General features: G+C 74.0%; 48 protein-coding genes and 3 tRNA genes (2 of these 51 cut by a window edge). 27 read left to right on the forward strand and 24 right to left on the reverse strand.

Annotation, left to right across the window (positions count from 1 at the left end; all coding sequences use genetic code 11):
- The 6 genes from IF01_RS44245 to IF01_RS0125155 form a co-directional block, all read left to right on the forward strand.
- Nucleotides 1–174 carry the 3' end of a DUF4097 family beta strand repeat-containing protein gene (locus IF01_RS44245; protein WP_030395806.1) on the forward strand. 636 nt of this gene lie to the left of the window's left edge, so 174 of the gene's 810 nt are visible here — the last part of the coding sequence; its start codon lies beyond the left edge, outside the window; its stop codon occupies nt 172–174.
- Nucleotides 175–515: 341 nt separating this feature from the next.
- On the forward strand, nt 516–1,622 hold the full coding sequence (gene dusB / locus IF01_RS0125135) for a tRNA dihydrouridine synthase DusB (protein WP_030395807.1): 1,107 nt from the start codon (nt 516–518) through the stop codon (nt 1,620–1,622).
- 563 nt (nt 1,623–2,185) lie between these two features.
- Complete coding sequence (gene ppdK / locus IF01_RS0125140; RefSeq protein WP_030395808.1) at nt 2,186–4,894, forward strand: pyruvate, phosphate dikinase; 2,709 nt, start codon at nt 2,186–2,188, stop codon at nt 4,892–4,894.
- Nucleotides 4,895–5,165: 271 nt separating this feature from the next.
- Entirely contained in the window at nt 5,166–5,726 is a 561-nt protein-coding gene (locus tag IF01_RS0125145; protein ID WP_078880284.1) for a ribonuclease, read from the forward strand.
- 119 nt (nt 5,727–5,845) lie between these two features.
- The gene (locus tag IF01_RS0125150; protein WP_030395810.1) at nt 5,846–6,316 is read left to right on the forward strand and encodes a hypothetical protein; all 471 of its coding nucleotides are present in this window, start codon (nt 5,846–5,848) and stop codon (nt 6,314–6,316) included.
- Complete coding sequence (locus IF01_RS0125155; RefSeq protein WP_030395811.1) at nt 6,316–6,636, forward strand: transcriptional regulator; 321 nt, start codon at nt 6,316–6,318, stop codon at nt 6,634–6,636. Before IF01_RS0125150 ends, IF01_RS0125155 begins: the two co-directional genes overlap by 1 nt.
- Before the next feature lie 122 nt (nt 6,637–6,758).
- On the opposite strand, the gene IF01_RS0125160 is transcribed toward IF01_RS0125155, so the two are convergent.
- Nucleotides 6,759–7,838: a putative endonuclease domain-containing protein gene (locus tag IF01_RS0125160; protein ID WP_051756174.1), complete on the reverse strand. Its 1,080-nt coding sequence runs from the start codon at nt 7,836–7,838 to the stop codon at nt 6,759–6,761.
- 114 nt (nt 7,839–7,952) lie between these two features.
- Between IF01_RS0125160 and IF01_RS0125165 the strand changes: the two genes are divergently transcribed.
- Nucleotides 7,953–9,218: an ADP-ribosylglycohydrolase family protein gene (locus IF01_RS0125165; RefSeq protein WP_078880289.1), complete on the forward strand. Its 1,266-nt coding sequence runs from the start codon at nt 7,953–7,955 to the stop codon at nt 9,216–9,218.
- A gap of 121 nt (nt 9,219–9,339) precedes the next feature.
- On the opposite strand, the gene IF01_RS0125170 is transcribed toward IF01_RS0125165, so the two are convergent.
- A complete protein-coding gene (locus IF01_RS0125170; protein WP_030395814.1) occupies nt 9,340–10,068 on the reverse strand; it encodes a GNAT family N-acetyltransferase in 729 nt (242 codons plus the stop codon).
- Nucleotides 10,069–10,794: 726 nt separating this feature from the next.
- Between IF01_RS0125170 and IF01_RS0125175 the strand changes: the two genes are divergently transcribed.
- From IF01_RS0125175 to IF01_RS0125195, 5 genes are all read left to right on the forward strand, one after another.
- Nucleotides 10,795–11,739 (forward strand): PAC2 family protein, encoded by a 945-nt coding sequence (locus IF01_RS0125175; RefSeq protein WP_030395815.1) that lies wholly within the window; start codon nt 10,795–10,797, stop codon nt 11,737–11,739.
- Between the two features lie 224 nt (nt 11,740–11,963).
- Nucleotides 11,964–12,974 (forward strand): SGNH/GDSL hydrolase family protein, encoded by a 1,011-nt coding sequence (locus IF01_RS0125180; RefSeq protein WP_051756178.1) that lies wholly within the window; start codon nt 11,964–11,966, stop codon nt 12,972–12,974.
- A 117-nt stretch (nt 12,975–13,091) separates the two neighbouring features.
- Complete coding sequence (locus IF01_RS0125185; RefSeq protein WP_030395817.1) at nt 13,092–14,408, forward strand: deoxyguanosinetriphosphate triphosphohydrolase; 1,317 nt, start codon at nt 13,092–13,094, stop codon at nt 14,406–14,408.
- A 58-nt stretch (nt 14,409–14,466) separates the two neighbouring features.
- Nucleotides 14,467–16,371 (forward strand): DNA primase, encoded by a 1,905-nt coding sequence (dnaG, locus tag IF01_RS0125190; protein ID WP_030395818.1) that lies wholly within the window; start codon nt 14,467–14,469, stop codon nt 16,369–16,371.
- 184 nt (nt 16,372–16,555) lie between these two features.
- On the forward strand, nt 16,556–17,845 hold the full coding sequence (locus IF01_RS0125195; protein ID WP_078880285.1) for an RNA polymerase sigma factor: 1,290 nt from the start codon (nt 16,556–16,558) through the stop codon (nt 17,843–17,845).
- 107 nt (nt 17,846–17,952) lie between these two features.
- On the opposite strand, the gene IF01_RS0125200 is transcribed toward IF01_RS0125195, so the two are convergent.
- The 4 genes from IF01_RS0125200 to IF01_RS0125215 all read right to left on the reverse strand — a co-directional run bounded on the left by IF01_RS0125200 (nt 17,953) and on the right by IF01_RS0125215 (nt 23,113).
- Entirely contained in the window at nt 17,953–19,158 is a 1,206-nt protein-coding gene (locus IF01_RS0125200; protein ID WP_030395820.1) for a DUF2690 domain-containing protein, read from the reverse strand.
- A 475-nt stretch (nt 19,159–19,633) separates the two neighbouring features.
- Nucleotides 19,634–21,040, reverse strand: coding sequence for a glutamate decarboxylase (gene gad, locus IF01_RS0125205; RefSeq protein ID WP_030395821.1), 1,407 nt, complete (start codon nt 21,038–21,040; stop codon nt 19,634–19,636).
- A gap of 164 nt (nt 21,041–21,204) precedes the next feature.
- Entirely contained in the window at nt 21,205–22,638 is a 1,434-nt protein-coding gene (locus IF01_RS0125210; protein WP_030395822.1) for an FGGY family carbohydrate kinase, read from the reverse strand.
- A 181-nt stretch (nt 22,639–22,819) separates the two neighbouring features.
- A complete protein-coding gene (locus IF01_RS0125215; protein WP_037781098.1) occupies nt 22,820–23,113 on the reverse strand; it encodes a hypothetical protein in 294 nt (97 codons plus the stop codon).
- A gap of 245 nt (nt 23,114–23,358) precedes the next feature.
- Between IF01_RS0125215 and IF01_RS0125220 the strand changes: the two genes are divergently transcribed.
- A tRNA-Asn gene (locus tag IF01_RS0125220) sits at nt 23,359–23,431 on the forward strand.
- A 59-nt stretch (nt 23,432–23,490) separates the two neighbouring features.
- Nucleotides 23,491–23,563 (forward strand) — tRNA-Asn (locus tag IF01_RS0125225).
- A 127-nt stretch (nt 23,564–23,690) separates the two neighbouring features.
- On the opposite strand, the gene IF01_RS0125230 is transcribed toward IF01_RS0125225, so the two are convergent.
- On the reverse strand, nt 23,691–24,437 hold the full coding sequence (locus tag IF01_RS0125230) for a trypsin-like serine peptidase (protein ID WP_030395824.1): 747 nt from the start codon (nt 24,435–24,437) through the stop codon (nt 23,691–23,693).
- Between the two features lie 286 nt (nt 24,438–24,723).
- Here IF01_RS0125230 and IF01_RS0125235 point away from each other — a divergent pair.
- The 6 genes from IF01_RS0125235 (at nt 24,724) to IF01_RS0125260 (ending at nt 29,724) form a co-directional block, all read left to right on the forward strand.
- A tRNA-Ile gene (locus IF01_RS0125235) sits at nt 24,724–24,797 on the forward strand.
- A 308-nt stretch (nt 24,798–25,105) separates the two neighbouring features.
- Entirely contained in the window at nt 25,106–26,008 is a 903-nt protein-coding gene (locus IF01_RS0125240; RefSeq protein ID WP_030395825.1) for an ABC transporter ATP-binding protein, read from the forward strand.
- 107 nt (nt 26,009–26,115) lie between these two features.
- Nucleotides 26,116–26,865, forward strand: coding sequence for an ABC transporter permease (locus tag IF01_RS0125245; RefSeq protein ID WP_078880287.1), 750 nt, complete (start codon nt 26,116–26,118; stop codon nt 26,863–26,865).
- The gene (locus IF01_RS0125250; RefSeq protein WP_030395827.1) at nt 26,862–28,145 is read left to right on the forward strand and encodes a sensor histidine kinase; all 1,284 of its coding nucleotides are present in this window, start codon (nt 26,862–26,864) and stop codon (nt 28,143–28,145) included. The genes IF01_RS0125245 and IF01_RS0125250 overlap by 4 nt, the downstream gene beginning before the upstream one ends.
- 4 nt (nt 28,146–28,149) lie before the next feature.
- Nucleotides 28,150–28,812: a response regulator gene (locus tag IF01_RS0125255; RefSeq protein WP_030395828.1), complete on the forward strand. Its 663-nt coding sequence runs from the start codon at nt 28,150–28,152 to the stop codon at nt 28,810–28,812.
- 9 nt (nt 28,813–28,821) lie between these two features.
- A complete protein-coding gene (locus IF01_RS0125260; RefSeq protein WP_030395829.1) occupies nt 28,822–29,724 on the forward strand; it encodes a 1-aminocyclopropane-1-carboxylate deaminase/D-cysteine desulfhydrase in 903 nt (300 codons plus the stop codon).
- Between the two features lie 58 nt (nt 29,725–29,782).
- On the opposite strand, the gene IF01_RS0125265 is transcribed toward IF01_RS0125260, so the two are convergent.
- Nucleotides 29,783–31,324: an LCP family protein gene (locus tag IF01_RS0125265; RefSeq protein WP_051756180.1), complete on the reverse strand. Its 1,542-nt coding sequence runs from the start codon at nt 31,322–31,324 to the stop codon at nt 29,783–29,785.
- A gap of 220 nt (nt 31,325–31,544) precedes the next feature.
- Nucleotides 31,545–32,018, reverse strand: a complete 474-nt coding sequence (locus IF01_RS0125270) for a MarR family winged helix-turn-helix transcriptional regulator (RefSeq protein ID WP_078880288.1) — start codon at nt 32,016–32,018, stop codon at nt 31,545–31,547.
- 81 nt (nt 32,019–32,099) lie between these two features.
- Here IF01_RS0125270 and IF01_RS0125275 point away from each other — a divergent pair, with 81 nt between their 5' ends.
- Both IF01_RS0125275 and IF01_RS0125280 read left to right on the forward strand, forming a co-directional pair.
- Nucleotides 32,100–33,143 carry an NADP-dependent oxidoreductase gene (locus IF01_RS0125275; protein ID WP_030395832.1) on the forward strand — a complete coding sequence of 348 codons (1,044 nt, stop codon included), beginning with the start codon at nt 32,100–32,102 and terminating at the stop codon, nt 33,141–33,143.
- A 377-nt stretch (nt 33,144–33,520) separates the two neighbouring features.
- Complete coding sequence (locus IF01_RS0125280) at nt 33,521–34,015, forward strand: DUF3145 domain-containing protein (protein WP_030395833.1); 495 nt, start codon at nt 33,521–33,523, stop codon at nt 34,013–34,015.
- A gap of 122 nt (nt 34,016–34,137) precedes the next feature.
- Here IF01_RS0125280 and fabF read toward each other — a convergent pair whose 3' ends face one another.
- From fabF to IF01_RS0125305, 5 genes are all read right to left on the reverse strand, one after another.
- Complete coding sequence (gene fabF / locus IF01_RS0125285) at nt 34,138–35,403, reverse strand: beta-ketoacyl-ACP synthase II (RefSeq protein WP_030395834.1); 1,266 nt, start codon at nt 35,401–35,403, stop codon at nt 34,138–34,140.
- Nucleotides 35,404–35,544: 141 nt separating this feature from the next.
- Complete coding sequence (locus IF01_RS0125290; protein ID WP_030310143.1) at nt 35,545–35,787, reverse strand: acyl carrier protein; 243 nt, start codon at nt 35,785–35,787, stop codon at nt 35,545–35,547.
- Between the two features lie 79 nt (nt 35,788–35,866).
- The gene (locus tag IF01_RS0125295) at nt 35,867–36,901 is read right to left on the reverse strand and encodes a beta-ketoacyl-ACP synthase III (protein ID WP_030395835.1); all 1,035 of its coding nucleotides are present in this window, start codon (nt 36,899–36,901) and stop codon (nt 35,867–35,869) included.
- Nucleotides 36,898–37,845, reverse strand: coding sequence for an ACP S-malonyltransferase (locus IF01_RS0125300; RefSeq protein WP_030395836.1), 948 nt, complete (start codon nt 37,843–37,845; stop codon nt 36,898–36,900). The genes IF01_RS0125295 and IF01_RS0125300 overlap by 4 nt, the downstream gene beginning before the upstream one ends.
- A gap of 90 nt (nt 37,846–37,935) precedes the next feature.
- A complete protein-coding gene (locus IF01_RS0125305) occupies nt 37,936–39,132 on the reverse strand; it encodes a PucR family transcriptional regulator (RefSeq protein WP_030395837.1) in 1,197 nt (398 codons plus the stop codon).
- Between the two features lie 215 nt (nt 39,133–39,347).
- On the opposite strand from IF01_RS0125305, the gene IF01_RS0125310 reads away from it, so the two are divergent.
- A complete protein-coding gene (locus tag IF01_RS0125310; RefSeq protein ID WP_030395838.1) occupies nt 39,348–40,124 on the forward strand; it encodes a pirin family protein in 777 nt (258 codons plus the stop codon).
- A 52-nt stretch (nt 40,125–40,176) separates the two neighbouring features.
- Here IF01_RS0125310 and IF01_RS0125315 read toward each other — a convergent pair whose 3' ends face one another.
- On the reverse strand, nt 40,177–41,010 hold the full coding sequence (locus IF01_RS0125315; RefSeq protein WP_030395839.1) for a serine hydrolase domain-containing protein: 834 nt from the start codon (nt 41,008–41,010) through the stop codon (nt 40,177–40,179).
- A gap of 105 nt (nt 41,011–41,115) precedes the next feature.
- Here IF01_RS0125315 and IF01_RS0125320 point away from each other — a divergent pair, with 105 nt between their 5' ends.
- The gene (locus IF01_RS0125320) at nt 41,116–41,571 is read left to right on the forward strand and encodes a MerR family transcriptional regulator (RefSeq protein ID WP_051741505.1); all 456 of its coding nucleotides are present in this window, start codon (nt 41,116–41,118) and stop codon (nt 41,569–41,571) included.
- Between the two features lie 63 nt (nt 41,572–41,634).
- On the opposite strand, the gene IF01_RS0125325 is transcribed toward IF01_RS0125320, so the two are convergent.
- Nucleotides 41,635–42,225, reverse strand: a complete 591-nt coding sequence (locus IF01_RS0125325; RefSeq protein ID WP_030395841.1) for a TIGR03086 family metal-binding protein — start codon at nt 42,223–42,225, stop codon at nt 41,635–41,637.
- 101 nt (nt 42,226–42,326) lie between these two features.
- Here IF01_RS0125325 and IF01_RS0125330 point away from each other — a divergent pair, with 101 nt between their 5' ends.
- Complete coding sequence (locus tag IF01_RS0125330) at nt 42,327–43,319, forward strand: helix-turn-helix transcriptional regulator (protein ID WP_030395842.1); 993 nt, start codon at nt 42,327–42,329, stop codon at nt 43,317–43,319.
- A 49-nt stretch (nt 43,320–43,368) separates the two neighbouring features.
- On the opposite strand, the gene IF01_RS0125335 is transcribed toward IF01_RS0125330, so the two are convergent.
- The 6 genes from IF01_RS0125335 to IF01_RS0125360 form a co-directional block, all read right to left on the reverse strand.
- Complete coding sequence (locus tag IF01_RS0125335) at nt 43,369–44,580, reverse strand: alpha/beta hydrolase (RefSeq protein ID WP_030395843.1); 1,212 nt, start codon at nt 44,578–44,580, stop codon at nt 43,369–43,371.
- A gap of 252 nt (nt 44,581–44,832) precedes the next feature.
- Complete coding sequence (locus tag IF01_RS0125340; protein WP_030395844.1) at nt 44,833–46,083, reverse strand: acyltransferase family protein; 1,251 nt, start codon at nt 46,081–46,083, stop codon at nt 44,833–44,835.
- Between the two features lie 91 nt (nt 46,084–46,174).
- The gene (locus IF01_RS0125345) at nt 46,175–47,311 is read right to left on the reverse strand and encodes an alpha/beta hydrolase (RefSeq protein WP_030395845.1); all 1,137 of its coding nucleotides are present in this window, start codon (nt 47,309–47,311) and stop codon (nt 46,175–46,177) included.
- Nucleotides 47,312–47,492: 181 nt separating this feature from the next.
- The gene (locus IF01_RS0125350; protein ID WP_030395846.1) at nt 47,493–48,167 is read right to left on the reverse strand and encodes a response regulator; all 675 of its coding nucleotides are present in this window, start codon (nt 48,165–48,167) and stop codon (nt 47,493–47,495) included.
- Nucleotides 48,168–48,190: 23 nt separating this feature from the next.
- Nucleotides 48,191–49,555: a sensor histidine kinase gene (locus IF01_RS0125355; RefSeq protein WP_051756185.1), complete on the reverse strand. Its 1,365-nt coding sequence runs from the start codon at nt 49,553–49,555 to the stop codon at nt 48,191–48,193.
- 92 nt (nt 49,556–49,647) lie between these two features.
- On the reverse strand, nt 49,648–50,313 hold the full coding sequence (locus IF01_RS0125360) for a TetR/AcrR family transcriptional regulator (protein ID WP_030395848.1): 666 nt from the start codon (nt 50,311–50,313) through the stop codon (nt 49,648–49,650).
- Nucleotides 50,314–50,527: 214 nt separating this feature from the next.
- Here IF01_RS0125360 and IF01_RS0125365 point away from each other — a divergent pair, with 214 nt between their 5' ends.
- Entirely contained in the window at nt 50,528–52,132 is a 1,605-nt protein-coding gene (locus tag IF01_RS0125365; RefSeq protein ID WP_030395849.1) for an MFS transporter, read from the forward strand.
- 105 nt (nt 52,133–52,237) lie between these two features.
- Here the strand turns inward: IF01_RS0125365 and IF01_RS0125370 are convergent, their stop codons facing one another.
- Complete coding sequence (locus tag IF01_RS0125370; RefSeq protein ID WP_157855344.1) at nt 52,238–53,002, reverse strand: hypothetical protein; 765 nt, start codon at nt 53,000–53,002, stop codon at nt 52,238–52,240.
- Nucleotides 53,003–53,157: 155 nt separating this feature from the next.
- On the reverse strand, nt 53,158–55,908 hold the full coding sequence (aceE, locus tag IF01_RS0125375) for a pyruvate dehydrogenase (acetyl-transferring), homodimeric type (RefSeq protein ID WP_030395851.1): 2,751 nt from the start codon (nt 55,906–55,908) through the stop codon (nt 53,158–53,160).
- A gap of 516 nt (nt 55,909–56,424) precedes the next feature.
- Between aceE and IF01_RS0125380 the strand changes: the two genes are divergently transcribed.
- Nucleotides 56,425–56,628: the 5' end (the start) of a DUF3052 domain-containing protein gene (locus IF01_RS0125380; RefSeq protein WP_030395852.1), read on the forward strand. It continues 234 nt past the right edge of the window; 204 of the gene's 438 nt are visible here — the first part of the coding sequence; its start codon is at nt 56,425–56,427; the stop codon falls past the right edge of the window.

Here is a 56,628-nt window from a genome sequence, read left to right on the forward strand (position 1 = left end):
AGCCTGGGCCTGCCGCGCGGGTCCCGCTACGACTTCGAGGGCGGCTCCGCTCCCCGGGGCGGGATCGATCCGGTGCTGGCCGACCGCTCCAGCCCGCACAAGGTCAGGATCTCGGTCAGCTCCGGTTCGGTGGAGGTCTTCGCGAGGGACGGTGACGCCGACGGCAGCGGGTGAGAGCGACCGGACCGGTCGGGAGAAAGGCGGGCAGGGCCTGGTCAGCGCCGGGCCAGGGGCGGTGGGGAGCCCGGACCGATGGCCCTCCGGGGCGGGCGCGGCGGGTGGGGGACAATGGAGAGTCCCCGAATCGCCGTCCCCGAGGTCAGCCGCGCATGACAGTCCCGCCCGCACCCACCGAGCCGAGCACCGCGACCGGCACGACCGGCGCCACCGGTACGACCGGCAGCAGCACCGCGACCACCGCCACCGGCAGCGCCACCGCGACCGGCGGCACCGCGACCACCAGCGCCACCGCCACCGCAGCCGGCGCCGAGTTCGCGCCGCTGACCGTCGGCCCGATGGAGGTCTGGCCGCCCGTGGTCCTGGCGCCGATGGCCGGCATCACCAACGCGCCGTTCCGCACCCTCTGCCGCGAGCAGAGCGGAGGCAAGGGCCTCTACGTGTCGGAGATGATCACCACCCGGGCCCTGGTCGAGCGCAACGCCAAGACCATGCAGCTGATCAAGTTCGACCCGAGCGAGAAGCCGCGCTCGATCCAGCTGTACGGCGTGGACCCGGTGACCGTCGGCAAGGCGGCCCGGATGATCGCGGACGAGAACCTCGCCGACCACATCGACCTCAACTTCGGCTGCCCCGTCCCCAAGGTGACCCGCAAGGGCGGCGGCTCGGCGCTCCCGTACAAGCGCAACCTGCTGCGCGAGATCCTCCGTGAGGCCGTGTCCAACGCCGGCGACCTGCCGGTCACCATGAAGATGCGCAAGGGCATCGACGACGACCACCTCACCTATCTGGACGCCGGCCGGATCGGCGCCGAGGAGGGCGTCTCCGCGATCGCCCTGCACGGACGCACCGCCGCCCAGCACTACGGCGGTACCGCCGACTGGTCGGCGATCGCCCGGCTGCGCGAGGCCGTCCCGGCGGGGATCCCGGTGCTCGGCAACGGGGACATCTGGTCGGCGGACGACGCGGTGCGGATGATGCGCGAGACCGGCTGCGACGGCGTGGTGGTGGGCCGCGGCTGCCTGGGCCGGCCGTGGCTGTTCCGGGACCTGGTGGCGATCTTCGAGGGCGAGGTGGACTACGCCCGTCCGACCTTCGCCGATGTGGCGCGGGCGATGGTCCGCCACGCGCAGCTGCTCGGCGAGTGGCTGGGCGACGAGGCCCGCGGCGTGATCGACTTCCGGAAGCACGTCGCCTGGTACACCAAGGGCTTCTCGGTGGGCTCGGAACTGCGGGTGAAGCTGGCGAACTCGTCCTCGTTGGCCGAATTGGCCGAAACCCTGGCCCTGGTGGAGCAGTCGCAGAGCTGGCCGGCCGGCGCCGACGGCCCGCGGGGGCGGACCAGCGGCAACAACCGTGTGGTTCTGCCGGAGGGCTGGTTGGACGATCCGTACGACTGCGCCCGACCGGGCGAAGACGCCGAATCGGACACCTCTGGCGGATGATCTGTACGGGGTGGCAAATATGGCCCTCTCGGGTCGATGGCCACCCCGTCCCAGCCCTCTTTGCCACTCTGGACAAGAGGGCTCCTTTTTGGCATTCGAATGTCACGGAGCGAGCACGTTTCTGGACGCAGTGCGACGATGGGCGGAGTCGACCTACGCTCGATCGGTGAGATGTGTCCGTGACGCTTGCCACATACCCTGCGTGCCCCAGGGGTCCGACAGTACGAAATGAACAAGTCGAAGGCGGATCGCTTCCCGAAGGGGGGCGGCGGCGGATCGGCACTGAGGGTGCAGGAAATCAAGCCGGGCCGTCAGCCCGGGCGGCCGGTGGCTACCGTGTGTTCCGGATATGTGATCTTCCGGTTTCCATGCCTTCAAGACTTGAACGCTTGCTAGCGTCATCCGGACGATTTCACCTCCAGAGGTGAACGCCGTTCCATGCATTCGATCTATCGGGTTACCTGCGGGTCCTGGCCACGTACGGCCTATTGGCGGCGCAGAAGTGCCTTCGAAATGGGTATGTTCTCCGGCGTCAGGGCAACCGTGCGCGAGGAGACCGACCCGTGGCGTCCCAGCAGAAGTTTGTTTACTCCTTCACTGAAGGAAACAAGGACCTCAAGGATCTTCTTGGCGGCAAGGGCGCGAACCTGGCCGAGATGACCAACCTGGGTCTTCCGGTCCCTCCGGGGTTCACGATCACCACCGAGGCCTGCAAGGTCTTCCTGGAGACCGGCACCGAGCCCACCTCCCTGCACGAGGAGATCAGCGCCCACCTGGACGCGCTCGAGCAGGAGATGGGCAAGCAGCTCGGCCAGGCCGACAACCCGCTGCTCGTATCGGTGCGTTCGGGCGCCAAGTTCTCCATGCCCGGCATGATGGACACCGTCCTGAACATCGGCCTCTCGGACGCCTCGGTGGTCGGCCTGGTCGCCCAGTCCGGCAACGAGCGCTTCGCCTGGGACTCCTACCGCCGCCTGGTCCAGATGTTCGGCAAGACCGTGCTGGGCGTCGACGGCGAGCTGTTCGAGGAGGCCCTGGACGAGGCCAAGCACGCCAAGGGCACCGCCAGCGACCTCGACCTGGACGCCGCGGACCTGAAGCAGCTGGTCGAGGTGTTCAAGGGCATCGTCGAGCGCGAGACCGGCCGGGCCTTCCCGCAGGACCCGCGCGAGCAGATGGACCTCGCCATCCACGCGGTCTTCCACTCCTGGAACGGCGACCGGGCCCGGCTCTACCGCCGCCAGGAGCGCATCCCGAACGACCTGGGCACCGCGGTCAACGTCTGCAGCATGGTGTTCGGCAACCTCGGCGAGGACTCCGGCACCGGCGTCGCCTTCACCCGCGACCCCTCCACCGGCGCCCAGGGCGTCTACGGCGACTACCTCTCCAACGCCCAGGGCGAGGACGTCGTCGCCGGCATCCGCAACACCCTGCCGCTGTCCGAGCTGGAGAAGCTCGACAAGAAGTCGTACGACGAGCTGATGTCGATCATGCAGACGCTCGAGACCCACTACCGGGACCTCTGCGACATCGAGTTCACCATCGAGCGCGGCAAGCTCTGGATGCTGCAGACCCGGGTCGGCAAGCGCACCGCCGCGGCCGCCTTCCGGATCGCCGTCCAGCTGGTCGACCAGGGTCTGATCGACCTGGACGAGGCCCTGATGCGGGTCACCGGCGGCCAGCTCTCCCAGCTGATGTTCCCGCGCTTCGCCCCGAACGCCGAGTCCAAGCAGATCGCCCGGGGCCTCGCCGCCTCGCCCGGCGCCGCGATCGGCAAGATCGTCTTCGACTCCTACACCGCGGTGAAGTGGTCGCGCTCCGGCGAGAAGGTCATCCTGGTCCGCCGCGAGACCAACCCGGACGACCTGGACGGCATGATCGCCGCCGAGGGCATCCTCACCTCGCGCGGCGGCAAGACCTCGCACGCCGCCGTCGTCGCCCGCGGCATGGGCAAGACCTGTGTCTGCGGTGCCGAGGAGCTGGAGGTCGACACCAAGCGCCGCCGGATGACCACCGCCGACGGCCTGGAGCTGGAAGAGGGCGACGTCGTCTCCATCGACGGCGCGACCGGCAAGGTCTACCTCGGCGAGGTACCCGTGCTCCCCTCCGCGGTGGTGGAGTACTTCGAGGGCACCCTGCACGCCGGCGCCGACGTCCAGGGCGGTCTGGTCCAGGCCGTGCACCGGCTGATGTCCCACGCCGACGGCCGCCGCCGCCTCGCGGTGCGCGCCAACGCCGACAACGCCGAGGACGGCTCGCGCGCCCGCCGCTACGGCGCCCAGGGCATCGGCCTGTGCCGCACCGAGCACATGTTCCTCGGCGAGGAGCGCCGCAAGGAGGTCGAGCACCTGATCCTCGCGGACAACGACAAGGACCGCGAGGCCGCGCTCTCCACCCTGCTGCCGCTTCAGAAGGGCGACTTCCTGGAGCTGTTCCAGGCGATGGACGGACTGCCCGTCACCGTCCGCCTGCTCGACCCGCCGCTGCACGAGTTCCTGCCCGACATCACCGAGCTGTCGGTGCGCGTCGCCCTCGCCGAGGCCCGCAAGGACCCGAACGAGAACGACCTGCGCCTGCTCCAGGCGGTGCACAAGCTGCACGAGCAGAACCCGATGCTCGGCCTGCGCGGTGTGCGCCTCGGCCTGGTCATCCCCGGCCTGTTCGGCATGCAGGTCCGGGCCATCGCCGAGGCCGCCGCCGAGCGCAAGCTCGCCGGGGCGGACCCGCGCCCCGAGGTCATGATCCCGCTGGTCGGCACGGTCCAGGAGCTGGAGCTGGTCCGCGACGAGTGCGAGCGCGTGCTCGCCGAGGTCGCCCAGTCCACCGGCGTCCAGCTGGACATCAAGCTCGGCACCATGATCGAGCTGCCGCGCGCCGCCGTGACGGCCGGCCAGATCGCCGAGGCCGCCGAGTTCTTCTCCTTCGGCACCAACGACCTCACCCAGACGGTCTGGGGCTTCTCCCGCGACGACGTCGAGGCCTCCTTCTTCACCGCCTACCTGGAGAAGGGCATCTTCGGGGTCTCGCCCTTCGAGACCATCGACCGCGACGGTGTCGGCTCGCTCGTGAAGCACGCCGTCCAGGCCGGCCGGGCCACCCGCCCCGACCTCAAGCTCGGCGTCTGCGGCGAGCACGGCGGCGACCCGGAGTCGGTGCACTTCTTCCACGAGGTGGGGCTGGACTACGTCTCCTGCTCCCCCTTCCGGATCCCGGTGGCGCGGCTGGAGGCCGGCCGCGCCGCCATCGAGACTGCGGGCAGCGACTCGCGCTGAGTGCCGGGGGCTCGTCATGAGCCCCTCGGCACGGCCGAATCGCTGACCGTGTCCCCTCCATCGGGGAGGGGCGTACACCGGAGCTCGGCGCAGGAGAACCGGCGTACGTGAAGCGGCCGGGGCAGGAACGGACAATGGCGTCCGTACCCGCCCCGGCCGCATGCTTTTCCCTCTCGTCCGGTCCCACCGCGGCGGACCCCGCCCCCCGGTGTGGCGCCGACCACGCGTGTGGCTGGCCGGACCCCGGTCCGCCGACTGCCAAGCTGGGCCCATGACCAGCAGAAACCGCCTGTGGACCGCCCTCGCCGTGCTGATCTGCGTGCTCGCCGCCGCGGTCGGCTACCTGCTCTCGGACGACACCGGCGGCGGCGCGTCCCAAAGCGCCGCGTCCAAGACTGCCGCGACCCCCACCGCCACCGGCCCCGGCGCGGCCTCGACGGCTCCGGCGGCACCGAAGCCCAGCGCACCCCGGCCCTCCGCCCCCGCGACCCCGCCCGCCACCCCGCCGGCGACCGCCGCCGGCACCGGCTGGGTGCCGACCGACCCGGCGCTGGCCGACGTCTGCCGCACCAGGCTCCCGGACCAGGCCCGCGACACCCTCGGACTGATCGCCAAGGGCGGCCCCTACCCCTACCGCTCGGACGGCATCGTCTTCGAGAACCGGGAGAGCCGCCTCCCGCGCAAGACCTCGGGCTACTACCACGAGTTCACCGTCGTCACCCCGGGCTCCGGCGACCGGGGCGCCCGCCGGGTGGTCACCGGTGGCTCCGGCGAGCAGTACTGGACCGCGGACCACTACGCCACCTTCCAGGAGATCGACTCCCGCTGCTGAGGAGCGGATGCGGCTCGGCGCCTCACTGGGTCCGGTGCCCCACTGAAAGTACTTTCCATCGCGGAAAGTACGTGCCATAGTGGAATCAAGATCAACGATCACCACCACCGGGGGACTCCATGAGCGATTCCGTGCCTGTCGAGCTGTCCGCGGCCGAGGCGCTGGGCCTCGCCGCCCGGGCGCGCGCCGCCGCCCAGGCACCGCAGCCGGTGCCCGCCTGGTACGGCGCCACGTTCGCCGCCGGTTTCTCGCTCTACGGCCTCGGCCTCGGCTACGCCCTGTGGGCCGACGCGAGCTGGCTGGCCGGTGTGCTGGGCGGGGTCTTCGCGGCGGTCAGCGGTGCCCTGGGGGCCGTGGTGACCCGTCGCGGCGGTGTGGCGAGGGGCTGGACGCCCGGCTTCGGCGGGCCGATGACGCGCTGGGTGGTGCTGGTCTTCGCCGGAGCCCTCGCGGTGGCCGCCGTGGTCCATCTGCTGGGAGCCGATGCCCGGGGGACGTTCGGCAGTGCCGGCGTCACGGCCGGGGCGCTGTTCTGGCTGGCGATGGTGCGCGTGAACGCCCGGATCCGCCGCGAGGCGGGGGACGCCTGATGGCCGGGCTCGACCCGCTGCTCCAGCACCCCACCCGGCTCACCGTGCTGGCGTTTCTCGGCGGCTGCATCGAGGCCGAGTTCTCCGCCGTCAGGGACTACTGCCAGGTCTCCGACTCGGTGCTCAGCAAGGCGGCGAGCGCGTTGGAGGAGGCCGGCTACCTGTCGGTCAAGAAGGGCTACGTCGGCAAGCGCCCGCGCACCTGGCTGGCCGCCACCCGGGCCGGCCGCCGGGCGCTCGCCGACCACCTGGGCGTCCTGCAGCAGCTGGCGGCGGCGGCCGAGGCGGCGGGCCGGGAGGCGGAGGGCCGGCAGCCGTGACCTCCCGGGGTCGCACTCTGCGGCGCCCCCGAACCGCAGCGTCCCCGAACCGCAGCGTCCCCGAACCGCAAAGCCGTCGAGCCACCCCAACACTGCCCCAGCACTGCCCCGCCCCCGTCCCCTCACCGGGCCCGCCGCCAGGTGACCCGGCGGTGCGGTCCGTGCGGACCGGCCGAGAGCAGCGCGGCCACCTCCTGCAGCACCGGCCCCGGGTCGCGGCGCAGTTGGACGGGGGTGGTGCGGACGACCGGGAGGCCGGCGGCGGTCAGCCGGTTGGCCCGGGTCAGGCTCCGCTCGTGGTCGGCCGGGCTCAGGTGCCAGGCCCGGGAGTCGATCTCCAGGGCGACGCAGGCCTGCGGCCAGTACGCGTCCGGCACGGCCAGGAACCGCCCGTCCAGGAAGAGCACCGGGTTCCAGAGCGGTTCGGGGAGCCCGGCGCCGCGCACCGCGTCCCGGGCCTCGCCCTCGACCACGGACCGCACTCCGGCCGTCAGCTCCTCGACCACCCGGGCCGGCCCGGTCAGTTCGCGGGCGTCCGGCCGGGCGAGCAACTGGTCCAGCAGCTCGCCGAGTTCGCAGTGCCGCCGCTGGACGGCCTCGGCGCAGAGCGCGCGGAACCGGCGCTGTCCGCCCGCCCGGGGCGCGAGGTCGGCCAGCGCGCGGGCGACCGAGGTGCTCCACAGCCCGTCGTCGCGCTCGAAGCCGCCCGGCATCGCCCCGGCCGCGCGGTGGATCCGGACGAACCCCCGGTCGGCGACCCGTCGCTGAGCGGGGATCAGGACGTCCACCTCGGTGAGGTCCGCCGGGTGCCCGGCGGAGGGGAGGCCGGCGTCGGCGAGCACCGCCACCCCGGTGAGCAGCACCTCCCCGGCCTGCGGCGCGGGCCGCCCCTTGGGGCCCGCGTAGGCGAGTGCGGCCCGCAGCCGCTGGTGCGGGGTCAGCCGCCCGGTCTGCAGGCAGATCACCCGGGGCAGCACCCGCTGCCACGGGCCGCCGGGCCGCAGCCGGTGCGCGATGCTCCCGGACGGCACTCCGAGCGCGCGCAGTTGGGCGCGGGTGACGATGTGCTGCTGGTCGCCGCCGACCAGCAGCAGCGGGTCGACGACCGGCCGGGGTGCGGCCCGCGCGCGAGCGGCGACGGGCGGGCGCGTCACGGCGGCGAGCGTCGGCGGAACGGCGGAGGCCGGGGCGGCGAGGGTCATGCCGAGGTGTTTCCCGCCCGGTTCGGAGGTATGCGAAACATCGCCCGCCCGGGGAGTGTCCGGTGGAACCGGGTTGACGCCGGGCCGGTGCGGACGGTGGGCTTGGTGCCCAAGATGACGATTCCTCACCCCGGCCCCGCGCTCGACGCGCTCCAGGGCCTCTCCGTCGGCGACGCCTTCGGCGCGCAGTTCTTCGTCCCCGCCACCGCGCGGGCCCACCTCGCCGCCCGCACCACCCCGCCCGGCCCGTGGCCGTGGACGGACGACACCGAGATGGCGTGCTCGGTGTACGCCGCGCACACCGAGCGCGGCGCGATCGACGTGTTCGACCTCACCCATGCCTTCGCCCGCAGGCACGACTTCGACCGGGGCTACGGCCCGGCCGCCAACCGGCTGCTGCGGCTGGTCCGGGAGGGCGGTGACGCCCGGGAGCTGGCCTCGGCACTGTTCGACGGCCAGGGTTCGTACGGCAACGGCGCCGCGATGCGGGTCGCCCCGCTCGGGGCGGCGTACGCGGCCGACCCGGCGGAGGCGGTGCGCCCGGCCGTCGAGACGGCGCTGATCACCCACACCCACCCGCAGGCGGTGGACGGCGCGGTCGCCGTCGCGGTGGCCGCCGCCTGCGCGGCGCGGGCCCGCGGTGCCCGGACGACGCCGGCGGGCTTCCTGGAGCAGGTCCTCGACCTGACCCCGCGCGGTGCCGTCCACGACGGCCTGGCCGAGGCGGTCGCGCTGCTCGCCGAACCGGACCTCACGGTGGTGGCGCGCTTGCTCGGCAACGGCAGCCGGACCAGCGCCGCCGACACCGTCCCGTACGCGCTGTGGTGCGCGGCCCGGCACCTCACCGACTACCCGGCGGCGATCCGGACGGCGGTGGCCGCCGGCGGGGACGCGGACACCGTGGCCGCGATCACCGGCGGCGTGGTCGCCGCGCACACCGGGACGGCCGGGATCCCCGCCGACTGGCTGGCCGCCCGGGAGCCGTTGCCGGCCTGGGCCTTCGTCGAACCGGGGAGCGTGTCCGCCGGCCGGGGCCGCGCGGAGATGCTGGTGCCGCGGCCGTGCCCGGTGCCGGACGTGCTGTGGACGGACGAGCAGTGGCAGCGGCTGCGCACCGGGGCCGGGCCGCTGGTCGGGGGCCGCCGCCCGGCGCTGCACACCCGGGAGGGCACGCTCCGGCTCTGCGGTCCGGACGGCCACCCCTGGTGGGAACTGACGGTGGCGCCGGAGCGGGCGGGCCGGCGCCCGGTCTCCGCCGTGGTCGAGGCCTGCCCCGGCCGGGCGCCCGAGGACGACGGCCGGGGCGCCGGCCTGCTGGCCCGGCTGCTGCGGGCCGCCCTCACGGGCGGACCGGTCGCGGGCGGGCCGGTCGCGGACTGACCCCGGCCCTGGTGTCCGGACCCGCGCCGGGTCCGGACATCAGGGCGGACGAACCCTCCGGCCCCGAACCACCGGACCGCCGAATCGCCCGGACCCTCCGGAGGAGACCCGGCCGGAGGCCTCAGGCCGTGATCAGATGCCCCGCGCCGCCGCCGTGTCTAAGGCACTCCTGGTTGATCGCCGGATCCGGGGCGCTCGGCGAGGTCGCGGCGGCGATCCGCAGCTCGATGATGTCGCGCACGGCGGGCCACTCGCTGTCCAGGATCGAGTAGAACGCGGTGGACCTGACCACCCCGTCCAGCCCCCGCGAGTGCGCCCGGCGGACGCCCTCGCCGGTCGCGCCCAGCCGCTCGATGGCGGCCCGCGACCGCATGTTGCGGGCGTCGGCCCGCAGCGAGATCCGCTGCACGCCCCACACCTCGAAGGCGTGCCGCAGCATCAGCAGCTTGGCCTCGGTGTTGATGCCGGTGCCCTGGGCGCGCGGGGACAGCCAGGTGTTGCCGATCTCGGCGGCGTCCGGGACGGCCGTGGCCGGGTCGCCGAACGGCACGCCGGGAACCGGCGGCCAGACGAGCGGCCCCTGCCAGTAGTCGAGTTCCAGGAACCGGGTGGAGCCCACCACTCGGCCGTCCGCCTGGTTCACCGTCGCGAACGGCAGCGACCGGCCGGAGGCCTGGTCCGCCAGAGCACGCGCGATGTACTCCCGGGCAGCTTCCAGGCCGTGCGGGACGGGGGTGAAGGCGTAAGTCGTACGGTCCTCGGCGCCGGCCTGGGCGATGGCCTCGGCATGGTGCGCGGCGAGGGGCTCCAGCCGCACGGTGCGGCCGGTGAGGATGACAGGTACGGGCACGGAACCTTCGGTCCTTCGGCGGTCGGAGGGCGCTGGCCCGTGCCGGGGTGCGGCGAGGGTCAGCAGTGGACGGTTCGCCCCGCTCCGGAGTGCGCCCACCGGTGCCCGCGCACGCCGGAGGTCCGGTCGAGCGGGGCGGGGAGCGACGGCCCGGAGTCGGGCAGCGCGGTGCCGGAACGGACACGGGTCCACGGACCGGTCCGGCGGGATGAGCGAGGGGACAGTGTGCGTCCGCGAGATGGCCGAAGAGGAAACGAGAGCGCGAAGGGAAGCAGGCGGCCAGGTGAAGGCAAGATGCGTCGTAGGTGGCTGGCCGAGCACCGGTCCGGGTCGTGATCGACGGCGTTACGGACGACGTGACGACGACGCGACGATGCGAGGCAGCGAGAGGACGATACCCGCCAGAAGGCAATGCGTCACTTCGCGGCACACGAATGGCCGTCGGGGCTGGTCCGGGGCTTGTGGCGGCGACCGTTCGCACCCCCCTGACCAGGGCCTTTCGGGCCGGGTGCGATCATGGTCCGGTCGGCCTCGCGGGGGCGCGCGACGGGCGGGACGACGGGCGCGCGCCGGGCGGGGCCGCGAAACGGGCCCGGCCCGGCGGGAATTCCGGCGGCACTCCGCACGCTGGACGAGGAGAGCCGGGCAGCAGTCCCAGCGCGGGCAGCCGCGCGGGGGCGTGCGCGGTGAACCGCGACGAGGAAAGAAACGGGGTGTGGGTGAGCGGTGCGTGATCCCCAGGCGCTGTACGAGCTGGACCAGCAGGGTGTGGCCGCGGTGGCCGCGGCGAGGGCCGCGCTGGCGGACACCGGTGCCGGCCTGGTGCTGCTCCACCACTTCGAGGGCTTCATGGACGCCGGCGAGGCGGGCGCCCAGGTGGTCGACCACCTGCTGGAGACGGGCGAGCCCCAGGTCGTCGCCCGCTTCGACCACGACCGTCTGGTGGACTACCGGGCCCGCCGCCCCGCGATGCTCTTCGACCGCGAGCACTGGTCGTCCTACGAGCCTCCGGAGATCCTCCTCCAGCTGCTCCACGACGCGGCCGGTTCCCCGTTCCTGCTGCTCACCGGCCCGGAGCCGGATGTCGAGTGGGAGCGTTTCGCCGCCGCCGTCCGGCAGCTGGTCGAGCGCTTCGACGTCCGGCTGGCCCTCGACTTCCACGGCATCCCGATGGGCGTGCCGCACACCCGCCCGGTCGGTCTGACCCCGCACGGCAACCGGCTGGACCTCGCGGCCGGCTACCCGCAGTGGTTCGAGCAGGCGCAGGTCCCGGGCAGCGCCCAGGCGCTGCTGGAGTACCGGCTGGCCGAGGCCGGGCACGACGTGCTGGGCTTCGCCGCGCACGTGCCGCACTACGTGGCGCGTTCGGCGTACCCGGCGGCCGCGGTGCTGATCCTGGAGGCCGTGCAGTCGGCGACCGGGCTGGTGCTGCCCGGCACGCTGCTGCGCGAGCGGGTGGACGAGGTGTACGCCGACATCGAGGAGCAGCTGGCGCAGGGCGACGGCGACCTCCGCTCGGCGATCCGCGGCATGGAGGGCCAGTACGACGCGGTGGCCGGTTCGCAGGGCCGGGAGAGCCTGCTGGCCGAGCCGGTGGACCTGCCGTCCGCGGACGAGCTGGGCCGCCGCTTCGAGCAGTTCCTGGCCGAGCACGAGCGCGGGCCGGAGTAGTCGGCCGGAGCGGTCCGCCGGAGCAGTCGCCCCGGGCGGCCCCGGGCGACGGTCACCACGGTCACCGTCGCCCGGGGCTGCCCGCTGTCGGGCCTCCGGGGCGCCCGCCGAAATTTCCCGTTCCGGACGGGAGCGATCGCGCCCGCCCGTCCGTTGGGGACTGCGGTGCCCGGGGGACGGGCCGTCGTAGGGAGAATGCCAGCGGCTCCTACCGGGGGGTTCCCGTGTCACTGTCCGTACGCCCGATCGGCACGCTCGGCGGCGTGTTGAGCGCGGGCCTCGCCGCCGTGCTGGTCGCCGGATGCTCCGGTTCGTCCGGTTCGGAGACCGTCGCCGCGGCCGCCGCCGGCGGCTCGGCACCGCCGCGCGCCGCCGCCACCGGGGCCGCACCCACCCCGATGCCGACGCCCACCGGGCCGTACGTGGCGCTCGGCGACTCCTACACGGCGGGGCTGAAGATCAGCCCCCAGGTGGGCGTGCCCAAGGGCTGTTCCCGCTCGGCGGTCAACTACCCCTCGCTGGTGGCCCAGGCGCTCGGCCTGGCGGGCGAGCGGTTCCGCGACGTCAGCTGCAGCGGTGCCCGGACCGGCGACCTCACCGGCGCCCAGAGCACCGAGGGCGGCGTCAATCCGCCGCAGCTGGACGCGCTCACCCCGGCCACCCGGCTGGTGACCCTCGGGATCGGCGGCAACGACGCCGGGTTCATGGAGGTCGTCGGCCAGTGCGCCAAGGAGAACCTGGTGGACGCGCTCAAGGGGCTGGTCGGCTCGGACCGGGCGGCGGCGCCCTGCCGGGACTCCTACGCGGCCGCGGACGGCGGCGACCAGGTGCAGCGCAAGGTGGACAGCGCCGGCGAGCGGCTCGGCGAGACCCTCAAGGAGGTCAAGCGGCGGTCCCCGCAGGCCAGGGTCTACGTGGTCGGTTACCCGGCGCTGCTGCCCGCCGACCCGGCGAGCTGCGTCCCGGTGCTGGGGTCGACCGTCGCGGGCGGGGACCTCGGCTTCCTGGTGGAGAAGGAGCAGCAGCTCAACGCCATGCTCAAGCGCCGGGCGGAGGCGGCCGGCGCGGTCTTCGTGGACCTCTCCGGGCCCTCGGCCGGCCACGACATGTGCGCGGGCGAGACCGCCCGCTGGGTGGAGCCGCCGTTCCCGACGCAGGGCCTGGCGGCGATCCACCCCAACGCCAAGGGCCAGGAGGGCGCGGCCGCGGCCGTGCTCAAGGCGCTGCGGGGCTGACCGCCGCCCTCGACAACAGGGCCGACGGCGGGCGTCCAAGGGTTCACGCCCCGGCCCGCGCCCGGCCGCGCGCGGCACACTTCCGGTGTCACAGCCGCGGCGTACGGTGAGGGGCATATGGACGACACCGCGCACCGCCTCACCGCCGCCACGACCCCGACCCCGTACGACCGCGCCGCCGAGGCCCGCTGGGTTCCCGAACCGGACAAACGCCCCGGCCGGACGGCCTTCCAGCGCGACCGTGCCCGGGTGCTCCACTCCGCCGCCCTGCGCCGGCTGGCCGGCACCACCCAGGTGGTCGCCCCGATGCGCAGCGACTTCCCCCGCACCCGGCTGACCCACTCGCTGGAATGCGCCCAGGTCGGCCGGGAGTTGGGCGCGGCGCTCGGCTGCGACCCGGACCTCGTCGAGACGGCGTGCCTGGCCCACGACATCGGCCACCCGCCGTTCGGCCACACCGGTGAGGAGGCGCTCGACCAGGCCGCCGAGGCCTGCGGCGGCTTCGAGGGCAACGCCCAGTCGCTGCGGATCCTGACCCGTCTGGAGCCCAAGCGCTTCGCCCCGCAGGACGGGACGCCGGCCCGGCTGGCCCCCTGGCCGGGCCGCAGCGTCGGCCTGAACCTGAGCCGCGCCGCCCTGGACGCCGCCACCAAGTACCCGTGGCCGCACGGCGCCCACCCCACCGACCCGGCCTCGCCCAAGTACGGCGTCTACGCCGACGACCTGCCGGTCTTCCGCTGGCTGCGGGCCGGTGCCCCGGCCGGGACCAAGTGCTTCGAGGCCACCGTCATGGACTGGTCCGACGACGTGGCCTACTCGACCCACGACGTCGAGGACGGCCTCCAGGCCGGCCACATCGACCCGGTCGCGCTGCGTGCCCCGAGCGAGCGGTCCGAGCTGTTCAAGGTCGCCGAGCGCTACGCCCGGGACGCCGAGCCGGAGGAGCTGGCGGACGCCCTGGACCGGCTGCTCGACAAGGACTGGTGGCCCGAGTCGTACGACGGCACCGCCCGCGCCCGGGCCGGGCTGAAGGACCTCACCAGCCAGCTGATCGGCCGGTTCTGCCTGGCCGCCGAGCAGGCCACCCGGGCCCGCTACGGCCCCGGCCCGCTGACCAGGTACGGGGCCGAGCTGGTGGTGCCGCGCGAGGTCCGGCTGGAGTGCGCGGTGCTCAAGGCGGTCGCCGTCCGGTACGTGATGCAGCGCGACGAGCAGGCCCAGCTGCGGGCCAGGCAGCGGATCGTCATCGCCGAGCTGGCCGAGGTCCTCACCCGGCGCGCCCCCGAGGTGCTGGACCCGGTGTTCGCCGCGATGTACGAGGAGGCGGAGGACGACCGCGCGGCCCTGCGCACCGTGATCGACCAGATCGCGACCCTCACCGACGCCTCCGCGCTGGCCCTGCACGCCCGGCTGACCGGCCCGGCCGGGTCCTGACGGGCGGCGGGCCGGTCGGGCCCGCCGGAAGACCCGGCCGCCCCAGTAGACTTCCGGGGTGGCCGGGCGGATCAGGGACGAAGATGTACAGGCGGTGCGGAGCGCACTGCCGATCGACGCCGTGGTCGGCGACTACGTACAGCTGACCAACGGTGGCGGTGGCGAGTACAAGGGCGTCTGCCCCTTCCACGACGAGAAGTCCGCCTCCTTCTACGTCAATCCGGCCAAGGGCGTCTTCCACTGCTTCGGCTGCCAGGAGAACGGCGACACCATCGCCTTCCTGATGAAGATCGAGCACTTCACCTTCGCCGAGGCCGTCGAGCGGATGGCGGCCCAGGCCGGCATCACCCTGCGTTACGAGGAGGGCGGCTACAGCCCCCGGCACCAGCAGGGCGAGCGCACCCGGCTGGTCGAGGCGCACAAGGTGGCCGCCGCCTGGTACCAGGAGCAGTTGGCCTCGCCCGAGGCCGAGATCGGCCGCCGCTTCCTGGCCGAGCGCGGCTTCGACGAGGAGTCCGCGCGGACCTTCGGCGTCGGCTACGCCCCGGTCGGCTGGGAGCACCTGGTCCGCTACCTGCGCGGCAAGGGCTTCACGGACAAGGAGATCCTGCTCGGCGGCCTGGCCTCGCAGGGCCAGCGCGGCGGGCTGATCGACCGGTTCCGGGGGCGGCTGGTCTGGCCGATCCGGGACATCGCGGGCGAGGTGATCGGCTTCGGCGCCCGGCGGCTGCGCGAGGACGACAACGGTCCCAAGTACCTCAACACCCCCGAGACGCCGATCTACAAGAAGTCGCACGTGCTCTACGGCATCGACCTGGCGAAGAAGGAGATCGCCAAGTCCGGCCGCGCGGTGGTGGTCGAGGGCTACACCGATGTGATGGCCTGCCACCTGGCCGGGGTCACCTCCGCCGTGGCCACCTGCGGCACCGCCTTCGCCGAGGACCACATCAAGATCATCCGTCGGCTGCTGATGGACACCTCGCAGTACCGGGGCGAGACCGTCTTCACCTTCGACGGCGACGCGGCCGGCCAGAAGGCCGCGCTGCGGGCCTTCGAGGACGACCAGAAGTTCGCCGCCAAGACCTCCATCGCGGTCAGCCCCGGCGGCATGGACCCGTGCGAGCTGCGCCTGGCCAAGGGCGACGACGCGGTCCGCGAACTGATCGACAACCCCGTCCCGCTCTTCGAGTTCGCGCTGGGCTCGGCCGTCGCCAAGCACCGGGTGGACACGCCCGAGGGTCGGTCGGCGGCGCTGGAGGAGGCGGCGCCGATCGTCGCCAGGATCAAGGACCGCTCCATCCAGCACGAGTACGCCGTCCGGCTGGCCGGCATGCTGGGCATCCTGGACGAGCCGTTCGTGGTCCGCCGGGTGGCCCAACTGGCCCGCTGGGACCGCGAGCGCCAGCAGAACCCCCGGGCCAACGGCCAGCGCCGCCCCGAGCCGCCGCAGCCGGTCCGCCCGGCCCGGCCCGCCTTCGTGCTCAACCCGCGCGACCCGGCCCAGTTCGTCGAGCGGGAACTGCTCAAACTGGCCCTCCAGCACCCGGACCTGGTCTCGCCGGCCTTCGACAACTACGCCGAGGACGAGTTCCCCACCCCGCCCTACACCGCCGTGCGGCGGGCCATCGGCCAGGCCGGCGGCGCCGCGTACGGGGCCACCCTGGCCGACTTCACCAGCGTGGTGCGCGAGATCTGCCCGGACGACCGGGTGCGCTCGCTGGTCACCGAGCTGACCGTGGAACCGGTGCGCTCGCGCCGCAAGGTGGACGCCGTCTACGCGGGGGAGTTCCTGGTCAAGCTGCGACTGCTGGCCGTGGACCGGCGGGTCGACGAGGTCCGCGCCCACCTCCAGCGCCTCGGCAACCGCGCCGCCGCGGAGGACATGCACGCCGTGCAGACCGAGCTGTGGCAGCTCCAGCAGTACGGGCAGTCCCTGCGCAGCGGCGGTTCGGCCGCCCTCTAGCGCGCGCTGCCGCGTGCTCCGGCGCCCTCCAGCGCCCGTTCCGGCGTGCTCCGGCGCCCGTTCGCGCCCCGGTTCAGAAAGTCCGCGCACGAGTCTCGGCCACGGAGCGTGGTGTGCCGCACACTGGAGGGCGTCCTGCCTCCGTACAGCGCGGGTCCGCCAGAGTCGCGCCCGCCCAGAGGGGATGCCCGTGGACCGAGGCCTCGCCGCGACCGCCCGACCGACCACCGATCCGCTCGCCCCGCCTCCGCCGTACGACGACGCCGCCGACCCGCCGGAGACCCACGGCCGGGCGGGGGCACCGCCCGCGGACGGCGGACGCGTGCCCGCCCAGGGCCACCCGTCGGGGCACCCCGATGCCGAGGCGGCGGCCGGCCCCGAGGACACCGGGGACGGGGACGCCGAGGACTCCGACGACGGGAACGCCGACGACGGGGACTCCGACGACGGGGACTCCGAGGACTCCGAGAATGCCGAGGGCGCGGAGGGCGCCGGTCGGGAGGAGCCGGAGGACCCCGAGGAGACGGTCGGACCGCGGCGTCCGGCGGCCGCCGATCCGAGCGGGCCCGCCGCCGACCTGCTCCGCCAGTACCTCCGCGAGATCGGCCGGATCCGGCTGCTCACCGCCGCCGAGGAGGTCGACCTCGCCCGCCGGATCGAGGCCGGCCTGTTCGCCGAGGAGCGGCTGCACCGCGAACCGCCGCCCGCCGACCGGCTGGCCGCCGAACTCGGCACCCTGGTGCTGATCGGCCGGCTCGCCAAGCGCCGGCTGATCGAGGCCAACCTGCGGCTGGTGGTCTCCGTCGCCAAGCGCTACATCGGCCGCGGCCTCACCCTGCTCGACCTGGTCCAGGAGGGGAACCTCGGGCTGATCCGGGCGGTCGAGAAGTTCGACTACGCCCGGGGCTACAAGTTCTCCACCTACGCGACCTGGTGGATCCGCCAGGCGATGAGCCGCGCCCTGGCCGACCAGGCCCGGACGATCCGGGTGCCGGTGCACGTCGTCGAACTGATCAACCGGGTGGTGCGGGTGCAGCGTTCGCTGCTCCAGGAGCGCGGGACCGAGCCCGGCCCGGCCGACATCGCGGCCGCCCTGGAGCTCACCGAGGAACGGGTGCGGGAACTGCTCCGCCTCGCCCAGGAGCCCATCTCCCTGCACACCCCGGTCGGCGAGGAGGACGACGTCGCGCTCGGGGACCTCATCGAGGACGCCGACGCGGCCTCACCCGCCGAGTCCGCCGCCTTCCTGCTGCTGCGCCAGCACCTGGAGGCGGTGCTGGCCACCCTCGGCGAGCGCGAGCGACAGGTGGTCCAGCTCCGGTACGGCCTGGACGACGGCCGGGCCCGCACGCTGGAGGAGATCGGTGTGCTGTTCGGGGTGACCCGGGAGCGGATCCGCCAGATCGAGTCGAAGACCCTGGTCAAGCTCCGCGACCACGCCTTCGCCGCCCAGCTCCGGGGGTACCTCGAGTAGCAGGCGGCCGCACGACCCGCCCGGTGGCGCGTCGTGCGGCCTGGTTGCCTGGTTGCCTGTTTGCCGGTCGGTCCGTCAGTCCGTCAGTCCGTCGGTCCGTCGGTCCGTCAGCTCGACGGGGTCGGCGCCGGAGCCGGGTCGCCGGCCGCCGCCGGCGGGGAGGCCGGGCCGACCGGGATCGGGGTGTTGGCGACCACCCGGGCCAGGTCGGAGATGCTGGAGGTGCAGGAGGCGCCGTCCGGCTGGGCCTGCTTGCCGCAGACCTGGAGCACGGCCGAGGGGTCGCCCGCGTTCACCATCTGCGAGTAGTTGTCGTACCCCCAGTGGATCAGCGCCGTCTCCGACTCGCCGGCGCTGGTGGTGATGGTCGCCTGGTCGCCGGGCTGGCCCTCGGTGATGGCGGCCCAGGCCGCCTGGCACTTCTGGCTGTACCGGAGGTAGATGACGACCTTGCCGATGTTGGTGGTCAGCAGGGTGCGGGCGTCGCCGCCGCAGCCGGCCGCCTTGGGGTCCTTGTGCGCACAGCCGAGGGCCTGGCAGGCCGGGACCGCCGGGGCGGGGTTGGCCGGTACGGCGGGCGGCGAGGTGCTCGGCGAGGCGGAGTCGACGGGCGTCGTCGAGGTGGGGGGCAGCACCGTGGCGGCGGTCGGTCCGACCTTGTCCTCGTCGGCGCCGGAGAAGTACCGCATCCCGGCGAGCGCCAGCAGCAGGACCGCGACCACCGAGGCGGCGATCAGGGCCATGGACCGGCCGCGCACCGGGCCGGTCGGCCGCTCGACGGTCCTGGCGCGGTCGGGAGCGGGCACGGAGCTGAGTTCGGGGGTGCTCCCGGTCCCGGCGCCGTCGGCGCCCAGGACGTCCGCCCCGGTGCCGTCGGCCGGCGAGCTGTCGGCCGGTGCGCCATCGGTGGCGGTGGTGGCGGCCTCCACATCGGCGCCCGACTCCCGGTCGGGCTCGTCCGACTCCTCCGCGGCCCCCGCGGCCCCCGCGGCCCCCGCGGTCTCGGCAGTCTCCGCGGCATCCGCAGGCGCCGGGTCGCCCGACGTCGCCCCCTCGGCCGCGGTCAGCTCCCACAGCCCCCGCAGCTTCGGCCCGTCGCAGTCGACGGCACCGACCAGCGCTTCGAGCGCCTGCGCGGTGATGACCCGCTTGCCGTTCAGCCAGCGTTCCCAGGAGGCCCGGCTGTAGTGGGTCCGGGCGGCCAGCTCGGAGAGCGAGAGCCCGGTCGCGTCCTTGACGGCTCGCAGCTCCTCCGTGAGGCGCCTGGCAGGGTCGGACAGGTCGTCGGGCAGCTGCTTCCAGGCGGAACCCATGCGGTCTCTTCCAAACGTGCGAGGCGGGCGGGCGGGCGGTGCTGGAACCGGTCCGGGCCCCGGTGACGTGTCCGCGTCTCAAACCACGACGGCCCGGTGTCCCAATACCCAGGTCCTGGCGCTGAGACGGACGGAAGTGTCTCACAACACCGGAGAAGGCTCGAACATTCATATGACGGTCGGGCATTGTTCTTTCCGCCGGAGCGGTACGCAGCCCCGGTCCCACCGCCCGGGCGCCGCCCCTACGGCCCCGGTGCCGCCGTTCCCTGGCCCTCCACCGGTCCGAGACAGTCTCACGGGGGGATACTGCCCCGGACCGCAGGGAAGCACGGTGGGAAGGGTGTCCCAAGCTGTCTCAAGCGGCCCTTCCCACCGTGCCCACGGCCCCGACCGCCTGCTCCTGGCGACGACCGCCCGGCTGTTCACCTCTCCGTCTGCTCTCGCTTCTTCGCCTCTCCGCCCGCCCCGCCGGGGCTCAGTGGTGGAAGGCCGTCCGGACCGGCACGCCGAGGTCCTTGAGCGGGACCGGCTGGCTGCGCAGCTCCGGCAGCAGCCGTTCCAGATCCGTGAGCAGCAGCTCGGCGAGGTCGCGCGAGAACCCGTTGCGGCAGACCACCCGCAGCACCGCGAGGTCCTCCCGGTTCGCCGGGAAGGTGTACGCGGGCACCTGCCAGCCCCGCTCGCGCAGCCGTCGCGACACGTCGAACACGTCGAACGGCACCTCGTCCGTGGTGGTGAACGCGAACACCGGCAGCTCGTCGCCCCGGGTGATCAGCCGGAAGCCGCCGAGGCCCTCGATCTCCCCGGCCAGATAGCCGGCCACCTCCCGGCAGACGCCCTGGACGGCCCGGAAGCCGGCCCGGCCCAGCCGCAGGAAGGTGTAGTACTGCGCGACCACCTCGGCGCCGGGCCGGGAGAAGTTCAGCGCGAAGGTCGGCATCTCGCCGCCCAGGTAGTTGACCCTGAACACGAGCTCCTCGGGCAGCGCCTCGTGGTCCCGCCAGAGCGCCCAGCCGACGCCCGGGTAGACCAGTCCGTACTTGTGGCCGGAGGTGTTGATGGAGGCGACCCGGGGGAGCCGGAAGTCCCAGGCCAGGTCCTCGTCCAGGAACGGCGCGATCATGGCGCCGGAGGCGCCGTCCACGTGCACCGGCACGTCCAGGCCGGTGCGCCGCTGGAGGTCGTCGAGCGCGGCGCAGATCGCCGCCACCGGCTCGTAGGAGCCGTCGAAGGTCGAACCGAGCACGCCGACCACGCCGATGGTGTTCTCGTCGCAGAGCCCCACCGCCTGCTCGGGGCCGAGGTGGAAGCGCTCGCCGTCCATCGGCGCGGTGCGGGCCTCGACCTCCCAGAAGGTGCAGAACTTCTCCCAGCAGACCTGCACATTGATGCCCATCACCAGGTTGGGCCGGGCGCCGGCGGCGTAGCGGTCGGCGTTGCGGGTCATCCAGCGGCGCTTGAGCGCGAGTCCCGCCAGCATGCAGGCCTCGCTGGAGCCGGTGGTGGAACAGCCGACGGCGGCGTCCGGGTCCGGGGCGTTCCACAGGTGGGCGAGGATCGACACGCAGCGCCGCTCCAGTTCGGCGGTCTGCGGGTACTCGTCCTTGTCGATCATGTTCTTGTCGAGGCACTCGGTCATCAGCCGGGTGGCCTGGACGTCCATCGAGGTGGTGACGAAGGTCGCCAGGTTGAGCCGCGCGTTGCCGTCCAGCAGCAGTTCGTCGTGGATCAGCTGGTACGCCGTGTCGGCGGGGACCGGGCCGTCGGAGAGCCGGTGCAGCGGGGGCGACAGCGCCATCCCGCCGAGGGGGTCGGCGGCGGTGCCGACGAACGGTCCGACGGTCAGCCGGCGGTCGTCACCGGCGCCCTTGTGCAGTGCCATGGCGAATCCGCCGCCCTTCCGTCCGGTGGCCCGGGTCGCCTTCCACGCTGCCACCGGTTGCCGGGTGACGCATCCGCTGCGGCGGGGCGGCCCTCGGGGCGGCTCACGGCCGGCGGCGCCCCGCCCCGTGCTTCCCGGCCGTGGGGCGCCTCGTTCCGGGGCTGTCAGCCGGCCGTCTCCGGGTGGATCTGCTCGCGGGCGGCCCGGTACTGCTGGCGGACCGCCGAGCCGACCGCGAGGTCGTGCTCGGCGTCCGGGGCGACGGTGACGGCGCCCGGCAGCTCCCAGCGCGGCGGCTCGGGGGTCCCGGCCAGTGCCCAGGCCGCCTGCCGGGCCGCGCCGCGCGCCGCGTGCGCTCCCGGGGGCGGCACGACCACCGGGACGCCGAACAGCTGCGGCGCGACGTGCCGCACCGCCGCCAGCCGTCCGGCGGCGCCCAGCAGGAAGACCCGCTTCACCTCGACGCCGCGGGCGCGCAGCACGTCCAGGGCGTCCGCGCTGTTGCAGAGCATGCCCTCGACGGCGGCCCGGGCCAGGTGCTGAGGAGACATCGACTCGGCCCGCAGGCCGGTCAGGGTGCCGGCGGCGTGCGGCAGCGCGGGAGTCCGCTCGCCGTCCAGGTAGGGGAGCAGCACCAGCCCGTAGGCGCCGGGGGAGGACTGCATCGCGAGGTCGCTGAGGCCCTCGAGGTCGCGGCCGAGCACGGCGGCGGTGGAGCGCAGCACCTGGGCGGCGTTCAGGGTGGCGACCATCGGCAGGTGGCGGCCGGTGGCGTCGGCGAAGGAGGAGACCAGCCCGGTGGCGTCCACCACGGCCTGCTCGTGCACCGCGAAGATCGTCCCGGAGCTGCCGAGCGAGACCACCGCGTCCCCGGGGCCGAGGCCGAGGCCGAGCGCGGCGGCCATGTTGTCCCCGGTGCCGGCCGAGATCAGCAGGCCCTCGGGGGTGTGGCCGGCGGGTTCGGCGGGGCCGAGCACGTCCGGCAGCCGCAGCTGGTGGCCCAGGGCCAGTTCGACCAGGTCCTGGCGGTACTCGGCGGTGATCGGGGACCAGTAGCCGGTGCCGGAGGCGTCGCCCCGGTCGGTGGTGCGGCGCCTGGGGTGGCCGAGCAGCTGCCAGACCAGCCAGTCGTGCGGGAGCAGCACCTCGGCGATCCGCCGGGCGTTGGCCGGTTCGAACTCGGCGAGCCAGCGCAGTTTGGCGACGGTGTAGGTGGGGCCGGGGACGGCGCCGATCGCCGCCGTCCAGGCCGCGGGGCCGCCCAGCTCGTCCACCAGGGCCGCGGCGGCGCCGCCGGCGCGCGGATCGTGCCAGAGGATCGCCGGCCGGACCAGCACACCGCCGGCGTCCAGGCCGATCATGCCGTGCTGCTGCGCGCTGACGCCGATCGCGCGGACACTCTCCAGCAGTCCGCCGGCCGCCGCGTCGCCGAGGGAGTGCAGCCAGAGCTGCGGATCGGCCTCGCCGGGGCGGGTGTCCGGGTCCTCCGGCACGGGGTGTTCGGCCTTGCCGGAACGCAGGACGGCGCCGGTTGCGGAGTCGCACGCGACGATCCTGGTGCGACCGGTGGAGCTGTCTATCCCCGCGACGATGGCCATATCGAGATCATGCCTCAGCGGGCGTCCGGACGCGGCCCGGCCGGGCAAGTTTTGCCCGTTCGGTACCGCGCCCGGAGCCCTGGTCCGGCCGGGTGCCACCGAGGTGCCACCCGGCCTCCGGACCCGCCCCGGACCGGCCCCCGGCACGGCGGCCGGGGGCGGTGGTCGGGTACGACGGACCCTAGGGGCGGAAGGTGCCCCAGGCGTCGTCCTCGGCCTTCGGCCGGTTGAAGTACGGCACCCGGTCGGTGACGGCGTTGGGCAGCCGGTCGCCGACCTTGTCGGCCACGGCCCCGGCGGCCTTCCCGGCGACCGCGCCGGCCTGCTGGCGGGCCTTGTCCGTCGCGCCCTGGACCTTGGGGTTCTGGGCGACCTGCCGGGTGACCCTGGCGATCTGCTCGTACCGCTGGCGACCGGCCCGCGTGCCGAGTACGTAGCCCGCTGCGAGTCCGACGCCGAACGACAGCTTCCACATGGTCGGATTCCACCCTCTCCTGGCGGCCATTGCCGCGTTGCCCTACCCGTCTGTCGGGACGGTGAACCGTCGGTGACCCCAGCATCCACGGACGGGGCCCGGAGCGCGCGGGGAGCGCGCCCGGCGGGCCGGCCGGTGGCGGCCGGGGAAAGCGATTGGCGGACCACCCCCCCGAGTGCGCTAATGTATGTCCCGCAGCGAGCGCCGAGGAGCCCGGGAGACCGGGGGCCGAAGCGGAAGCTCGATCCCCCATAGCTCAATTGGCAGAGCAGCCGACTGTTAATCGGCAGGTTATTGGTTCGAGTCCAATTGGGGGAGCCGAGGTGGTGGCCTTCGGGCCCATCACCCGTACGTGGTGCGGCTGTTGTGTACCGCGATCCCGCATAGCTCAATTGGCAGAGCAGCCGACTGTTAATCGGCAGGTTATTGGTTCGAGTCCAATTGCGGGAGCTGCGCCGGGTCCGCCCGGTGACTGCTCAGAGCGAAGGCCCCTCGGTAGACCGGGGGGCCTTCGTGTTGCCCGGGCCCGGGTGGCGGCGGCCACGGGCGCCCGGGCCCGCGTCCCTCGGCCGCCGGCTCAGGCGAGGGCCTGCTGGTACAGCTCGGCGACCCGCTCGTCGAAGGTGACGCTGTACGAGGTCTCCGGCGTCGCGCCGCCCTCCTGGTAGCCGCCGATCACCCCGATCACCCGCCCGTTGGTGGTCAGCCACGGGCTGCCGCTGGTGCCGTCGGTGTAGCCGCCGCAGTCGAACCGTTCCTGGGTCGGGCTCTGCGAGGCGGTCAGGCCCGAGCAGGTGATCGGCTCGTCCCGCTCGTTGGGGTAGCCGGTGACCGAGACCGCCAGGCCGAAGCCCTGGTCGGTGCCGAGCGGGTTGCCGCCGACGGCGTCCTCGACCTGCCGGCCGTTCACCGGTCGCACGGTGACGAACGCCACGTCGTACTCGGGGTCGTCGTCGGTCTCCCAGTGCGGATCGACGGTGACCGACTCCACCGGCCAACTCCCGTACGGCGAGTAGCCGTTGCGGTAGCCGGGGGTGAACACCAGGCCGTCCAGCAGGCCGATCCGGCGGCTCTGCACGCAGTGTGCGGCGGTGACCAGCAGATTGCGGCGCGGGCTCCTGACCACGCTCGCGGTGCACGCCCTGGGGCCCTCCGAGGTGTGCACGGACAGGGTGCCGATCCGGTCCCAGGCGGGGTTCTGCGGCGCGACCGAGGCCGTCCGGCCCCGCTCGCCCCCGCCGCAGGCGATGGCGGCGGCCAGCAGCAGGGCCGCCAGGACGAGCGTCCGGACCGCGCGCGCGGGTCGAACCGGGCGGGAGGGCATCGGTGCTCCGTCTGGTCCTCGGGGGCGGTCGCCGCCGGTCATGCGTCCGCCGTTCGAGAGCAAGATCTATCAGGCCGGGCCCGGCCGCGCCACTGCCGCCGCCCGGCTCCCGACCCCCCGTCACCCGGCCCCGCGGGCGGGCCCGCCGGGCCCGACCGCCCCCGGTGCGCACCCGTGTGCGCCCCCGGCGCGCACCACGGGTGATCGACCGGCTATGCTGCCCGGGACGGCCTTTCGGGGCCGTCTGCTGCTGCCGCGACCGGCCTGCCGTCGCGCGCTGCGAACCGGGGCGGTAGCTCAGCCGGTTAGAGCAGGGGACTCATAATCCCTTGGTCGTGGGTTCGAGTCCCACCCGCCCCACCTCTCACGCCCGCGCGGGCGGCCCCCGGCTGGGAAAACCCTAGGGGATCAAGCCCGCGGCCACGCCACGACGCGCCGGAATTCACCCGCTCGTGGGCATCGCCCGGCCACCGCGCCACCCCTCCCCGTCCGAGGCCCCTGCTCCCGGACGCCCCTCCCCGGTCCACCGATCGGTTGATCCCCCCTCCACCGTGCCCGCCGGCCACCGGGACCGTTCGGTCGATCCGCCGGCGAGGTCCCGCGCGGGAGGCTCGTAGCAGGCCGGGAACACGGCCGGGCGAGCGGAACGAGGGGGAGGGAGCGGCACCATGGCCGTGATCGAGGTGGCGGGGCTGGGCAAGTCCTACGGGCGCCGGCAGGTACTGGAGGACGTCTCGTTCCGGGTGGAGCGGGGCGAGGTGTTCGGGCTGCTCGGTCCCAACGGCGCGGGCAAGACCACCGCGGTGGAGTGCTGCGAGGGCCTGCGCCGGGCCGACGCCGGGACGGTCCGGGTGCTCGGCCTGGACCCGGTCCGGGACGCCCGCCGACTACGGCCCCGGATCGGCGTCCAGCTCCAGCAGGCCCAGTTGCAGGGGGCGCTGCGGGTCGGTGAGGCGCTGGAGCTGTACGCCGGGCTCTACCCCGACCCCCGGGACTGGCGGGAGCTGCTGGACGAGTGGGGGCTCGCCGACCAGAGCCGGACCCCCTTCGACAGGCTCTCCGGCGGCCAGCGCCAGCGGCTGTTCGTCGCGCTCGCGCTGATCGGCAACCCCGAGGTGGCGTTCCTGGACGAGCTGACCACCGCGCTCGACCCGCAGGGCCGCCGCGACACCTGGGAGCTGGTCCGCCGGATCCGCGACAACGGCGTGACGGTGGTGCTGGTCTCGCACTTCATGGACGAGGTCGAGGCGCTGTGCGACCGCGCCGCGGTGCTCGACGGCGGGCGGATCGTCGCCACCGGCACCCCCGCCGAGCTGGTCGCCCGCTCCGGGGCCGGCGGCACCCTCGGCTTCCGTCCCACCGCGCCGCTGGACCCGGCCCGGCTGGCGGCCCTGCCCGGGGTCACCTCGGTGGAGGAGCGGGGCGGCCGGATCGAGGTGACCGGCACCGGGGACTTCGCCGACCGGGTCACCGGGCTGCTGGCCCGCGAGGGGATCGTCGTCACCGGCCTGCGGATCCGCGAGCACGGCCTGGACGAGGCCTACCTCGCGCTCACCCGGCACGACTCCTGAGCCGTACGGCTCCCGGACCGGCGCGAGCCGTACGGCGCCGGACCCGGCACCCGAGCCGCCACCACCGCGCCCGAGCCGCCACCACCGCACCCGAGGGGACCACCACCGTGAACCGCACCGCCCACGCCGTCCGCCGCCTGGCCGTCGCCGAGACCCGGCTGTTCCTGCGCGACCCGATGACCGCCTTCTTCACCCTGCTCTTCCCGGTCGCCCTGTTCGGCGTCCTGGGCTCCGTCCCGGCCCTGCGCAAGGCCTCGCCGGACGCCCACGGCCTGAGCACGGTCCAGCTGTACGCGCCGATCCTCGCCGTCCTCGCGCTGATGATGCTCGGCCTCAACGGCCTGCCCTCGCTGCTGGCCACCTACCGCGAGCGCGGCGTGCTGCGCCGGATGTCCGCGAGCCCGGTGCGCCCGGCGCTGCTGTTCGGGGCGCTGCTGCCGCTCTACCTGGGCATCGCCACCGTCTCCATGCTGCTGGTGACGGCGCTCGCGCCGGTGCTCGGGGTGGGGCTGCCGCGGAGCCCGGCGGCCTTCGCACTGGCCTTCCTGCTCGCCGCCGCCGCGATGCTCTCGGTCGGCCTGCTGCTGGCCGCGGTCGTCCCGTCGGCGAAGGCCGGCAACGCGGTCGGCGCGCTGGCGCTCTTCCCGATGATGTTCTTCTCCGGGCTCTGGCTGCCCCGCGAGTTCGCGCCCGCTGTGCTGAACCGGATCGGCGACCTCACCCCCGGCGGGGCCGCCGCGCAGGCCCTCCAGGACTCCTGGGACGGCCGGTTCCCGCACGCCGTGGCCCTGCTCACACTCGCTGCGTACGCCCTGCTCGCGGGTGCCGCGGCTGCCAGGCTGTTCCGGTGGGAATGATCAAGGCCGACCCGGCGGACGAGGGTTCGCTCGGAGCCTGGCAGCGGCGGCTGGACCGTGCTGCCGGGCTGCTCGGCTATGTCGGGCTGCTGATCGCCACCGGGCTCGTGCTGCTGGTCCCGGTGCCGACCGCGCGGTCCGTCCGGGCCACCCTGCCGGCCGCGGCGCTCGCCCTGCTCTGGCTGCTGCTGCGCTCGGCGCTGGACCGCCGCACCCGGCCCGACGGCGGGGCGCGGTTCGCCGGCGCCCACTTCCTCGGGCTGCTCGCGGTGACCACCGTCCTGGTGCTGGACAACCCGCTCTACGGCTTCTTCGCCTTCAGCTGCTACCTGCACGCCGCCCAGTACCTGCGGGGCCCGGCCAGGGTGCTGGGCACGGTGGTGGCGGCCGTCCCCACCGCGCTCGCCCAGAGCGGCGGGGTGCTGCCGACGAGCCCGGGGCAGGTCGGCGGGTTCCTGGCCGTGCTCGCCTTCAACCTGGTGGTGGTCGGGGTGCTGCTCGCGCTGAGCGAGGTCGCCGACCGGCTGAGCCGCCAGCGCAAGCGGGCCAACGCCGAACTCGCGGAGGCCAACCGGCGGCTGTCCGGGATGCTCGCCGAGAACGCCGGACTGCACGCCCAGCTGCTGGTCCAGGCCCGCGAGGCCGGGGCCGCCGACGAACGCCGCCGGTTCGCCCAAGAGATGCACGACACCGTCGCCCAGGGCCTGGCCGGCATCGTCACCCAGCTCCAGGCCGCCGAGCAGGTCCGGGACCGCAGCGCGGCGGACGCCGACCGGCACCTGGCCAACGCCGTCGGCCTCGCCCGGGAGAGCCTCACCCAGGCCCGCCGGGCCGTGCACGCGCTGCGCCCGCTGGAGCTCGAACGGGCCGCGCTGCCGGAGGCGATCGCCGAACTGGTCGGGCAGTGGCGCGAGCGCAACAGCGCCGCCGCCGCGCTGACCGTCACCGGCGAGGCCCGCCCGCTGCACCCCGAGGTCGAGGTGACGCTGCTGCGGATCGCCCAGGAGTCGCTGGCCAACGCCGGCCGGTACGCCCGGGCCACGCGGGTCGGGCTGACCCTCTCGTACATGCCGGGCCTGGTCACCCTGGACGTCCGGGACGACGGTGTCGGCTTCGACCCGAGGGCCGAGCCGGCCTCCCGGGCCACCGGCGGCGGCTACGGGCTGGACGTGATGCGCCGCCGGGTCGGACGCCTGGCCGGGCGGCTGGACCTGGAGACCGAACCGGGCGCCGGGACGACGGTGTCGGCGACCCTGCCGGCGATCAGTGCGGAGGAGTAGGACCGTGGACGAGGCGACGACGATCAGAGTGCTGCTGGTGGACGACCACCCGGTGGTCCGGGACGGGCTGCGCGGCATGTTCGCCGCCGCCCCCGGCTTCGAGGTGGTCGGCGAGGCCGGGGACGGTGCCGAGGCACTTGTGCTGGTCGCCGCGCTGCGCCCGGACGTGGTGCTGATGGACCTGCGGATGCCGCGGATGGACGGTGTCACCGCGATCCGCGAGCTGGCCGAGCGCGGCCTGCCGGGGCGGGTCCTGGTGCTCACCACCTACGACACCGACGCCGACGTGCTCCCCGCCGTCCGGGCCGGCGCCACCGGCTACCTGCTGAAGGACGCGGCCAGGGAGGACCTCTTCCACGCCGTCCGGGAGGCCGCCCGCGGTGCCTCGGTGATCGCGCCGACCGTCGCCGCCAAGCTGCTCGGCCAGGTCCGGGAGCCGGTCCGGGAACCGGCCCAGGAGCCGCTGAGCCCGCGCGAGCTGGAGGTGCTGGAGCTGGTCGCCGCCGGATCCACCAACCGGGAGGCGGCGGCCCGGCTGTTCATCAGCGAGGCCACCGTGAAGACCCATCTGATCCACGTCTACGCCAAGCTCGGCGTCAAGGACCGCGCCTCGGCCGTCGCCGCCGGCTTCAACCTGGGCCTGCTCACCCCCACCGGTCGCCCGTAAGCTGACCGGATGCTCGAATCCGCGCTGCTGCCGACCCCGCTGGCGGACTGCACCGACGAGGCGCTCGCCCGGGCCGGGGTGGAGCTGCGGCTCAAGCGGGACGACCTGGCGCACCCGCTGGTGCCGGGGAACAAGTGGCGCAAGCTCGCGCCGAACCTGGCGGCCGCCGTCGAGGGGGGCCACACCCGGCTGGTGACCTTCGGCGGGGCGTACTCCACCCATCTGCGGGCGGTCGCGGTGGCGGCCGCGGCGCTCGGGCTGGAGAGCGTCGGGCTGGTCCGCGGCGAGGAGCTGGCCGACCGGCCGCGCAACTGGTCGCTGCGGGCCGCCGAGGCGGCCGGGATGGAGCTGGTGTTCCTGACCCGGGCCGAGTACCGGGAGGCCGCCGGCCGGGCCGGCGAAGGCCCGGGGTGGCGCTGGGGCCCCGGCCTGGTGCTGCCCGAGGGCGGCTCCAACGGCCTCGCGGTCACCGGCGCGGCGGAGATCGTCGCGGAGCTGGACGACCTGGGCGGGCGCGACGTGGTCTGCTGCCCGGTCGGCACCGGCGGCACGCTGGCCGGGATCGCGGCCGGGCTGCCGCCGGGGGCGCGGGCGCTGGGGGTGGCGGTGCTGCGCGGCGGCGAGGGGTACCTGGAGGCGGAGGTGAACCGGCTGCACCGGGAGGCGTACGGGCGGGAGTTCGAGGGCTGGCGGATCGACCACGGGCACCACGGCGGGGGGTACGGCCGGGTGCCGGCCGCGCTGGAGGAGTTCGCGGCCGGCTTCGAACGGCGGCACGGGATCGCCCTGGAGCGCCGTTACGTGGCCAAGCTGCTGGCCGCCGTGCACGACCTGGCCGGGGCCGGGGCGTTCCCGCCCGGCACCCGGCTGACGGCCGTGGTCACCGGCCTGCCCGACCCGGTCGACGCCTGAGACGGTCGACGCCTGAGCAGGTCGATGCTGGGCCGGGCAGGGCCGGACGGCCGGGGCCTCAGCCGAAGGTGAGGTCGCTGCAGGGGTCGGTGTCGGCGCTGCGGCTGTTCTCGGCGATGCCGCTGGGGACACCGGTGGGCAGCGGGCCGGTGGCGGCCGGCGGCCCGGTGGGGGCGCTGACGGGAGCACCGGCGGGAGTACCGGCGGGGGCACCGGCGGTGACTCCCATGGCGGCGGGCACGCCGCCGGGCACGGGCCGGGCGGCCGGAGCGGTGGTGGCCGCGGGCACCGGGCGGTAGTCGCGCCCGAGGGTGACCCTGACGCCCTCGGAGCCCGGCTCCGCGGTCGTCCTGGCACCGGGGAAGAGCGCGGCGAGCTGGTCGGCGACGGCCTTGAACGGCGGGTCGTAGGCGATCTCGGTGCGCAGCCGGCCGCCGGTGGTGGCGCCCAGCGAGACGTTGGTGAAGCCCTGGGCGCGGATCGCCGCGGAGCCCGCGCCGGCGAGTCCGTCGGTGCCGACGCCGTTGACCACGGTGATCGTGGTGGCGAGCTGCTCGGGGCTCAGCGGGGTGGCGGCCGGCGCGGGGGTCGCGGCGCCGTCGGTGGCGGCGGGCGAGGGCCCGGTGGCGTCGGCCCCCGGGACGAGGCCGGTGCTCTGGCCGTCCAGGGTGCGGTCCTCGCGGAGCAGCCGCCACAGGGTGTCCACGTCGGGGTGGACCAGGTCGACCCGGCCCTTCTGCACGGTCGAGAGCTGCCAGGGGGTGGTGACGAAGGTGATGTCGGACAGCTTGATCTGCTGAAGCGACTGCGCGAAGTCGACCAGCTTCATCGCGGTGCCGAGGCCCTCGTCGACGGTCAGCGAGCGGGTCGCGGCGTCGGCGAGCGGCAGCAGGGTCGGCAGCGAGAAGCCCTGGGACTGGATCTTGCGGATCATCGATGAGAGGAAGGCCTGCTGACGCTTCATCCGGCCGATGTCGGAGTTGTCGCCGAAGCCGTAGCGGGCGCGGAGGTAGTCGACGGCCGGCTGGCCGGCGATCTTCTGCAGGCCCTTGCGGAGCTTGATGTTGTGCGAGTTGACGTCGTTGGGGACGCAGACCTCCACGCCGTTGATGGCGTCGGTCATCGCGGCGACGCCCTTGAAGTCGACCACGATGGTGTGGTCGATCCGCAGCCCGCTGAGCGCCTCGACGGTGTTCTGGGTGCAGGCCGGGTTCCCCTTGGGGAACTCGCCGACGGTGAAGGCCTCGTTGAACATCTGGTTGGTCCGCGGCTTCGTCCAGTCGCCGCTGGGCAGCCGGCAGGACGGGATGGTGACCAGGGTGTCGCGGGGTATGGAGACGCCGACGGCGTGCTTCCGGTCGGCGTAGACGTGCAGCAGGATCGCGGTGTCCGAGTGGCCCACCCCCACGTCGCCGCCGCCGAGGTCGGAGTTCCCCTCGTCGCGGGTGTCCGAGCCGAGCAGCAGGACGTTGACGGGCACCGAGGCGCCGGGAGCGGTGGGTACCGGGGCGGGCGGGCGCTCGGTGGCGACGCCGCCGGCGTCGAAGGTGCTGATGTTGGTGTCGAGCCGGTGGTAGAACCAGGCTCCGGCTCCGGCCACGGTCAGTACCAGGACGGCCGCGAGTCCTATGACGGTTCGTATGACACGTCGACGGCGCGAGCTGCCGCTCATCCTTCCCGCCCCCCGTTTTCCGTTCTGGGATCCCACCCGGCCGCCGGTCGGCGGGCGGGTGCCTCGTCTTCGAACGTTAGACGTTTCGGGGGAGTGTTCGGTTACCTCCGATCGGCGGACAATTCGGAGGCCCGAGCTGTGATGCTGCTCACGCGCCGGGGCCGGTGGCGCCGGTGAGCATCCGGCGGAGCAGGTCGCGCAGCTGGGTCCGCTCCTCGGAGTCGAGCGCGGCGAGCGGCTCGCGGGCGAAGTTCAGCGACTCGCGGAGCTCCTCGGAGGCGCCCGCGCCGGTCTCGGTGGCGGCGACCAGCTTGACCCGGCGGTCCTGCAGGTCGGGCTGGCGGGTGACGAAGCCGCGGGTCTCCAGCCGGTCCACGATGCCGGTGATGTTGGAGGGCTCGCAGCTGAGCGTCTGGGCGATCTGGCGCATGGGCATCGGCCCGCGCCGCAGCAGTGCGAGGACCTTGGCCTGCGCCCCGGTGAGCGAGCGGGCGGCGGCCGCCTCCTCGTACTCGCGGTGGAAGAGCGCGACCAGGTTGGCCATGAGATCGACGACCTCGCGGGTGATCTCGTCGGTCTGCGGTGCGGTGGCCCGGGTCGGCTGGGTGTCCATGGTTCCCATCATACCTGAACAGTTGACAACGTGAACCTTTCATGCCCATTGTTACTTCACCGACTCAACCTTTTATGTGGGGAGATCATCATGGCCGCCGAGCAGACCGCCGCTCCGGAAGCCCCCGCCACCGCCCGCGAGTGGCACCTCGCCGCCCGCCCCGAGGGCTGGCCCGTCCCGACCGACTTCGCCCTGGTCGAGGCGCCCGTCCGGACCCCGGGCCCGGGCGAGATCCTGGTCCGCAACACGGACCTGTCGGTCGATCCCTACATGCGTGGCCGGATGAACGACACCAAGTCCTACATCCCGCCGTTCAGGATCGGCGCGGCCATGGACGGCGGCGCCGTCGGTTATGTGGTGGCCTCGGAGGCCGAGGGCTTCGCCCCGGGCGACGCGGTGCTGCACGGGCTCGGCTGGCGCGAGTACGCCACCCTGCCCGCCAAGCACGCGGTCAAGGTGCCGGAGATCGAGGGCGTTCCGCTCTCCGCCTACCTCGGTGTGCTGGGCATGCCCGGCCTGACCGCCTATGCCGGCCTGCTCGCCGTCGGCGCCCTCAAGGAGGGCGACCGGGTCTTCGTCTCCGGCGCGGCCGGCGCGGTCGGTTCGATCGTCGGCCAGATCGCGAAGCTCAAGGGCGCCTCGCTGGTGGTCGGTTCGGCCGGCTCGGCGGAGAAGGTCGACCGGCTGACCGGGGAGTTCGGCTTCGACGCCGCCTTCAACTACAAGGACGGCCCGGTCGGCGAGCAGCTCGCCAAGGTCGCCCCGGAGGGCATCGACCTCTACTTCGACAACGTCGGCGGGGAGCACCTGGAGGCCGCGATCAACGCCCTGGGCGTGCACGGCCGGGCCGTGCTGTGCGGCGCGATCGCCCACTACAACGACACCACCGCCGCCCCCGGCCCGCGCAACCTGATGCAGGTCATCGGCAAGCGGCTGCGCCTGGAGGGCATCCTGGTCGGCGACCACGACGCGCTCCGCCCGCAGTTCGTCGCCGAGGTGGGCGGCTGGCTCCAGGAGGGCAAGCTGCGCTCCGAGGAGACCGTGGTGGACGGCTTCGAGAACGCCGCCCAGGCCTTCCTGGACATGCTGCGCGGTGCCAACACCGGCAAGATGGTGGTCCGGCTGAAGGGCTGACGCCCCGTCGGGTCCGGCCGCCTCGCAGCTGCCTCGCTACCGCCTCGTACCGGCCATCGCCGGTGCGAGGCGGTTTGCGTACCCGGCGGAGGGGATCCGGCCGCACTACCGCATTCCGGCCGGATCCGAAAGTGCGTCAGCATCGCCGCGGGGAGGCGCGGTACGGTGGTCCCGCCTGGCGATGGGGCCGTTCGGGGGAGAGATCCCACCGGGGGGTGGACCTCGTTGCGGATTCGACTAGCATTGAGCGAAAGCCTGTCCGTTTTGCTCAATTTAGTGGCTTAATGTCGGCTAACGTGGGTAACTGTGGATCAACTACGGGCACGAACGCGAGGCAGCTGGGGAAGGCGACCCTCGTCCACAGCCTGGAGGTCCCGGTGACGACACGTGGAGTCCTGTACGTCCACTCCGCGCCCCGCGCGCTGTGCCCGCACGTCGAGTGGGCCGTCGCGGGGGTGCTCGGTGTGCGGGTGAGCCTGGACTGGATCCGCCAGCCGGCCGCGCCCGGACACTGGCGCGCCGAGCTCTCCTGGCAGGGCGAGCCCGGCACGGCCTCGAAGCTCGCCTCCGCGCTGCGCGGCTGGCAGCTGCTGCGGTACGAGGTCACCAGCGAACCCTGTGCCACGGCCGAGGGCGAGCGCTACAGCAGCACGCCCTCGCTCGGCATCTTCCACGCCGTCACCGGCATCCACGGTGACATCCTCATCCCCGAGGACCGGCTGCGCGCCGTCCTGCTGCGCTCCCGCAGCGAGGGGGCGGACCTCGAGGGCGAGATCGCCATGCTGCTCGGCAAGCCCTGGGACGACGAGCTGGAGCCCTTCCGCTACGCCGGCGAGGGTGCCCCGGTGCGCTGGCTGCACCAGGTGGTCTGACCCGCCGGGGGACAACGACGACGAGGAGGGGCCGGCACTCGCACTGAGCGCCGGCCCCTCCTCGTCGAATGCGTCCGGATGCGGCCCGGATGTGGTCCGGTCTGCGGGCCCCGGCCCCGGGGTCAGCGGGAGCGGAAGGCCAGCACCACGTTGTGGCCGCCGAAGCCGAACGAGTTGTTCAGCGCCGCGATCCGGCCCTCGGGCAGCGCGCGGGCCTCGCCGCGGACGATGTCCGCGTCCACGTCGTCGTCCAGCTCCTCGACGTTGATGGTCGGCGGGGCCAGGCGGTGGTAGAGGGCCTGCACGGTGGCGACGGTCTCGATGCCTCCGGCGCCGCCCAGCAGGTGACCGGTCATCGACTTGGTCGCCGAGATGGCGATGTGGTCGAGCTCCTCGCCCAGCTCCTTGCGGAGCGCCTTCAGCTCGGCGGTGTCACCCTGCGGGGTGGAGGTGGCGTGCGCGTTGACGTGCACGATCTCGGCCTTGTCGAGCTGGTTGCGCTCGAACAGGTCGGCCAGCGCGCGGGCCACGCCGGCACCGGTCGGCTCGGGCTGGGCGATGTGGTGGGCGTCCGAGGACAGGCCCTGGCCCACCGCCTCGCAGTAGATGCGGGCGCCGCGGGCCTCGGCGTGCTCCACGGACTCCAGCACGACCACGCCGGCGCCCTCGCCGAGCACGAAGCCGTCCCGGCCCTTGTCGTACGGGCGGGAGGCGCCCTCGGGGTCGTCGTTGTTCTTGGACATCGCCATCATGTTGGCGAACGCGGCGATCGGCAGCGGGTGGATCGCCGCCTCGGTGCCGCCGGCCACCACGACGTCGGCGCGGCCGTTGCGGATCATCTCGATCGCGTAGCCGATCGCCTCGGCGCCGGAGGCGCAGGCGGAGACGGGGGTGTGCACACCCGCGCGGGCGCCGACCTCCAGGCCGACGTTGGCCGCCGGGGAGTTGGGCATCAGCATCGGGACGGTGTGCGGGGAGACCTTGCGGGCGCCCTTCTCCTTCAGCACGTCGTACTGGTCGAGCAGGGTGGTGACGCCGCCGATGCCGGAGGCGATCACGGCGCCCAGGCGCTCCGGGGCCAGCTTGGAGGACTCGTCGGTGGCCGGGGTCTCGAAACCGGCGTCGGCCCAGGCCTCGCGGGCGGCGATCAGCGCGAACTGCGCCGAGCGGTCCAGCTTGCGGGCCAGCGGTCGGGGGAGGATCTCGCCCGGCTCGACGGCGGTGCGCGCGGCGATCCGGACGGGCAGCTCGGCGGCCCACTCCTCGGTCAGGACAGCCACCCCGGAGCGCCCGGCGAGCAGGTTCTCCCAGGTGGTGGCGGCGTCGCCGCCCAGCGGCGTGAAGGCGCCGATACCCGTGACGACCACGGTACGGTTTTCAACGGTCACTGGATCTTCTTCTCTCACGTTCGTGCGGGGTCGGCGGCGGGCCGAATGTGGGCCCGGCCGGGCGCCCGGTGGGCGTCCCGGCCGGCGGGTCGGCCGACCCGGTGGAGTCGGCCGATCTCAGGCATCGACAGAGTCGACGGCTCAGGCGTTGGTGAGGATGTAGTTCACCGCGTCGCCGACGGTCTTCAGGTTCTTGACCTCGTCGTCCGGAATCTTGACGTCGAAGCGCTCCTCGGCGGCCACGACGACCTCGACCATGGACAGCGAGTCGACGTCCAGGTCGTCGGTGAAGGACTTGTCGAGCTCGACGTCCTCGGTCGGGATGCCGGCGATCTCGTTGACGATCTCGGCGAGACCTTCCAGAACCTCGTCCTTGGTAGCCATACTGGCTGCTCCTCTTCGGTGTTGAATGCGGCCGCCCGGCGGACGGACGCAGGTTTGTGGTGGATCGGGCGGAAAACGCCTAGGGGAGCGTAACGACCGCCGCGGCGTACACGAGACCCGCCCCGAACCCGATGATCAGTGCGAGGTCCCCGCTGCGGGCCTCGCCGCTCTCCAGCATGCGTTCCATCGCGAGCGGGATGGAGGCCGCCGAGGTGTTCCCGGTCTCCGCGATGTCGCGGGCGACCGGCACCGACTCGGGCAGCTTGAGGGCCTTGATCATGGCATCGGTGATCCGCATGTTGGCCTGGTGCGGGATGAACGCGCCGAGCTGGTCGGCGGTGATCCCGGCGGCGTCCAGCGCCTGCTGGGCCACCTTCGCCATCTCCCAGACCGCCCAGCGGAAGACCGTCTGACCCTCCATCCGCAGGGCCGGCCACCTGGTCTCCTCGCCGGCGCCGTTGATGGCGTCCTGCTTGGCGAAGGCGGTGTCCCAGGCCTCGGTCTGCGAGATGACGTCCTTCTGCGAGCCGTCCGAGCCCCAGACGACCTTGCCGATGCCCGGGGTGTCGGACGGGCCGACGATCGCGGCGCCGGCGCCGTCGCCGAAGATGAACGCGGTCGAGCGGTCCGAGGTGTCGGTCAGGTCGCTGAGCCGCTCCACGCCGATCACCAGCACGTACTCGGCGCTGCCGCCGCGCACCATGCCGTCGGCCAGGCCCAGGCCGTAGCCGAAGCCCGCGCAGGCGGCCGAGATGTCGAAGGCCGGGGCGGTGCCGCAGCCGAGCCGCTCGGCGATCTCGGTGGCGACGGCCGGGGTCTGCTTGAGGTGCGAGACGGTCGCGACGATCACGCCGCCGATCCGCGCCGGGTCGATCCCGGCCTGGGCGATCGCCTTGCCGGCGGCCTGCACCGACATCTCGGCGACGGACTCCTCCGGACCGGCCCAGCGGCGCTCGGCGATCCCGCTGCGGGTGCGGATCCACTCGTCCGAGGACTCGATCCAGGTCAGCACCTCGGCGTTCGGGATCACCCGGACCGGCCGGTAGCCGCCCACACCGTGGATGCGCGAGTACTGCGCACCGGTGACGGGGCGGATCTGGGGGGTGTTGCTCATGCCTGCTCCTGCTCCTGACCGCCGTGCTCCGCGACCAGGGCGAGGGCCTTGTCCAGGTCGGCGGGGGTCTTGAGGGCAAGCGTCGCCACACCCTTGAGGTTGCGCTTGACCAGTCCGGTGAGGGTGCCCGCCGGGGCGAGCTCGATGACGGCGGTCGCACCCAGCTGCTGGATGGTCTCCATGCAGAGGTCCCAGCGGACCGGGTTGGACACCTGCGACACCAGTCGGCTCAGCACCTCGGCACCGGAGGCGACCACCTGGCCGTCCTGGTTGGAGATGTAGGCGACCTCGGGGTCGGCGACCGTCAGGGTCGGGGCCAGCTTGGCCAGCCGCTCGACGCCGGGGGCCATGTGCGAGGTGTGGAAGGCTCCGGCCACCTTCAGCGCGACCAGCCGGGAGCCGGCCGGCGGGTCCTCGCGCAGCGCGTCCAGCTGCGGCAGGGTGCCGGCCGCGACGATCTGGCCGCCGCCGTTGTTGTTGGCCGCGGTCAGGCCGTGCTCGGCCAGCTTGGCCGCGACCTCCTCGGCGTCGCCGCCCAGCAGGGCGAGCATGCCGGTCTCGGTCGCCGCGGCGGCCTCGGCCATGGCCAGGCTGCGCTCGCGGACGAAGGTGAGGGCGTCGTGGGCGCTCAGCACCCCGGCGCCGGCGGCGGCGGTGATCTCGCCGACGCTGTGGCCGGCGACGGCGCCGACCAGCTTGCGGGCGGCGTTCTCGTCCGGGAACAGCGCGCGGGCGGTCACCAGTCCGGCGGCGACCAGCAGCGGCTGCGCGACGGCGGTGTCCTTGATCTCCTCGGCGTCCGCCTCGGTGCCCGCGCGCACAAGGTCGAGCCCGGCGACCTCCGACCAACCGCGGAGGCGGTCGGCGACGCCGTCGAGCTCCAGCCAGGGGCTGAGGAAACCGGGGGTCTGGGCACCCTGTCCAGGGGCGACGATTACGAGCACGGTTCAACCCTCTCTCGCCAGGCGCCCGGGGGCGGGTAGGCGACGGTAACGAAGAAAAGCATCCGGGATTGTAAGGTCCCTACAGCGTGGTCAGCTCGACTCTCCCGTGGCCGTGAGCCGCCCCAGCGCCAGTGCGATACGCAGGGTGAAGGCCGAACGTACGTCGGAGGGAGCGTAGCCCGTGACGTCGGTCACACGTCGGAGCCGGTAGCGCACCGTGTTGGGGTGGACGAAGAGCATACGGGCGGCGCCCTCCAGTGAGGAGGCCTGCTCCAGGTAGACACTCAAGGTCTCCAGGAGTGCCGAACCGGCTTCGTCCAGCGGTGTGTAGATCTCCTCCACCAACTGACGCCGGGCCGCCTGGTCGCCCGCGAGCGCCCGTTCCGGCAGCAGGTCGTCCGCCAGTACCGGCCGCGGGGCGTCCGGCCAGGCCGCGCAGGCCCGCAGGCCGGCCGCGGCGGCGTGCGCCGAGCGGGTCGCCGAGAGCAGGTCGGGCACGGTCGGGCCGACCACCACCGGACCGGCCGCGAACTGGCCGATCAGCGCCCGGGCCGCGTGCACCGGCTCCTTGTCGCCGCCCACCACGACCACCAGGCGCTTGCCCAGCACCCCGGTCAGCACGTGCAGCTTGGCGTACCTGGCGGCCCGGCGGATCGCCTCCACCACCAGCTCGCTGTCACCGTCCGGCGCGGAGCCCATCACCACCCGGACCTGGCTGGGCTGGCCCCAGCCGAGCGCGGCGGCCCGGGACAGCACGCCCTCGTCGGCGTCGCCGGAGAGCAGCGAGTTGACCACCAGGGCCTCCAGCCGGGCGTCCCAGGCGCCCCGGGCCTCGGCGGCCTGCGCGTACACCTGGGCGGTGGCGAAGGCGATCTCCCGGGCGTAGACCAGCACCGACTCGCGCATGTCGGCTTCGTCGCCGGGGGCGGCCACCTCCTCGATCGCCTCCTCCATCACCTCGATGGTGGTGCGGATCAGCTCGACGGTCTGGCGCAGGGTGATCGCCCGGGTCAGCTCGCGCGGCGCGGTGCCGAAGACGTCGGTGGAGATCGCCTGCGGGGCGTCCGGCTTGCGGTACCACTCGGTGAACGCGGCGATACCGGCCTGGGCGACCAGGCCGATCCAGGACCGGTGCTCCGGCGGCATCCGCCGGTACCAGCCGAGCTGGTCGTCCATCCTGGCGATCGCGGCGGAGGCGAGCTTGCCGGAGGACTTCTCCAGCCGCTTGAGGGTCGCGGCCCGGCGCTCGGCGCGGTCGGCGGCGAGCCGGCGCTCCTGCGCGGTCAGGCGCGGTGCCGCCCGCCCGGGCCGGTCTCTCCCGGCACCGGACGTCGGGCTCTTCCCGTTCCTGTCGGGGGCGGTCGGATCGCTCTTGGAGTTCGCGGAGGCGGCTGGCACAGGGACAAGACTGCCTCACCGGAGTGACTGCTCGTGCACAGGCCCCGGCGGACGGGCGGGGTGGTGGCGGTCACACCCGCCGCGGGCGGCACTACGGTGGGGCCGTGACCGATGCCCCAGCCCGTCCCAGGGCCGATCTCCGCCGTACCGCCGAGCGCTACCTCTCGACCCCCGCCGAGGGCGTCGAGACCCGGCACGCGTTCTCCTTCTCCGGGCACTACGACCCGAGGAACACGCACTTCGGGGCCCTGCTCGCGTGCAACGAGGAGCGGCTCGCCCCCGGCGCCGGCTACGACGAGCACAAGCACCGGGACACCGAGATCCTCACCTGGGTGCTGGAGGGCGCGCTGGCCCACCGGGACTCGCGCGGGCACAGCGGGGTGGTGCGGCCCGGCATGGTCCAGCACCTGGGCGCGGGCTCCGGCGTCAGCCACACCGAGCGCAATGTCGGCGGCGCGCAGGGCCCGGTCCGCTTCGTCCAGATGTGGCTCCAGCCGGACGTGTTCGACGCGCCGCCGGTGTACGGGCTGCGCGGGGTGGAGCGGACGGCCGACGGGTTGACGCTGCTCGCCTCCGGGCTGGCGCGGGACGCCGGCACGGAGGCGCTGCGGCTGCGGCGCGGGGACGCCGCGCTGTGGCTGGTGACCGCCGGGCCGTGGCAGCCGCTGCCGGCGCTGCCGGCCGCCGCCTACCGCTACGCGCATCTGACGGCGGGCTCGCTCGGCTACCGGACGGTGCCCGGGCCGCAGGGCGGCGGCCGTTCGATGGTGCCCGGCGACAGCGTGCGGATCACCGGGGACGCCTTCGCGGCGCCGACGGCCGGCGAGGACGGCGCGGAGCTGCTCCTGTGGGAGATGCACTCGCCGGTCTCGTACGGCTGACGGCGCCGCCGCTGTCGTACTGACTGCTGCCGTACTGCTGGTACTGCCGCCGTCAGCCCCGGAGTTCGGCGAGGACGGCGTCGGAGAGCACCGGCCAGACCTCGGCCGCCCACGGGCCGAAGTCGAGGTCGGTGAGCGCGACGCAGGCCACCCCGGCCTCCGGGTCCACCCACAGGAAGGTGCCGGACTGGCCGAAGTGGCCGAAGGTCGCCGGGGAGTTGGTGGTGCCGGTCCAGTGCGGGGCCTTGCCGTCGCGGATCTCGAAGCCGAGGCCCCAGTCGTTCGGCCGGCGGTGGCCGAAGCCGGGCAGCACGCCGCCGGTGCCCGGGAAGGCCACCTCGCGGGTCGCCGCGTGCAGGGTGCCCGGGTCGAGCAGCTTGGGCGACTGGAGTTCGGCGGCGAACCGGGTGAGGTCGGCGACGGTCGACAGGCCGCCGGCCCCGGCGGGGGTGCGGTGCGCGGTGTTGATCAGGGTGGCGTCCATGCCGAGCGGCTGGAACACGGCCTCGGCGGCGTACCGGCCGAACTCGATGCCGGCCGCCTCCTCCAGGGTCCGCGCCAGCACGTCGAAGCCGGCGTTGGAGTAGAGCCGGCGGTTGCCCGGCTCGGCCATCACCCGGTGCTCGTCGAAGGCCAGGCCCGAGGTGTGGGCCAGCAGGTGCCGGACGGTCGAGCCCTCGGGCCCGGCCGGGTCGTCCAGCTCGAAGACGCCCTCCTCGACCGCGACCAGCACGGCGTACGAGGTGAGCAGCTTGGTCACCGACGCCAGCGGGAACAGGTGGTCCTGCGGCCCGTGCGCCCCCAGCAGCGCGCCGTCCGCGCCCCGTACGACGGCCGCCGCCGCGTTCGGTACCGGCCAGGTCTCGATCTTCCGCAAGCTCTCCATGGGCCAAATCTAACCGGGCCGCCCGCCCCGCCGGGATGGCAGGCTTGGTCCGACCGCACTCCACGGCGCCGGTGGCGTCGGCACGTTCAGCACGGGGGGACCGAGATGACCGTACTCGCAGCGATCGAGGCCGGACGGCGCACCTGCGGCGAGGTGTTCCGCAATCCGCTCGGTGCGCCGGACCGGACGCCGCGGCACACCATCGGCGAGGTGTCGGCGGCCAGCGGGCTGACCGCGCACACCCTGCGCTGGTACGAGCGGATCGGCCTGCTGGACCCGGTCGACCGCTCCGCCTCGGGCCAGCGCCGGTACAGCGACGGGGACCTGCACCGGCTGGCCTTCCTGGGGCGGCTGCGGCTGACCGGGATGCCGGTGGCGGACATGCTGCGGTACGTCGAGCTGGCCCGCGAGGGCGACCGGACCTCCGCCGACCGGCGCGATCTGCTGCTCGCCCACCGGGAGGAGGTGCGGCAGCGGATCGCGGACCTGCACGCGACCCTGGCCGTGCTCGACCACAAGATCGATCTGTACGACGGCCGGGTCGCGCGCCTGGCGCCGTGAGGCGGGAGCGGGAGCGGGAGCGGGAGCGGGACCGGGACAGGGACCGGGGCTGGGGCTGGGGCGTCAGACCTCCCGGCCGAGGTACGCGGCGAGCCGGGTGTACGGACCGGCCTCGGCGGGGGCGGTCCGGACCGGGCCGAACGGCACGTCGCCGCCGCGCGGTTCGGCCGGCAGCACGGCCAGCGCGATGCCCAGCGCGGCCTCGGCCAGCCGCTCGTCGAGCCGCTCGTCCAGCGGGGGGTCGGTGTCGAGGGCGCGGGCGATGTCCCAGGCGTGGGTGACGGTCTCCAGCACGTAGCCGCCGACCGCGGCCCGGCCGGGCACCTCGCCCCAGGGGGCGAAGGTCGGGCGGTCGAGCTTGGCGTCCTCGGCCCAGGCGGCGGTCACCCGGGCCCGGGCCCGGCCGAGGGCGGCCGGCCAGCCGTCGTCGGGGAGTTCGCCGGTCGCGGCCGCGACGTCCTCGCAGTGGCCGCCCTCGCCCATGTAGGCGAGCCGGTGGACGCCGCCGACCACATGGCTGAGCAGGGTTCGCAGGTCGTACTCGGTGCACGGGGTGGGCCGATCCAGGGTCTCCGGGGCGGCCTCGGCGATCAGCTTCTCCAGCTGGTCGAGGGCGAGCAGGTACAGCGGGCGCGGGTCCTGGGTGGTGTCCATGGGAACGTTCGACTCCAGTGGTGCGGAAGGTTTTTCGGTACGGAGGCAATCTCCCGGTAAAACCTGACAAGCACCGTCATGATTTCTGGGATCCTCGGGACATGAAGGCCGACCGCCTGCTCTCGATCCTGCTGCTGCTCCAGACCCGCGGCCGGGTGCCCGCCACCGAACTGGCCGAACGGCTGGAGGTGTCGGTGCGCACCATCTACCGCGACGTCGAGGCGCTCTCGACGGCCGGCGTGCCCGTCTACACCGAACGCGGCCGGCACGGCGGCATCAGTCTGCTGCCCGGCTACCGCACCGACGTCAGCGGCCTGACCGCCGACGAGGCGCGCGCCCTGTTCGTGCTGTCCGCCCAGGGCGCGCACAGCGACCTCGGGCTGGACGGCGCGCTGGGCTCGGCGCTGCGCAAGGTGATGGCCGCGCTGCCCGCCCCGCACCGGCCCGGCGCCGAGCGGATCAGCGAGCGGATCCTGGTCGACCCGGCGCGCTGGCTCCAGGCCGGCGCCGCGCCCGGGCCCGACCTCGGCGAGCTGCAGTACGCCGTGTTCGCCGACCGCCGCCTGCGGCTGCGCTACCGGCACAGCGGCTCGCCCGCCCCGGCGGAGTACACCGTGGACCCGTACGGCCTGGTCAGCAAGGCCGCCGTCTGGTACCTGGTGGCCGATCTGCGCGGCGAGCCGCGGCTGTTCCGGGCCGACCGGGTGCTGTACGCGGAGACCGCCGAGGAGTCGGTGCGCCGACGGCCGGGGGTGGGGCTCGGCGACGTCTGGACGGTGCTGCGCGAGCAGGTGGAGCGGCTGCCCAAGGAGTTGACGGTGAGGGTGCGGGTGCGGCGCGGGCGGCTGGACATGTTCGTCCGGATCCACGGCTCCCGGCTCATCGCGCCGCCGCCGGAGAGCGGGGGCGGCGCGCCCGAGGAGTGGGTCGAACTCGCGCTCGGCTTCCAGTCGTTGCCGGCCGTGCGGGCCCTGCTGGCGTTCGGCGCGGACGCCGAGGTGCTCCATCCGCCGGCCGCCCGCCGGGAGATGGCCCGGACCGCCGCCGACGCCGTCCGGCTCTACCAGGAGGTGCGCCGGGCCGACCCGGCCTGACCCGACGCGACCCGACCCGACCCGACCCGACGCGGGGCGGTTCGGGGCCTCAGGCCTCGGGGGCCGGGCGGAGCACGTCCTGGTCCCGGCCGAGGGCGACGGCGGCGAAGTTGTACAGGCTGTCGGTGCCGGTCGCGAAGTAGCCGTTGTGGCCGGAGGAGTGGGCCGAGGAGAGCCGCTCGGCGCCGAAGTCCAGCGAGGTCGGGTCGGCGCCGTGGCCGAGTCCGCCGACCTCCAGGTAGGGCACGTTGCCGATCCAGTCGGTCTCGTTGCGGGTCGCCCAGACCCGCACCCCGCCGCCCAGCTCGGAGCGGCTCTCCACGCCCATGCCGGGGGAGCCGAAGACCACCATGTCGGTGACCCCGCCGGTGTCCGCCGGGGAGGTGGCCGCGCGGGGGATGTCCGGCGCGGCCGTGCCGCAGACCACCGAGCCGTAGGAGTGGCAGAACAGCGCGGGCGGTGCCTGTGGGCGGGTGGTCTCCTTCAGCCCGGCGAGCAGGCGGCGCAGCCGGGGCGCGCCGACGTCGGCGAGCCGGGCGGTGACCGCGTCGGGGCCGAGGCCGGAGGGGGTGACGTAGCCGGTCCAGGCGACCACGGCGGTACGGGAACCCGGGGACTGCCGGTGCTCCTCCTCGTACAGCGCGCGGGCCATCCCGGCGGGGGAGCGGAGCGGTTCCACGGCCTGGTCGAAGTGGCCGAGGTCGGCGTCGGAGCCGGGGACGAGCACGGCGATCCGGTCGGCGGTCCCGAGGTCGCCCCAGACCTCGGTCAGCAGGCCCCGGCCGCGCGGGTCGAAGGCGAGGATCTGCCGGCCGGGGGCGAGCAGGCTCTGCACGTCGTTGGCGCGGGAGACGGCCAGTGCGCGCTGGTCCCGGTCGAGCTTCGGGTCGGCGGCGCGGGCCCGGGCGTGGTCGCGCTCGGCGGCCAGCGCCACCCGGTTGGCCCGGTAGCGCAGGGCGAGCGGCGCGCCGTCGTAGTTGCCGACGACCAGCGGGTAGGCCGCGACCAGCCGGTCGGTCGCGGCCGCGGTGAGCCGGTCGAAGAACTCGGCGGCGGCGGCCGGCGCGGTGGTGGCCGGGTCGGGCAGGTCCTGCCCGTAGGAGTGGTCCTCGACCCAGGCGGCGCTGCCGGCCGGCGGCGTGGAGATGGCCAACTGCTCGGTGGCGGCGGCTGCCTGGGCGGCGGCCGCACCGGCGTCGGCGAGGACGGCGGCGCCCGCGAAGGCGCCGATCAGGACGTGCTTCCACCGTCGACGGCGCATCGTCTCAGCTCCCAGAGAGTCCCGTCACCGATCCCGGACGGGGCCCGAGGGTGGTACGACTGCCAACTTTCAGCGCAAGCCTAGGGGTCCGGAGCGGCGCCCGGACCGCCTTAAACTGTGGGATGGATCACATGAACGCCGGGTGACCCGGAGGGGTTTCGGTCGTTCGCGGGAAAATCGGCGGCTGCGGACCGGTTCGTCCCCCTGACCGGTCCGCAGCCGCCGCCCGCCGACGGGCCCGGGCCCGCGCGTTCAGACCACGCCGAGCGCGTACGCGGCGAAGAACGCCGCCGCCGCGCCGGCCGCCGCCTTGGCCGGCCGGGAGAGCGCCGTCCACGGGCCGTCGAACCGGCGGGTGAACCACCCGATCCCGATCAGCACCGCGCCGAACAGCGGCAGCAGCGCCAGTCGCAGCGCCACCCAGCCGAGCGAGTCCGGTGCCACCGTCAGCCCGGGCACCGCGCCGAAGGCGGCCGCGCCCGGCACGGCGACGGCGAGCATCGCGCTCTGGTGCCAGCAGAAGATCGTCATCGCGGAGAGGTTGACCGCCACCACCGGCAGCCACAGCAGCGGACGTCCGGCCAGCAGCCGGCCGAGCCGGTCGCGCAGCAGCACCGCCGCGCCGCACTGGACCGAGGCCAGCGCCAGGACCAGCAGGGACGGCGGGTGCGAGTTGGTCCGGGCGGCGCCCGGGACCCCGACCATCGACGCCGGGTAGTGGAACACCAGCAACAGCGCCGCGAACAGCACCGCGCCCCCGCCCAGCAGCAGTCGCGCCGCCGGACGGCCCAGCCGGCCCGCGGCCCAGAGCACGCCCAGCTGGTAGCCGAACAGCCAGCCCGGAAGGATGTTCAGCAGCCCGACCCAGGACGGCACCGACTCCGCCCACGGCCCGTACCGCAGCAGGTCGACCGCGGCGACCGCGGCCAGCGGCAGGCCGGCGGACCAGCCGCCGAGCCGGCGGGCGGCGCTCGCGCAGAGCGGGGTGAGCGCGGTCAGTCCGAGGTAGACCGCGATGTACCAGAGCGGCTGCACCACCAGCGTGGACCCGGTCCGGACGGTGTCGGCGGGCACGCCGAGGCGCGGCAGCAGCGGGATCAGCAGGGCCCAGACGGCGGCCACCCCGAGCACCGGGCGGAGCAGCCGGACCGTCCGGCCGCGCAGCCAGCCGGCCGTGCCGGTGCCGCGGGCCCGGGCGCGTTCCAGCGAGCGGACCGCGGAGTACCCGCCGACCAGGAAGAACACCCCGAGCAGTTGCAGCCCCCAGCTGGCCGGGGCGAAGAAGCCGAGCGCGGGGGAGGACAGCGGGCTGGCGTTGTGCAGGGCGCCGTCGGCGGAGCGGGTGAAGCCGCCGAGCAGCCAGTGGCCGACCGGGACGGCGAGCAGGGCGAGGGCGCGCAGGCCGTCGAGCGCGCGGTCGCGGCTCTCGGGGGTGCGGGCGTCCACCTGGCGGGCGGCGCGGTGCAGGGGGGCCAGCAGGGGGGTCAGCGGGGAACCGGGCATGACGAGGTCTCCGTTCGCGGGGTGCGGCGCGGCGGTCGTGGAGCAGGGGGAGGAGAAGGGCGCGGGGGCCGAGGACTCAGTGGCCGAGGGCTCAGTGGCCGAGGGTGAGGCCGGCGAAGGCGGCCAGCGAGGCCGTGCCCGGGGCGAAGTAGCCGGAGTGGCCGTGCGAGCCGGTGGACGGCAGCGGCCGGGCGCCGAAGGCCGGGTCGGTGGGGTCGGCGCCGTGGCCGAGCCCGAGCAGCCGGACGAACGGCACCCTGCCGATCCAGTCGGAGTCGTTGCGGGCGGTGGCCCAGAGCGGGACGCGCGGGTCGAGTTCGGCGGCCGAGTCGACGCCGAGGCCGGGCGAGCCGAGCACCACCACACCGGAGGCCAGCTCCGGGCCCGGGCGGGCCAGCCCGCAGACCACCGAGCCGTAGCTGTGGCAGAACACCGTGGGCGGGGCGTCCGGGCGGGTGCTGACGGCGAGTCCGTCCAGCAGCCGGGTCAGCCGCCCGGCGCCGGCCCGGGCCAACTGCTCGGTGGCGGCGTCCGGGCCCAGGCCGAGCGGGGTGGTGTAGCCGGCCCAGGCGATCACCGCGGTCCGTCCGCCGGTCGCCCCGTACAGGGCGCGGGCCATGCCGACGGGGGTGCCGTAGGGGTCGCCGGTACGGTCGAAGGTGCGCAGGTCGATGTCGGAGCCGGGCACGACCACCGCGACCCGGCCGGCGGTGGCGAGGTCGCCGAACACCTCGGCGACCAGGCCCCGGCCGCGCGGGTCGAAGGCCAGGAACCGGCGCGGGCCGCCGGGCGCCGACCCGTCGAGCAGGGCGCGGTAGCGCTCCGCGTGCTCCCGGGCGTCGGCGTGGTCCTGCGGGGTGAGCGCCGGGTCGACGGCCCTGGCCGCGGCCCGGTCGCGTTCGGCGGCGATCGCCAGGGTGTTGGCCCGCAGCCGCAGCTCGACGGGCGCGCCGTCCAGGTTGCCGACCACCAGCGGGTGGCGGACGGCCAGCGCCTCCCGGGCGGCGGGCGGCAGCCGGGCGAAGAAGGCGGCCACCTCGGCGGGGCGGGCGGTGGCCGGGTCGGGCAGCGGCAGGCCGAGGGTGGTGTCGGCGACCCACTCGGCGCTGCCGGGCGGCGGCCCGGTCACCGCCCGCTCGCCGCCGGCGGCCCAGCCGCCCACGCCCAGCGCCGCGACCAGTGCCAGCGCGGTGGCCGCCAGTGTGCGTCGGATTCGCTGCTTCCCCATGTTCGTTCCCTCCCGGGCCGTTCGGCTTCGACAGGAGGGGACGGTAGGAACCAGGTGGCCCCGCGGACGTCACACCGCGGGGCCAACTCCCGGGTGCTACCCGGGTATCAGGAGGTTCTCCCCCGGGGGAGAACCCCACCCCGGGCCGGGGGAGAGCCCCGGAGCGCTTCGGAGGCGCGCGTCATTGCCCGGGCGTCACCAGGCCGGACTCGTAGGCGAGCACCACCGCCTGGGCGCGGTCGCGCAGGTCCAGCTTGGCCAGGATCCGGCCGATGTGGGTCTTCACGGTCTGCTCGGCGAGGACCAGGCCGGCGGCGATCTCCTGGTTGGACAGGCCCCGGGCGATCAGCTCCAGTACCTCGGTCTCACGCGGCGTCAGGCCGTTGAGGCGCAGCTTCGGGTCCCGGCGCCGGGCCGGCCGGGTGCGGGCGAAGTCCTCGATCAGCCGGCGGGTCACCGAGGGCGCGAGCAGCGCCTCGCCGGCCGCCACCACCCGGACGGCGGCGATGAGGTCGGCCGGCGGCGCGTCCTTGAGCAGGAAGCCGCTGGCGCCGGCCCGCAGCGCCTCGTAGACGTAGTCGTCGACGTCGAAGGTGGTGAGCATCAGCACCTTGGGGCGGTGGGCGCCGGGCACGGCCGGGTCGAGCAGCCGCCGGGCGGCCTCCAGGCCGTCCATGACCGGCATCCGGACGTCCATCAGCACGACGTCCGGGTGGGTGCGGCCGGTCACCTCCAGGGCCTGGGCGCCGTCCGCCGCGTCCCCCACCACGTCGATGTCGCTCTGCGCGCCCAGCAGGGCGGCGAATCCGGCCCGTACCATCGCCTGGTCGTCGACGATGATCACGCGGATGGTCATACGGTGCTCTCCCCGGGGGCGTTCTACGGTCCGGCCGGCGTCCCGTCCGGATCGGGGGACGCGGTGCCGTTCGGCCGGCTGTCCTGCGACCGAGTATCCGTCAGACCGGTGACGGGCAGCACGGCGGCCACCCGGAAGCCGCCGTCCGCCAGCGGGCCGGTGTCCAGTTGCCCGCCCAGCAGCCGGACCCGTTCCCGCATGCCGACCAGCCCGTGGCCGGTGCCCTCGGCCGAGCCCTCCAGCGACTCGCTGCGCTCGGGCGGGGCCGCGTTGACCACGGTGACCAGCAGGGACTCCCCGGTCGCGGTCAGCGAGACCCAGGCCCTGGCGCCCGGGGCGTGCCGGACCACATTGGCCAGCGCCTCCTGGACGATCCGGTGGACGGAGAGGCCGACGGCCGGGGGCAGCGCGTCGTCCGTCAGCTCCGGGTCGAGGGCGAGTTCGGCCGCCACCCCGGCCCGGCGCACCGTGTCGACGAGCTGGGCCAGCTGGCCGATCCCCGGCTGGGGCGCCGTCTCGGCACCGGAGTCCTCGCTGCGCAGCACGCCGAGCAGCCGCCGCATCTCGGTCAGCGACTCGCGGGCCGTCCCGGCGATCGCGGTGAACTCCTCCGCCGCCTCGTCCGGGACCCCGGCGATCCGGTACGGCGCGCTGGCCGCCTGCACGGCGATCACCGACATGTGGTGGGCGACCACGTCGTGCAGCTCGCGGGCGATCCGGGCGCGCTCCTCCAGCAGGGTGCGGCGCTCGCGCTCGGCCTCGCTGATGTGCTCCTGCTCGGCGAGCCGCCGGGCGGCCTCGGCGCGTTCGCGCAGCGCCCCGCCGAGCACCAGGACGGCGCCGGACAGGGCGGTGGCGAGCAGGCTGTTGTCCCCGCCGAAGCGGTCGGTGAAGCCCAGCAGGGACATCGCCAGGCTGACCGCCGCGGTCGTCAGCCAGACCGCGACCAGGCTCCGCCGGGGCTCGCGCAGGGCCAGCGGCAGCATCAGGAAGAGGTAGCCGATCAGGACCGGCGGCGGCCACGGCCAGGGGCCGGTGGGGCCGGTGCCGACGGTGAGGACCGCCAGCGCGGTCAGCAGGTCGGCGCCGCCGATCATCCACCAGGCGGGCAGCGGCCGGGTCAGGGCGAGCAGCAGCGGCACCGTCTGGGCGACCGAGAGGGCGGCGGCCAGGCCGACGGAGATCCCGTAGTCGCTGCTGAGCACATTGATCCCGCTGGGCAGCAGCGAGGCGATCGCGGCCACGGCGGCGAGGTAGGGGAGGCGGCGGACCCAGGGGCGCGGGGACTGGCCCAGCAGCGGGGTGTGGTCCGCGGCGGGGCGGGTCAGCGGGGCGAGCAGCGCGCGCACCGGACCGGCCGGGGCGGGCCCGGCGAACGGCTTGATCATCCGGTCAGCCTAGGGCGGGCGGGGGCCGCCGGCGTCCCCCCGGGGTGCCGGGTCCCGGGTAGTACTCCGGTAGGGGGCGGGCGATGTGCGCGCTAGGAGCGCCAGTCGCCGACCAGGGCGGGGCCGAGCTGGTCCAGGTGGCGGTCGATCAGCGCGACCATGCCCTCCGGCCCGATGTCCTCCTGGTCGCAGGTCCAGGACAGGTGGGCGGCGCGCAGCACGGCGCCGAACGCGGCCGCGAGGACGGCGGGCCGCAGGTCCTCGGCCGGGTCGAGGCCCTCGCGCTCGGCGAGCACCTGGATCACCACGCGCTCCTGCTCGGCGACCCGGCGCAGGTGGGCGGCGAGCAGGGTCGGGGTGTCCTCGATCATCCGGATGAGCTCCAGCGCGGCGTTCACCGAGCACGGTCCGGTGGGGTGGGCGGAGCCGCGCTCGCGCCAGGAGCCGACGATCGCGGCCCGCAGCGCCCGGAGCGGGCCCTCCTCGGCGGGGCGGGCCCGCAGCAGCTCGATGAAGTGGTCCTCGGCCTCGGCGAGGACGGCGAGGGCGACCTCGTCCTTGTTGGCGAAGTAGCGGAAGAAGGTGCGCTGCGAGACGTCGACCGCGGAGGCGATCTCGTCGACGGTGGTGCTGGCGAAGCCCTGCCCGAGGAAGAGCCGGTGCGCGGCCTCGATGAGGGCGTCCCGGGTGCGCTGCTTCTTCCGCGCGCGCAGCCCGGGCTCCGGAGAGGCGGCGGGAGGGGCGGACCGAGCGGCCATGGCGGGCGCCTTCCGGAGGGTGATGGGGCTGGTGTTCCGGAGGCTACTGTAGCCCTCTGACAAATGGCAGACAGCAGCAGAAGGCAGTGTTTGCCGAATGTCAGCGGCTGACATAATCTGCCGGAGTGGCGCCCGTCGGGCCGGGTACTCGTGGGGACGGGTGGGCCGGGGCGCCACGACCATGTCCGCCCGCAGCCAGCCCCGGAGGGCCCAGATGAGTCAGTCCCTCACCAAGAGCGCCGAGGCGGACACACCGCCGTCCGGCACTTCGCCGGGTGGGAGGAGCCTCCAGGGACACCCCTGGCTGACCCTGCTCACCGTCGCCGTCGGCGTGATGATGGTCGCCCTGGACGGCACGATCGTCGCCATCGCCAACCCGGTGATCCAGGCCGACCTCAAGGCCGCGCCCTCCGAGATCCAGTGGGTGACCAGCGGCTACCTGCTGGCCCTCGCGGTCTTCCTGATCACGGCCGGCAAGATCGGCGACCGGTTCGGCCACAAGAGCACCTTCCTGGTCGGCGCGGTCGGCTTCGCCGCCACCTCGGCCGCGATCGGCTTCGCCGGCAACATCCAGACCGTGATCGCCTGCCGGGTGCTGCAGGGCCTGTTCGGCGCGCTGCTCCAGCCGGCCGCGCTCGGCCTGCTGCGCGGGGCCTTCCCGGCCGAGAAGCTCAACATGGCGATCGGCATCTGGGGCGGCGTGATCGGCGCCTCCACCGCGGCCGGCCCGATCGTCGGCGGCCTGCTGGTCGAGCACGTCAACTGGGAGTCGGTGTTCTTCATCAACATCCCGGTCGGCCTGCTGGCGCTGGGCCTCGGCCTGTGGATCCTCAAGGACGTGCGGGCCGAGAACGCCGCCAAGTCCTTCGACATCCCGGGCATCGTGCTGCTCTCGGTGGCGATGTTCGCGCTGGTCTTCGGCATCATCAAGGCCCCCGAGTGGGGCTGGGGCGACGCCTCCACGCTGCTCCTGCTGGGCGGCGCGGTGGTGCTGATGGTGCTCTTCGCGCTCTGGCAGGACAAGGCCCGCGAGCCGCTGATCCCGCTCGCGCTGTTCCGCTCGGTGCCGCTGTCGGCGGGCGTGCTGCTGATGGCCCTGATGGCCTTCGCCTTCTTCGGCGCGATCTTCTTCGTGACCTTCTACCTGCAGAACGTGCACGGTATGACGCCGGTCCAGGCGGGCGTCCACCTGCTGCCGATGACCGGCATGATGATCGTCGGCTCGCCGGTGGCCGGCATCGCGATCGGCAAGCTCGGCCCGCGGATCCCGATCGTGGCCGGCATGCTGATCACCACCGTCGCGATGTTCGGCATGTCCACCCTGGACTCCGGCTCGGGCAACGGCGCGATGGCGCTCTGGTTCGTCCTGATGGGCCTGGGCATCAGCCCGGTCATGGTCGGCGCCACCGAGGTCATCGTCGGCAACGCGCCGATGGAGCTGTCCGGGGTCGCCGGCGGCCTCCAGCAGTCCGCGATGCAGGTCGGCGGCAGCCTCGGCACCGCCGTGCTGGGCGCGCTGATGGCCGCCAAGGTCACCGACGTGCTGCCCGGCAACTGGGCGAAGGCCGGGCTGCCCCCGGTCGAGCCGTCCCAGAGCGAGGGCCTCAACCAGGCCGCCCAGCTCGGCATCGCCCCGCCCGCCCCGGCCGGGACCCCGCAGCAGGTGGTCGACGCGATGGCCGGCGCCGTCCACGACTCCTTCGTCAGCGGCATGTCGCTGGCCTTCGCGGTCGCCTCGGTGGTCGCCTTCGCCGCCGCCGTGCTCGGCCTGCTGACCCGCCGCGGCACCACCGAGGCCGGTCCCGCCGTCCACATCTGACCGACCCGCCATCCCCCAGCCCTTGCCGGGCCCCGGCCCCGGACCGTTCCCACGGTCCGGGGCCGGTGTGCTGCCGCGGCCCCGAGGGGTCGCGGCGGCGCGGCGTCAGGAGGTGGGGCAGTCCAGCGAGGGGTCGGTCTCGGCGGCGGCCCAGCAGGCCTCGGCCCGCTGCCAGTACTCCTCCTCGGAGAGGGCGGCGGACGGGCTCGGCGCGGGCAGCACCTGGGTGGGGCCGAAATGGCCGCCCCCGCCCCCACCACTGCCGGTGGTCGGCGGGGCGGTCGGGGTCCGGGTCGGGCCGGGGGCCGCGGTGGTGGTCCCGGCGGTCGGCGGGGCTGCCGGTGCGGTGGGCCCGGTGGACGGCGCGGGAGGTCCGGCCGGCGCGGTGGGCGGGGGTGTCGCCCCGGACCGGTCCGGGGCGGGCGCCGACGGCGGAGCCGACGCGGGCGGGCCGGGGCTGCCCGCCGGGACCTCGGCGGCGACCAGCCCGAGCGCCGGCGGCCGGGCCGGGGAACCGGGCGCGACGGGGGCGGCAGGGGCGGTGGGAGCGACGGGGGAGGACGCGGCCGGTCCGGCGGGCCCGTCCGGGGCGGCCGGCAGCGCGGCCGGGCCGGACGCGGACCCCTGGGACCCCGCGGACCCCGCCGGTCCGCCGGGCCCGGCGGACTCGGCCGGTCCGGGCACGGTTCCGGGCGCCGTCGGCACCGGCACCGGCACCAGTCCGGCCACGGCCCGGTCCGAGGCGGCCGGCAGGGCCACCGACGGCCCGCCGATCTCCTCCGGAGCGGGCAGCAGCTGGGACAGCAGGGCGCCGGTCGTCACCCCGACCAGCAACGCCAGGGGGAAGGCCCCCGTCCTCGGTGCGCGCACGGTACCCGGCCCCCCTCCCCTCGCCCCCCTCGGGACACCTTAAGGGTGACTCTCGGGAAGGTTAAGAGGCAGCCGGAGCGCGCCGGGAAACGGCGAGGGGCCGGTCCCCCCGCACACGGCGGGGGGACCGGCCCCTCAGGGGATCAGCGGGGCGCTCAGGCCTCGCCGCCCGCGGCGCCCGGGTCGGCCGCCGCCACGTCGAGCAGCTGGTAGCGGTCGATCGCGTCCTTCAGCGCGCTGCGGTCGACCTTGCCCTGCTTGGCGAGCTCGGTGAGCACGCTCAGCACGACCGACTGCGCGTCGATGTGGAAGAAGCGACGGGCCGCACCGCGGGTGTCGGCGAAGCCGAAGCCGTCGGCACCCAGCGACTGGTACTGGCCCGGCACCCAGCGGGAGATCTGGTCCGGCACCGCGCGCATCCAGTCGGACACGGCGACGAACGGGCCCTCGGCGCCCTGGAGCTTGCTGGTCACGTACGGGACGCGCTGCGGCTCCTCGGGGTGCAGCAGGTTGAACTCCTCGGCCTCCACCGCGTCGCGGCGCAGCTCGTTCCAGGAGGTCGCGGACCAGACGTCGGCCTTGACGTTCCACTCCTCGGCGAGGATCCGCTGGGCCTCCAGGGCCCACGGCACAGCCACGCCGGAGGCGAGGATCTGGGCCGGGATCTGGCCGGCGGTGCCGGGGGCGTACCGGTGCAGACCCTTGAGGATGCCCTCGACGTCCACGTTCTCCGGCTCGGCCGGCATCTTGATCGGCTCGTTGTAGACGGTCATGTAGTAGAACACGTCCTCGCCGTGCGGGTGCTCGGCGCTGGAGCCGTACATCCGGCGCAGACCGTCCTGCACGATGTGCGCGATCTCGAAGCCGTACGCCGGGTCGTACGCGACGACGCCGGGGTTGGTCGAGGCCAGCAGGTGCGAGTGGCCGTCGGCGTGCTGCAGGCCCTCACCGGTCAGCGTGGTGCGGCCGGCGGTGGCGCCGATCACGAAGCCGCGGGCCAGCTGGTCGGCCATCTGCCAGAACTGGTCGCCGGTGCGCTGGAACCCGAACATCGAGTAGAAGACGTAGACCGGGATCAGCGGCTCGCCGTGGGTGGCGTAGGACGAGCCGGCGGCGATCAGCGAGGCGGTACAACCCGCCTCGGAGATGCCGTCGTGCAGCATCTGGCCGGTCGGCGACTCCTTGTAGGCCAGCAGCAGGTCGCGGTCGACCGACTCGTAGGTCTGGCCCAGCGGGTTGTAGATCTTCGCCGACGGGAACAGCGAGTCCATGCCGAAGGTGCGGTACTCGTCGGGCGCGATCGGCACGAAGCGGTTGCCGATGCCCTTGTCCCGCATGAGGTCCTTGAGCACCCGGACGAACGCCATGGTGGTGGCGATGGTCTGGTTGCCGGAGCCCTTCTTGACCGCCTTGTACGCGTCGTCGCCCGGGAGCTCCAGCTGCCTCGGCCGCACCTTGCGGGTCGGCACGTAGCCGCCCAGCTCCTTGCGGCGGTCGTGCATGTACTGGATCTCCTCCGAGTCCTTGCCCGGGTGGTAGTAGGGCGGGTAGCCCTCGTCCAGCTGCTTGTCCGTGATCGGCAGGTGCAGCCGGTCGCGGAAGCGCTTGAGGTCCTCGACCGTCAGCTTCTTCATCTGGTGGGTCGCGTTGCGGCCCTCGAAGTTGGGGCCCAGCGTCCAGCCCTTGACGGTCTGGGCGAGGATGACGGTCGGCTGGCCCTTGTGCTCGCGGGCCGCCTTGTACGCCGCGTAGACCTTGGCGTGGTCGTGGCCGCCGCGACCCAGGTGCTGGATCTGCTGGTCGGTCATGTTCTCGACCATCTTGCGCAGCCGCAGGTCGCCGCCGAAGAAGTTGTCCCGGATGTACGCGCCGGACTCGGTGGCGTAGGTCTGGAACTGGCCGTCCACCGTGGTGTTCAGCTTGTTCACCAGGACGCCGTCGCGGTCCTGGGCGAGCAGCGGGTCCCAGCTGCGGTCCCAGACCAGCTTGATGACGTTCCAGCCGGCGCCGCGGAACTGCGACTCCAGCTCCTGGATGATCTTGCCGTTGCCGCGGACCGGGCCGTCGAGGCGCTGCAGGTTGCAGTTGACCACGAAGGTGAGGTTGTCCAGGCCCTCGCGGGCGGCCAGGGACAGCTGGCCGAGCGACTCGGGCTCGTCCATCTCGCCGTCGCCGAGGAAGGCGTAGACGTGCGAGTCGGAGGTGTCCTTGATGCCCCGGTGCTCCAGGTAGCGGTTCATCCGGGCCTGGTAGATCGCGCCGAGCGGGCCGAGGCCCATCGAGACGGTCGGGAACTCCCAGAAGTCCGGCATCAGCCGCGGGTGCGGGTAGCTGGAGAGGCCGTAGGGGGCCTTCGACTTCTCCTGGCGGAAGGCGTCGAGCTGCTGTTCGGTGAGCCGGTCCAGCAGGAAGGCCCGGGCGTAGATGCCGGGGGAGGCGTGACCCTGGAAGAAGATCTGGTCGCCGGACTCGCCCTCGGCGTCCTTGCCCCGGAAGAAGTAGTTGAAGCCGACGTCGTAGAGCGACGCGGAGGAGGCGAAGGTGGCGATGTGCCCACCAACCCCGATGCCCGGGCGCTGCGCCCGGGAGACCATCACCGCGGCGTTCCAGCGGGTCGCGTTCAGGATCTTGCGCTCGATCTCCTCGTTACCGGGGAAGAACGGCTCGTCCTTGGTGGCGATGGTGTTGACGTAGTCCGTGCTGCGCATCTCGGGCACGGCGACACGCTTCTCGCGGGCGCGCTCGATCAGCCGCAGCATCAGGTAACGGGCACGCTCACGCCCCCGCTCGTCGATGGCCGCATCGAGCGACTCCAGCCATTCCGCGGTCTCCTCGGGATCGAAGTCCGGGACCTGACTCGGAAGGCCGCCAATGATGATCGGGTTGCGATCGGATCCGGAAGCCACGCTGTTCCTTCACTGTCGGTCGAAACTGAGGTGTGTCGCGCCGCCTCCATCGTGCTACCGCGCTCGGAGATCCGTCATCTCTACCGATCGGTAACCGTTCCGCCCAACAGAAGGAACGGTCTGGCGATGTGCGGTTCGGACAGCGTCGTCCGTGCCGCACACCCCCGGGTGTTACGAACAGAGGTGGTCCGACCTGGTTTCCCGCCCGTCCGATGGCGGACGGCCGGGGTGAGGGCCAACAGGAGACTCTACGCCCGCGCACGCGCGGACCCGAATGCTGTTCGCATCTCGGGCGTGCGTACGGCCTGTGGACCGGGACCTCCCGAAGCATCCTTGTCTTGTGCAGAGAAGGGCAAATCGGTGTGATTCCCGACACGTCGCCCGGCGTGTTCCCGTGCGACACGTCAACCTTTGGAGGGGATCGGGGGTCGGGTACTTGCGCGAACCGCCGCGCCCGTGTGGACTACGGCCACAGCCTCGGCATGGACGCCGGGCCGAATACTGGAGGTTATTCCCGTGAGCGCGACCGCGGACCCCGCGGACAAGTCCAACCCGGCAGCCCGTCTCGGCTTCGACGAGGGCCAGATCATCCAGGAGCTGGGGTACGACGAAGACAGTGACCAGGACCTCCGCGAGGGCATCGAGGAGATCACCGGGACCGATCTTGTCGACGAGGACTACGACGACGTCGCAGACGCCGTCCTGCTGTGGCACCGCGAC

The organism is Kitasatospora purpeofusca (genome assembly GCF_000718025.1).
GTDB lineage: Bacteria > Actinomycetota > Actinomycetes > Streptomycetales > Streptomycetaceae > Kitasatospora > Kitasatospora purpeofusca.

What these genes read in the sequence shown, in the direction of transcription:
- IF01_RS0125200 (WP_030395820.1), bottom strand. Translation starts at nt 19,158, where the DNA reads ATGGGTTCCGCCTGGAAGCAGCTGCCCGACGACCTGTCCGACCCTGCC.
- IF01_RS0125275 (WP_030395832.1), top strand. Translation starts at nt 32,100, where the DNA reads ATGGCCGCCGAGCAGACCGCCGCTCCGGAAGCCCCCGCCACCGCCCGC.
- IF01_RS0125325 (WP_030395841.1), bottom strand. Translation starts at nt 42,225, where the DNA reads ATGGACACCACCCAGGACCCGCGCCCGCTGTACCTGCTCGCCCTCGAC.
- IF01_RS0125320 (WP_051741505.1), top strand. Translation starts at nt 41,116, where the DNA reads ATGACCGTACTCGCAGCGATCGAGGCCGGACGGCGCACCTGCGGCGAG.
- IF01_RS0125290 (WP_030310143.1), bottom strand. Translation starts at nt 35,787, where the DNA reads ATGGCTACCAAGGACGAGGTTCTGGAAGGTCTCGCCGAGATCGTCAAC.
- IF01_RS0125230 (WP_030395824.1), bottom strand. Translation starts at nt 24,437, where the DNA reads ATGCCCTCCCGCCCGGTTCGACCCGCGCGCGCGGTCCGGACGCTCGTC.
- IF01_RS0125195 (WP_078880285.1), top strand. Translation starts at nt 16,556, where the DNA reads ATGCCCGTGGACCGAGGCCTCGCCGCGACCGCCCGACCGACCACCGAT.
- IF01_RS0125165 (WP_078880289.1), top strand. Translation starts at nt 7,953, where the DNA reads ATGACGATTCCTCACCCCGGCCCCGCGCTCGACGCGCTCCAGGGCCTC.
- IF01_RS0125360 (WP_030395848.1), bottom strand. Translation starts at nt 50,313, where the DNA reads ATGGCCGCTCGGTCCGCCCCTCCCGCCGCCTCTCCGGAGCCCGGGCTG.
- IF01_RS0125210 (WP_030395822.1), bottom strand. Translation starts at nt 22,638, where the DNA reads ATGGCCATCGTCGCGGGGATAGACAGCTCCACCGGTCGCACCAGGATC.
- IF01_RS0125150 (WP_030395810.1), top strand. Translation starts at nt 5,846, where the DNA reads ATGAGCGATTCCGTGCCTGTCGAGCTGTCCGCGGCCGAGGCGCTGGGC.
- IF01_RS0125315 (WP_030395839.1), bottom strand. Translation starts at nt 41,010, where the DNA reads ATGGAGAGCTTGCGGAAGATCGAGACCTGGCCGGTACCGAACGCGGCG.
- IF01_RS0125345 (WP_030395845.1), bottom strand. Translation starts at nt 47,311, where the DNA reads ATGGGGAAGCAGCGAATCCGACGCACACTGGCGGCCACCGCGCTGGCA.
- IF01_RS0125355 (WP_051756185.1), bottom strand. Translation starts at nt 49,555, where the DNA reads ATGATCAAGCCGTTCGCCGGGCCCGCCCCGGCCGGTCCGGTGCGCGCG.
- IF01_RS0125260 (WP_030395829.1), top strand. Translation starts at nt 28,822, where the DNA reads ATGCTCGAATCCGCGCTGCTGCCGACCCCGCTGGCGGACTGCACCGAC.
- IF01_RS0125240 (WP_030395825.1), top strand. Translation starts at nt 25,106, where the DNA reads ATGGCCGTGATCGAGGTGGCGGGGCTGGGCAAGTCCTACGGGCGCCGG.
- IF01_RS0125295 (WP_030395835.1), bottom strand. Translation starts at nt 36,901, where the DNA reads ATGAGCAACACCCCCCAGATCCGCCCCGTCACCGGTGCGCAGTACTCG.
- IF01_RS0125340 (WP_030395844.1), bottom strand. Translation starts at nt 46,083, where the DNA reads ATGCCCGGTTCCCCGCTGACCCCCCTGCTGGCCCCCCTGCACCGCGCC.
- IF01_RS0125330 (WP_030395842.1), top strand. Translation starts at nt 42,327, where the DNA reads ATGAAGGCCGACCGCCTGCTCTCGATCCTGCTGCTGCTCCAGACCCGC.
- IF01_RS0125365 (WP_030395849.1), top strand. Translation starts at nt 50,528, where the DNA reads ATGAGTCAGTCCCTCACCAAGAGCGCCGAGGCGGACACACCGCCGTCC.
- IF01_RS0125250 (WP_030395827.1), top strand. Translation starts at nt 26,862, where the DNA reads ATGATCAAGGCCGACCCGGCGGACGAGGGTTCGCTCGGAGCCTGGCAG.
- IF01_RS0125145 (WP_078880284.1), top strand. Translation starts at nt 5,166, where the DNA reads ATGACCAGCAGAAACCGCCTGTGGACCGCCCTCGCCGTGCTGATCTGC.
- IF01_RS0125270 (WP_078880288.1), bottom strand. Translation starts at nt 32,018, where the DNA reads ATGGGAACCATGGACACCCAGCCGACCCGGGCCACCGCACCGCAGACC.
- IF01_RS0125215 (WP_037781098.1), bottom strand. Translation starts at nt 23,113, where the DNA reads ATGTGGAAGCTGTCGTTCGGCGTCGGACTCGCAGCGGGCTACGTACTC.
- IF01_RS0125185 (WP_030395817.1), top strand. Translation starts at nt 13,092, where the DNA reads ATGGACGACACCGCGCACCGCCTCACCGCCGCCACGACCCCGACCCCG.
- IF01_RS0125335 (WP_030395843.1), bottom strand. Translation starts at nt 44,580, where the DNA reads ATGCGCCGTCGACGGTGGAAGCACGTCCTGATCGGCGCCTTCGCGGGC.
- IF01_RS0125350 (WP_030395846.1), bottom strand. Translation starts at nt 48,167, where the DNA reads ATGACCATCCGCGTGATCATCGTCGACGACCAGGCGATGGTACGGGCC.
- IF01_RS0125155 (WP_030395811.1), top strand. Translation starts at nt 6,316, where the DNA reads ATGGCCGGGCTCGACCCGCTGCTCCAGCACCCCACCCGGCTCACCGTG.
- gad (WP_030395821.1), bottom strand. Translation starts at nt 21,040, where the DNA reads ATGGCACTGCACAAGGGCGCCGGTGACGACCGCCGGCTGACCGTCGGA.
- IF01_RS0125160 (WP_051756174.1), bottom strand. Translation starts at nt 7,838, where the DNA reads ATGACCCTCGCCGCCCCGGCCTCCGCCGTTCCGCCGACGCTCGCCGCC.
- dusB (WP_030395807.1), top strand. Translation starts at nt 516, where the DNA reads ATGGAGGTCTGGCCGCCCGTGGTCCTGGCGCCGATGGCCGGCATCACC.